General features: G+C 63.0%; 44 protein-coding genes, 2 tRNA genes and 2 pseudogenes. 24 read left to right on the top strand and 24 right to left on the bottom strand.

Translation table 11 applies throughout. The features are described from left to right. Positions 1 to 10 precede the first annotated feature (10 nt). The 3 genes from DCO48_RS22530 to DCO48_RS01705 all read right to left on the bottom strand — a co-directional run bounded on the left by DCO48_RS22530 (position 11) and on the right by DCO48_RS01705 (position 4,277). Positions 11 to 595 (bottom strand): hypothetical protein, encoded by a 585-nt coding sequence (locus DCO48_RS22530; RefSeq protein ID WP_133247578.1) that lies wholly within the window; start codon positions 593 to 595, stop codon positions 11 to 13. Positions 596 to 1,278: 683 nt separating this feature from the next. Beyond that, positions 1,279 to 1,899 carry an adenylyl-sulfate kinase gene (gene cysC, locus DCO48_RS01710; protein WP_116548902.1) on the bottom strand — a complete coding sequence of 207 codons (621 nt, stop codon included), beginning with the start codon at positions 1,897 to 1,899 and terminating at the stop codon, positions 1,279 to 1,281. 1,223 nt (positions 1,900 to 3,122) lie between these two features. Beyond that, on the bottom strand, positions 3,123 to 4,277 hold the full coding sequence (locus tag DCO48_RS01705) for a cysteine desulfurase family protein (RefSeq protein WP_116548901.1): 1,155 nt from the start codon (positions 4,275 to 4,277) through the stop codon (positions 3,123 to 3,125). 248 nt (positions 4,278 to 4,525) lie between these two features. Here DCO48_RS01705 and DCO48_RS01700 point away from each other — a divergent pair, with 248 nt between their 5' ends. Together DCO48_RS01700 and DCO48_RS01695 are read left to right on the top strand one after the other, a co-directional pair. Next, positions 4,526 to 4,996, top strand: coding sequence for an Lrp/AsnC family transcriptional regulator (locus DCO48_RS01700; protein WP_116548900.1), 471 nt, complete (start codon positions 4,526 to 4,528; stop codon positions 4,994 to 4,996). 225 nt (positions 4,997 to 5,221) lie between these two features. Then, a complete protein-coding gene (locus DCO48_RS01695) occupies positions 5,222 to 6,103 on the top strand; it encodes a LysR substrate-binding domain-containing protein (protein ID WP_116548899.1) in 882 nt (293 codons plus the stop codon). Between the two features lie 155 nt (positions 6,104 to 6,258). Here the strand turns inward: DCO48_RS01695 and DCO48_RS01690 are convergent, their stop codons facing one another. The 10 genes and pseudogenes from DCO48_RS01690 to pvdM form a co-directional block, all read right to left on the bottom strand. Further along, positions 6,259 to 6,879 (bottom strand): START domain-containing protein, encoded by a 621-nt coding sequence (locus tag DCO48_RS01690; protein ID WP_116548898.1) that lies wholly within the window; start codon positions 6,877 to 6,879, stop codon positions 6,259 to 6,261. 112 nt (positions 6,880 to 6,991) lie between these two features. Next, positions 6,992 to 7,828: a bifunctional allantoicase/(S)-ureidoglycine aminohydrolase gene (locus DCO48_RS01685; RefSeq protein ID WP_116548897.1), complete on the bottom strand. Its 837-nt coding sequence runs from the start codon at positions 7,826 to 7,828 to the stop codon at positions 6,992 to 6,994. A gap of 242 nt (positions 7,829 to 8,070) precedes the next feature. Beyond that, positions 8,071 to 10,014, bottom strand: a complete 1,944-nt coding sequence (locus tag DCO48_RS01680; RefSeq protein WP_116548896.1) for an autotransporter outer membrane beta-barrel domain-containing protein — start codon at positions 10,012 to 10,014, stop codon at positions 8,071 to 8,073. A 123-nt stretch (positions 10,015 to 10,137) separates the two neighbouring features. Beyond that, positions 10,138 to 10,527: pseudogene (locus DCO48_RS01675) on the bottom strand (heterodisulfide reductase-related iron-sulfur binding cluster); the annotation flags it as partial. A gap of 228 nt (positions 10,528 to 10,755) precedes the next feature. Beyond that, positions 10,756 to 13,245 (bottom strand): TonB-dependent siderophore receptor, encoded by a 2,490-nt coding sequence (locus DCO48_RS01670; RefSeq protein ID WP_116548895.1) that lies wholly within the window; start codon positions 13,243 to 13,245, stop codon positions 10,756 to 10,758. A gap of 113 nt (positions 13,246 to 13,358) precedes the next feature. Then, positions 13,359 to 15,008, bottom strand: a complete 1,650-nt coding sequence (locus DCO48_RS01665; RefSeq protein WP_116548894.1) for a cyclic peptide export ABC transporter — start codon at positions 15,006 to 15,008, stop codon at positions 13,359 to 13,361. A gap of 13 nt (positions 15,009 to 15,021) precedes the next feature. Further along, positions 15,022 to 16,356, bottom strand: coding sequence for a lysine N(6)-hydroxylase/L-ornithine N(5)-oxygenase family protein (locus tag DCO48_RS01660; protein WP_116548893.1), 1,335 nt, complete (start codon positions 16,354 to 16,356; stop codon positions 15,022 to 15,024). 114 nt (positions 16,357 to 16,470) lie between these two features. Next, complete coding sequence (locus DCO48_RS01655; RefSeq protein ID WP_116548892.1) at positions 16,471 to 17,337, bottom strand: formylglycine-generating enzyme family protein; 867 nt, start codon at positions 17,335 to 17,337, stop codon at positions 16,471 to 16,473. 13 nt (positions 17,338 to 17,350) lie between these two features. Next, positions 17,351 to 18,634, bottom strand: coding sequence for an aminotransferase class V-fold PLP-dependent enzyme (locus DCO48_RS01650; RefSeq protein ID WP_116548891.1), 1,284 nt, complete (start codon positions 18,632 to 18,634; stop codon positions 17,351 to 17,353). 17 nt (positions 18,635 to 18,651) lie between these two features. Further along, complete coding sequence (gene pvdM / locus DCO48_RS01645; RefSeq protein WP_116548890.1) at positions 18,652 to 20,004, bottom strand: pyoverdine-tailoring dipeptidase-like protein PvdM; 1,353 nt, start codon at positions 20,002 to 20,004, stop codon at positions 18,652 to 18,654. Positions 20,005 to 20,231: 227 nt separating this feature from the next. On the opposite strand from pvdM, the gene DCO48_RS01640 reads away from it, so the two are divergent. Further along, complete coding sequence (locus DCO48_RS01640; RefSeq protein WP_116548889.1) at positions 20,232 to 21,416, top strand: RHS repeat-associated core domain-containing protein; 1,185 nt, start codon at positions 20,232 to 20,234, stop codon at positions 21,414 to 21,416. An 84-nt stretch (positions 21,417 to 21,500) separates the two neighbouring features. Further along, complete coding sequence (locus tag DCO48_RS01635) at positions 21,501 to 21,950, top strand: hypothetical protein (RefSeq protein WP_116548888.1); 450 nt, start codon at positions 21,501 to 21,503, stop codon at positions 21,948 to 21,950. A 49-nt stretch (positions 21,951 to 21,999) separates the two neighbouring features. On the opposite strand, the gene pbpG is transcribed toward DCO48_RS01635, so the two are convergent. From pbpG to sstT, 5 genes are all read right to left on the bottom strand, one after another. Next, positions 22,000 to 22,920, bottom strand: a complete 921-nt coding sequence (pbpG, locus tag DCO48_RS01630) for a D-alanyl-D-alanine endopeptidase (protein WP_116548887.1) — start codon at positions 22,918 to 22,920, stop codon at positions 22,000 to 22,002. Positions 22,921 to 23,258: 338 nt separating this feature from the next. Next, positions 23,259 to 24,425 (bottom strand): PAS domain-containing sensor histidine kinase, encoded by a 1,167-nt coding sequence (locus DCO48_RS01625; RefSeq protein WP_116549013.1) that lies wholly within the window; start codon positions 24,423 to 24,425, stop codon positions 23,259 to 23,261. Between the two features lie 536 nt (positions 24,426 to 24,961). Further along, on the bottom strand, positions 24,962 to 25,297 hold the full coding sequence (locus tag DCO48_RS01620) for a hypothetical protein (protein WP_116548886.1): 336 nt from the start codon (positions 25,295 to 25,297) through the stop codon (positions 24,962 to 24,964). A gap of 144 nt (positions 25,298 to 25,441) precedes the next feature. Then, positions 25,442 to 26,083 carry a YceH family protein gene (locus DCO48_RS01615; RefSeq protein ID WP_116548885.1) on the bottom strand — a complete coding sequence of 214 codons (642 nt, stop codon included), beginning with the start codon at positions 26,081 to 26,083 and terminating at the stop codon, positions 25,442 to 25,444. A gap of 97 nt (positions 26,084 to 26,180) precedes the next feature. Continuing rightward, complete coding sequence (gene sstT, locus DCO48_RS01610) at positions 26,181 to 27,392, bottom strand: serine/threonine transporter SstT (RefSeq protein WP_116548884.1); 1,212 nt, start codon at positions 27,390 to 27,392, stop codon at positions 26,181 to 26,183. A gap of 224 nt (positions 27,393 to 27,616) precedes the next feature. On the opposite strand from sstT, the gene DCO48_RS01605 reads away from it, so the two are divergent. After that, positions 27,617 to 28,765 (top strand): MFS transporter, encoded by a 1,149-nt coding sequence (locus DCO48_RS01605; RefSeq protein ID WP_116548883.1) that lies wholly within the window; start codon positions 27,617 to 27,619, stop codon positions 28,763 to 28,765. Here the strand turns inward: DCO48_RS01605 and nhaR are convergent. Continuing rightward, a complete protein-coding gene (nhaR, locus tag DCO48_RS01600) occupies positions 28,752 to 29,651 on the bottom strand; it encodes a transcriptional activator NhaR (RefSeq protein WP_116548882.1) in 900 nt (299 codons plus the stop codon). The two genes, DCO48_RS01605 and nhaR, sit on opposite strands and share 14 nt — an antisense overlap. A 144-nt stretch (positions 29,652 to 29,795) precedes the next feature. Between nhaR and DCO48_RS01595 the strand changes: the two genes are divergently transcribed. After that, the gene (locus DCO48_RS01595; protein ID WP_116548881.1) at positions 29,796 to 30,035 is read left to right on the top strand and encodes a hypothetical protein; all 240 of its coding nucleotides are present in this window, start codon (positions 29,796 to 29,798) and stop codon (positions 30,033 to 30,035) included. 34 nt (positions 30,036 to 30,069) lie between these two features. After that, positions 30,070 to 30,819: a TerC family protein gene (locus DCO48_RS01590; protein ID WP_116548880.1), complete on the top strand. Its 750-nt coding sequence runs from the start codon at positions 30,070 to 30,072 to the stop codon at positions 30,817 to 30,819. A gap of 115 nt (positions 30,820 to 30,934) precedes the next feature. Here DCO48_RS01590 and DCO48_RS22660 read toward each other — a convergent pair whose 3' ends face one another. Then, the gene (locus tag DCO48_RS22660; RefSeq protein WP_165840716.1) at positions 30,935 to 31,084 is read right to left on the bottom strand and encodes a hypothetical protein; all 150 of its coding nucleotides are present in this window, start codon (positions 31,082 to 31,084) and stop codon (positions 30,935 to 30,937) included. 156 nt (positions 31,085 to 31,240) lie between these two features. Between DCO48_RS22660 and DCO48_RS01585 the strand changes: the two genes are divergently transcribed. Further along, positions 31,241 to 31,984: a peptidase C39 family protein gene (locus DCO48_RS01585; RefSeq protein WP_116548879.1), complete on the top strand. Its 744-nt coding sequence runs from the start codon at positions 31,241 to 31,243 to the stop codon at positions 31,982 to 31,984. An 18-nt stretch (positions 31,985 to 32,002) separates the two neighbouring features. On the opposite strand, the gene DCO48_RS01580 is transcribed toward DCO48_RS01585, so the two are convergent. Further along, positions 32,003 to 33,286 (bottom strand): FAD-binding oxidoreductase, encoded by a 1,284-nt coding sequence (locus DCO48_RS01580; protein WP_116548878.1) that lies wholly within the window; start codon positions 33,284 to 33,286, stop codon positions 32,003 to 32,005. A 202-nt stretch (positions 33,287 to 33,488) separates the two neighbouring features. Between DCO48_RS01580 and DCO48_RS01575 the strand changes: the two genes are divergently transcribed. Together DCO48_RS01575 and DCO48_RS01570 are read left to right on the top strand one after the other, a co-directional pair. Beyond that, positions 33,489 to 33,565: transfer RNA gene (locus DCO48_RS01575), tRNA-Val, on the top strand. Between the two features lie 167 nt (positions 33,566 to 33,732). Then, positions 33,733 to 33,809 (top strand) — tRNA-Val (locus tag DCO48_RS01570). 95 nt (positions 33,810 to 33,904) lie between these two features. Here the strand turns inward: DCO48_RS01570 and DCO48_RS01565 are convergent. Further along, positions 33,905 to 34,123 (bottom strand): hypothetical protein, encoded by a 219-nt coding sequence (locus DCO48_RS01565; RefSeq protein WP_116548877.1) that lies wholly within the window; start codon positions 34,121 to 34,123, stop codon positions 33,905 to 33,907. A gap of 149 nt (positions 34,124 to 34,272) precedes the next feature. Here DCO48_RS01565 and DCO48_RS01560 point away from each other — a divergent pair, with 149 nt between their 5' ends. Further along, entirely contained in the window at positions 34,273 to 34,827 is a 555-nt protein-coding gene (locus tag DCO48_RS01560; protein ID WP_116548876.1) for an NADPH-dependent FMN reductase, read from the top strand. A 97-nt stretch (positions 34,828 to 34,924) separates the two neighbouring features. Here DCO48_RS01560 and phnX read toward each other — a convergent pair whose 3' ends face one another. Both phnX and DCO48_RS01550 read right to left on the bottom strand, forming a co-directional pair. Then, positions 34,925 to 35,752 carry a phosphonoacetaldehyde hydrolase gene (phnX, locus tag DCO48_RS01555; RefSeq protein ID WP_116548875.1) on the bottom strand — a complete coding sequence of 276 codons (828 nt, stop codon included), beginning with the start codon at positions 35,750 to 35,752 and terminating at the stop codon, positions 34,925 to 34,927. A 34-nt stretch (positions 35,753 to 35,786) separates the two neighbouring features. Continuing rightward, positions 35,787 to 36,893 carry a 2-aminoethylphosphonate--pyruvate transaminase gene (locus tag DCO48_RS01550; protein WP_116548874.1) on the bottom strand — a complete coding sequence of 369 codons (1,107 nt, stop codon included), beginning with the start codon at positions 36,891 to 36,893 and terminating at the stop codon, positions 35,787 to 35,789. Positions 36,894 to 37,005: 112 nt separating this feature from the next. Here DCO48_RS01550 and DCO48_RS01545 point away from each other — a divergent pair, with 112 nt between their 5' ends. From DCO48_RS01545 to DCO48_RS01485, 13 genes and pseudogenes are all read left to right on the top strand, one after another. Then, a complete protein-coding gene (locus tag DCO48_RS01545; protein ID WP_116548873.1) occupies positions 37,006 to 37,869 on the top strand; it encodes a LysR substrate-binding domain-containing protein in 864 nt (287 codons plus the stop codon). A 73-nt stretch (positions 37,870 to 37,942) separates the two neighbouring features. Continuing rightward, positions 37,943 to 38,956: an AraC family transcriptional regulator gene (locus DCO48_RS01540; protein ID WP_116548872.1), complete on the top strand. Its 1,014-nt coding sequence runs from the start codon at positions 37,943 to 37,945 to the stop codon at positions 38,954 to 38,956. 89 nt (positions 38,957 to 39,045) lie between these two features. Further along, a complete protein-coding gene (locus DCO48_RS01535; RefSeq protein WP_116548871.1) occupies positions 39,046 to 43,545 on the top strand; it encodes an NEL-type E3 ubiquitin ligase domain-containing protein in 4,500 nt (1,499 codons plus the stop codon). A gap of 496 nt (positions 43,546 to 44,041) precedes the next feature. Continuing rightward, the gene (locus tag DCO48_RS01530; RefSeq protein WP_116548870.1) at positions 44,042 to 45,697 is read left to right on the top strand and encodes an AMP-binding protein; all 1,656 of its coding nucleotides are present in this window, start codon (positions 44,042 to 44,044) and stop codon (positions 45,695 to 45,697) included. 10 nt (positions 45,698 to 45,707) lie between these two features. Continuing rightward, positions 45,708 to 46,475, top strand: a complete 768-nt coding sequence (locus DCO48_RS01525) for an SDR family NAD(P)-dependent oxidoreductase (protein WP_116548869.1) — start codon at positions 45,708 to 45,710, stop codon at positions 46,473 to 46,475. Between the two features lie 16 nt (positions 46,476 to 46,491). Continuing rightward, complete coding sequence (locus DCO48_RS01520; protein WP_116548868.1) at positions 46,492 to 47,685, top strand: acetyl-CoA C-acyltransferase; 1,194 nt, start codon at positions 46,492 to 46,494, stop codon at positions 47,683 to 47,685. Positions 47,686 to 47,693: 8 nt separating this feature from the next. Beyond that, positions 47,694 to 48,821 (top strand): acyl-CoA dehydrogenase, encoded by a 1,128-nt coding sequence (locus DCO48_RS01515; RefSeq protein WP_116548867.1) that lies wholly within the window; start codon positions 47,694 to 47,696, stop codon positions 48,819 to 48,821. 14 nt (positions 48,822 to 48,835) lie between these two features. Next, entirely contained in the window at positions 48,836 to 49,609 is a 774-nt protein-coding gene (locus DCO48_RS01510) for an enoyl-CoA hydratase (protein ID WP_116548866.1), read from the top strand. Positions 49,610 to 49,735: 126 nt separating this feature from the next. Then, the gene (locus DCO48_RS01505) at positions 49,736 to 54,322 is read left to right on the top strand and encodes a dermonecrotic toxin domain-containing protein (protein WP_116548865.1); all 4,587 of its coding nucleotides are present in this window, start codon (positions 49,736 to 49,738) and stop codon (positions 54,320 to 54,322) included. A 125-nt stretch (positions 54,323 to 54,447) separates the two neighbouring features. Further along, positions 54,448 to 56,130, top strand: coding sequence for a nitrite/sulfite reductase (locus tag DCO48_RS01500; RefSeq protein ID WP_116548864.1), 1,683 nt, complete (start codon positions 54,448 to 54,450; stop codon positions 56,128 to 56,130). Then, positions 56,118 to 56,600: a DUF934 domain-containing protein gene (locus tag DCO48_RS01495; protein WP_116548863.1), complete on the top strand. Its 483-nt coding sequence runs from the start codon at positions 56,118 to 56,120 to the stop codon at positions 56,598 to 56,600. Before DCO48_RS01500 ends, DCO48_RS01495 begins: the two co-directional genes overlap by 13 nt. Positions 56,601 to 56,645: 45 nt before the next feature. Then, positions 56,646 to 56,807, top strand: a pseudogene (locus DCO48_RS23115) (glutathione S-transferase); the annotation flags it as partial. A gap of 25 nt (positions 56,808 to 56,832) precedes the next feature. Further along, complete coding sequence (locus DCO48_RS01485; protein ID WP_116548862.1) at positions 56,833 to 57,330, top strand: PaaI family thioesterase; 498 nt, start codon at positions 56,833 to 56,835, stop codon at positions 57,328 to 57,330. The last annotated feature ends 341 nt before the right edge of the window (positions 57,331 to 57,671 follow it).

Genomic DNA, 57,671 nt, shown 5'->3' with positions numbered 1-57,671 from the left:
GTCCAACAAGCTAACATTTTCTCTTCAGCGTTCCTTGGCGACGCTGGAGAGTGGTGCGGTCAGAGGGTGCGCTTGCTATGCAGGTAGGCTCTTGCTTGCTGGTGAGTTTTTTGCCAAGTCTGATCATAGGCTCTTCCAGTATCCGGTATGTCGCGAGTGCGACCACTATGGAGATCAGGGAAACCAAGATAAGGGTAAACACTGGATTCATAGCGTATCCGGATTTTCTCAGTGCCAAGGTCGCCAGCCCCAAACGAGTCAGCTGGTTTGAAATGAACGGTGGCAAGTGAATTGAGTTGCGATAAAAACCGTATACGGTGAGCACCCCTGCAATGCAGAAGACTAGTCGGGTGCTACCGGTGACGATGGTTGAGGCATCTCCGGAGGCTGGGTAGAATATAAATATCCCATACCGACAAATATACATATGCATCGGTAATGCTACGCTGGTATTGACTGATCTTGTATTGTAATAAATGGCCAGGCCGGCTACATAAAGGGATAGGTTGTTGAGGAGGTTGATGTAGGTCGTCCACTGGTTAGCCAAGGAGTGTTCGGCATTGATAGCAGAAAAAGCGAACCAGGTTGTCAGCATGCAACATAGCAAAAATACCTGGTTCCCTGCGAGCAGGCTGCTGCTATAGAGCGTGATGAACAGCGGGTGAGGGCGTAGTAAACCAGCTCGTTGCCGATTGACCAGGCTCCCGTATTTATGTAGGCGGCAGGGTCGATGAATCCAAATAGTCCGGTGACGTTTAGAAATATTCGATAAGCATATACATCTTCATGCCTAATGAAAGGATATGAATGTTACCACTGCAATCGCGAGCCAGAGCAGTGGCAAGATTCTGAATGCCCAGCGTATGAAAAATGTGGACCACTGGTGTCTGGCTTCAAGTGTCTTGTGGTAGACCACGGCCATGCTCAAACCGGAAAGTATGAAAAACATGGAGACGCCATAAATACTCATTACCCCAAGAAGGGTATCTGATTGAAGGTCTCCTATTTTCCAGAATGTCCCCATTCTCGCCCACATCCCCTGCTAGAGTGAGGCTCCGCATGCTTTGGGGCACGGGTAAGGTGAGGTGCCAGTTTAGCGACATGCTGTCGGAGGAAAGATACACGCCAGTGGGGGGCGAACAGCCCGAGATCGTTGTTTGAGCGAATGGCCGTGATAAGGCGGGTGAGCCCTGATGGCCGCAGGCACGGGATACACAGCGCCGGTACAGCGAAGCCGAAGGCGTTCTCCCTCGGCAAGAAGTTGAGCGCCTTTGTCTATCACCGGTCAGTTCTTAGTAGGATGTGTTCAGCAACGTATCTAACCAATCTGTTGAGGCTTTGCTCGAACGTCTGATTAGCCGTGTCAATGACGAGGTCAGGGGCCAGGGGTGGTTCGTATGGCGCGTCTATCCCAGTGAAATCGCGAAGTTCTCTGGCTCTGGCCTTGCGATACAGGCCCTTTGGGTCGCGCTTCTCGCAGGTCGCCAAGTCTGCCGCTATGTAGATCTCATGAAAAGAGGTGTTGCAGGCCACAGCACGAGCACGAGCACGTCCCTCTCGATAGGGCGAGATAAACGCGGTGATGCAAATCATGCCCGCATCTGCAAAAAGCGCTGCCACCTCACTGACACGGCGGATGTTCTCTGTTCTGTCGTCTTCTGAAAAGCCGAGGTTAGCGTTAAGCCCTTTGCGAACATTGTCGCCGTCAAGTGTATAGCATGCGTAGCCAGACCTAAGTAGATGCGCTTCAAGGGCCATCGCCAAGCTTGATTTGCCGGACGCCGAGAGCCCCGTTAACCAGATCACAGCGCCGTGATGACCCATGAAATGAGCGCGCTCATCCTGGGCCACCTGATGGCTGACCGAAGTCAAATTATGGATGTTGACTGGCGACTTCATAAGTAGTCTAGCGTCTCCCAGCGCATGAAGTGGAACGCGCCGAGCATTCTACTCGGCCACGCGCCATTGTGAACAGTGATCCTGTGCTTTACCAGTATGGCCAGCGCATACGACGATCAACTCCCAACGTCTGCCAAGTAACTGGATAGGTATTGACTCGGGAAGGAATGCTGTTCCAGGCTGCTCAAACCAACAGTGATTTCCGCACGCCACTTTTCAAGAAGCACTGCTGAGGCCTGGCACTTATCCACTCTAACTCCTACCGCCTTAAGTGTCCTCTGGCTTCGTCGCATGGAGCTCGGATCATTCTCAATGTAGTACGAGAGAGAACTTCGTTTTATCGAGTTTAAATGAGGTAATAGAAACTGTTCTGGCTTTCCTTGTTGATCGGCGGAAATTATTTTTACAACTCGATTAAGTATTCGCATGGCCTGAAGTTCATGCCTGCTCAGTGAGCGGTTGTGCTGAATGCTCTCCGGGGAGCGTGGCCTCAACGTACAGCCTCGTGTAGTTCAGTAGCGCGAGCAGCAGGGCATGCCACCGCGCTCCGAAAACGTAGGGGGTTTCGGAGGCACCTTCGTTTACCGCTTGGTTGTAATAGCTGCCCGCAAATGACAAGGGGCTTCTGGTTACAATCAATACTTTAGCATTGGGTAGTTTGTGCTTCAGCGCCGCAGCCACGAGGTCCTGATACGCTTGAATTTCGGGTCGCGTTACAGGTCGTGGTGCCGATCCGCAGCGCTGGGTATGTCTGGGGTTTCCTCGCCGTGATCTTATCAAACGATCGAAGGTCGAGCTAACCGACCGTCAGCAACTGCGGGGCACGACGTGTGTAAAAAGCCGAGTGCCTTTTCATTACAGTAAGTCGACAATATTGCTCTCAATGTGTTGGCAGACGTGCCAACTATCAAACCCTGTGCATTTAACGCCTGAGTGGGTCGCTCTGTGGCAGTCAGGACGGATTGCGGCCACCTATCCAGGTAGGCCAAGCCCACCATCGGCCACACAACTAACATGATGTGGCCCAAGGCTTTTCGTACAGAGCCTAGATACGGCTTACCGTCACATCAGGGAAAGATTCTGCCGTGGCGAGCGTGGTACCGAAGGAGCGCATTCAATGGTCTATTGCAGCGTTTCACTGGTGTGGGCGCGTACTTCCTCGGCTGCATGGCCAAAGCCCTGACTGAGGGTGTGGAAACACGAACCCTCAACGGGCGGCACCGTTACCAAAGCGCTGGCGGTGCGCTCAGGGCCTGGTTGAATACGGCAATGGCGCGTTCTACATCGGCTTCGCTGGTGTAACGGCCTACGCTCACCCGCACGCTGCTCAACGCCTGCCCGGCATCCAGACCCAGCGCCAGCAGCACATGCGAAGGCGCCTGGCTGGCGGAGTTGCAGGCCGAGGTCGACGACAGCGCGAGGCTGCCGGCCAACTGATTGCTATTAAAACCAGCCTTGGTGATGCATAAGTTCAAGGTGTGCGGAATGCGTTGCTGCGCGCAACCATTGAGCGCTACGCCCGGCAGGCTCAATAAGCCTTCTCGCAGGCGCCGGCTCAACTGTTCGATCCGGCGGCTCTCCGCTTCGATTTGCGCTGCCGCCAGCGCAAAGGCGGTGCCCATGCCGACGATCTGGTGCGTGGCCAGGGTACCCGAGCGCAAACCGCCTTCATGCCCGCCGCCGTGCATCTGTGCCTTCAGCAGCGCACGCGCCCGTGGGCCGACATAGAGGGCGCCGATACCTTTGGGGCCGTACACCTTGTGCGCAGAGAACGACATCAGGTCGACCGGCAGGGTCGCCAGGTCGATCTGCACCTTGCCCACGGCCTGCGCCGCATCCACATGCAGCAGGGCGCCATGGGCGCGCACGATCTCGCCAATGGCGGCGACGTCGGTGAGGGTGCCGAGTTCGTTGTTCACCTGCATCAGCGACACCAGCAGGGTGTCGTCGCGCAATGCGGCATTGACCGCTTCAGGCTGGATCAGGCCGTCGGCGTCCGGGGTCAGGCGGGTGACCGGGTAACCCTGCAGCTCCAGTTCGCGCACGGTGTCGAGCACGGCTTTGTGTTCCAGCACACTGGTGATGATGTGCCGGCGCTGCTCGCTGCTGCCCTGGGCGATGCCTTTGAGGGCCAGGTTGTTGGACTCGGTGGCGCCCGAGGTCCAGATGATCTCATCGGCGTGTGCGCCGACGGTCTGTGCCACCTGGCGGCGGGCCTGGTCGACGCTGTCGCGGGCGATTTTGCCGTAGCTGTGGCCATTGGAGGCCGGGTTGCCGAAGTTGCCTTCACGGCCCAAGCAGGCAACCATGACTTCGATCACCCGTTCGTCGACGGGCGTTGTGGCGGCGTAATCGAGGTACAGCGGTGAGGTGGACATAGGGCGTTCGCTTCGTATTCGAGTAGTTAGAAACCGGCCACGCAAAGGCGGTTTGGCTGGAGAAAAGAGTACTAACGCCAGCACGAAATTTTTTTGATTTCTGTTCGTGAATAATCAGCTGGGGTGAAAAATAATTCGCTGCTGCCACTCTTGATTAGGAATAAAATCCGGTCAACGCTTTTGAACGCATAACCTTATGCCCAGAGGGTGCAAATCGGCGGATGTGCGCGTGGTGCAGCGGAGGGTGGATGGACAAGTTTGATCGAGCGATTCTCGGGATTCTGCAAAGCGACTGTACCCGATCGGTGGCTGAGATCGCCGAGCGCATTGGCCTGGGCAGCACGGCCTGCTGGCGGCGGATTCAGAAGCTGGAAGAGGCGGGGGTGATCGACCGGCGGGTAGCGCTGCTGAACCCGCAGCGGCTGAATGTGGCGGTGAGCGTGTTTGCGGCGATTCGAACCAACCAGCACAACGCGGCGTGGTTGCAGCAGTTTCATGACGCGGTGGGGGCGTTGCCGGAGGTGGTGGAGTGCTATCGGATGGCAGGGGACACGGACTATCTGCTGCGGATTGTGGTGGCGGATATTGCCGGGTATGACGCGGTGTACAAGCAGTTGATCCGGATTCCGGGGATTACCGATGTGAGTTCGAGTTTTGCCATGGAACAGATCAAATTCACCACGGGGTTGCCGTTGCAGTATGCGTCGTTTGGGGATTGAGGCGGTGGGCTTGTCCCGCGATCTGGCGCGAAGCGCCAGCAAAGCCGGAGCACGTTTCGGTTCAGGAGCTGTCATCTTAGGAATCGCGCCGCTCAGTTAGAAGTGAATTAACGGCATGGATGTCAGTGCCAAACCAAATGGCGACTGTTCATTTACACGCCGCAGTTGTCGCCTGGAAACACCCATGGTAGAAAACGCATATTCATTTGCAAGTCAAATACTTCCATGACCCTCAGTGTAAAACCGAATAGATCCCTCTTCGACCTCGACCTGCTACGCGCGATTGTCGTGGTGGCCGATTGCGGCAGCTTCACCACCGCCGCCGCGCGCCTGCACTCCACCCAGTCGACCGTGAGCCAGAAGGTGCGCCGTCTGGAAGACATGGTCGGCCACCGCCTGCTCGAGCGTGGCAACCGCGAAGTGCTGCCCACCGACGCCGGGCAAACCCTGCTGGGTTACGCCCGGCACATGCTGCACCTGAACGATCAGATGCTCGAAGCGCTGGCCGGCGCCACGGTTGGCGTCACCGTGCGCCTCGGGGTGCCGGAGGACTTCGTGGGCGGGCGCACCACCAATGCGCTGTCGGCGTTCAACCGCCAATACCAGCAGGTCAAACTGGAAGTCACCAGTGGCCTGTGTCGCGACCTCAGCCAGAGTTACGACAACGGTGAGCTCGACCTGGTGTTGCTCAAGCAGCGGCGCAACAGCCGCGAGGGCGTCGCCTGCTGGCCGGAAGAGCTGCATTGGATCGACAGCGCCAAGCTGCCCGCGGTCGAACAGGACCCGATCCCGCTGGTCACGTTCCCGCCACGCGGGTTGTACCGCGACGACATGATCAACGCCCTGGAGGCCATGGGCCGGCGGTGGCGCATCAGCTTCACCAGTTCCAGCCTGAGCGGTATCCAGGCGGCGGTTGCCGATGGCATGGGCATCAGCCTGCTGCCACCCCGTGCCGCTACCCGCGATCATGTGCGGCTGGACGAGCGCAATGGCTTGCCGTCGATCGACAGCTACGAAATCGTCATCGTGCACCGGCCCACGGCCGACCCGATGGTCAAGGAACTGGCTGGGGTGTTGGCGAAGTTGCTGGAGGCGGATAAGGCCTAAGTCCCGGTACGCTGGTCGAAAAGCTCAAGGAACGCCTGGAGTCGCCGCGTGTTCAGGCCGATGCGCTTCGCGAGCCTTGCCAGCGATAGGGCCAGTGTGGCCGCCATCGCTGGCAAGGCCAGCTCCCACGGGGCCAGCTTCACCCGGGCGGGCTATCAGTCATGCACACCTTGCCGCTCCGCCACTGCCCGTAACGTGCGCAGCGACACCACCGGCGCATCGATCACGAACTGGTTCGCCAGCCACGACGGTATATCTCCCGCCGGATCTGCCTCCAACTGATAGGTCACCTCGGTCTGCTGATCTCCGATAGGCCGCATTCGCCATTCCCCGGCCAGCTGCCGCACCCGGATGAACGCCGGCGTATTTGGCACCAGGCCGGGCACCGCACTCAAGTGGCGGATCAGCGTGCCATCGTCGCTGGTCTCGGTCTGCACCCGGATCACCATGTCTCGCGGGCTGGCCGGCCACGGCAGTTCGGTGGTCAGGTACACCCAGGTGCTGTCGCCCTCGACCGTCAGCAAACGCATCGCGGCGCAGCCATACAACCACTTGCACGCCACCCGCAGGTTCTCCTGCAGGTCCATCAGCGTGCGCACGCTGGCCTTGATCGTCGCCACCCCGCGAAAGCGCTGGTACTTCGAGCCCGGTACATCACCCAGGTACACGCGGATCCCGTCCTCGTCATGCGCCAGTCGCCAGCCCTCGGCCTGCACCGGGGCCAGCAGGCTCGCACCCAGCAGGCATAAGGCAGGCAGCAACACACCGATCTTCATCGCCACACTCCTGGGCACGCCGGGTTTTCGAAGCATAGGCAAAGTTTTCCCACCCCACGAAAAAGCCCGGCGCGGGCCGGGCTCTTTCATGCAGGCGATGTAACCGAACAGCTTAGCGCTTAGGGTTCAGCACCAGGTTCATGTGACGGTTTACATCCTTGTACAGCAGGTAGCGGAACGGACCAGGGCCACCCGAGTAGCAGGCTTGTGGGCAGAACGCGCGCAGCCACATGAAGTCGCCGGCTTCCACTTCGACCCAGTCCTGGTTCAGGCGGTAAACGGCTTTACCTTCCAGCACGTACAGGCCGTGCTCCATGACGTGGGTTTCGGCGAACGGAATCACGCCGCCCGGCTGGAAGGTGACGATGTTCACGTGCATGTCGTGACGCATGTCGGCCATGTCGACGAAGCGGGTGGTGACCCACGCACCGTCGGTGCCCGGCATCGGGATCGGAGCGATGTCCTGTTCGTTGGTGACGAACGCTTCCGGGTGCGCCAGACCTTCAACTTCCTGGTAGTGCTTGCGGATCCAGTGGAAGGTGACGTTGGCGTTGGAGGTGTTGCGCAGGCTCCATTCGGCAGCCGGCGGAATGAAGGCGTAACCGCCTTCCTTCAGGGTGTAAGGCTTGCCTTCCAGGGTGATATCGACCTGGCCTTCGACCACGAACAGTACCGCTTCGGCGTTCTGGTCCAGCTCAGGGCGCTCGCTGCCGCCTTCTGGCGCCAGCTCGACGATGTATTGCGAGAAGGTCTCGGAGAAGCCAGTCAGCGGGCGGGCGATGACCCACATGCGCATCTTGTCCCAGAAGGGCAGATGGCTGGTCACGATATCGCGCATCACGCCTTTCGGGATGACCGCGTAGGCTTCGGTGAACATCGCACGGTCTGTCAGCAGCTCGGTCTGAGCCGGGTGCCCGCCGTGGGGGGCGAAGTAGGAGGATTTCGACATGGACAGTCTCGTTTGTTGTTTTGTCCCCGTGCCTGGCAGCGCCGGCCGGCGCCGCGTGGGGATGCACAGACACGATAGCCAACAGCTCCGCCTATCCACAAATTAAATGTTGAAATATCGCGTATTCATTTATCGAATAGGTGCGCCGCCGATCCTTATCTGCCGCGCGCAGTGAGGAAAGTCGTCGGTATCCCGAGTGCGGGAGCCGGCCAGGCCGGTTCCCGCCAGCACATTGGTGTTCTTTAGAACTGCCACTGCACCCCAAGCGAATACCCGGCCTGATTGCCTTCCTTGTGCGCAAAGCGGCTGTTGGCTTCGGCAAACACGCCCAGTGCCTCGGTCACCATCAACTGCGCCCCCAGTTGTGCCCGGCCGAAGTCCTTGTCCACGTCACCCAGGTCGGCTACGCGCACGCGGCCATCGCCACGGCTGCTCAGGTCGATCTCATCCAGTCGCCCCTCGGCCAGCTCGCGCACCCAGCGCACGCTGGCATACGGGCGCAGTGCCATCCCCGAACCGAGCGCCAGCGTGCCATGCACGCGCCAGCCGAGGCTCGCTTCCAGCCCGTCGTAGTCCTGCTGCTCATAGCCCAACGCGGTGCGCAGGTCGTTGTCCTCATGGAAGCTGTCGACCTTGTAATGGAGGTAATCCAGCCCGGCCACCGGTCCGGTTTTCAGCCCCGCGACGCTGACGTCGTAGCCGCCATCGACCCGCGCCCCCCAGAACGTCGCCGAGGTGTCCCCCGACAGTCGCTGATCGAGCAGCACCGGCCCGCCATTGGCCTGGATGTACACCGAGCGCTTGGTATCGAAGCGGGTGTGCCCGGCGCTCAGTTCGCCACCAAGCCAGGCCGGGCCGCCGTCGTTGAGCAAGGCGAACAGCCCGGCCTGCCAGGCATCGCCCTCGACCCGCCCGCCGTGGTCCAGGTTGTCGCGGCTGCGCTGGAAGCTCAGGCTGGCACCGATGGTCAGGGCCTCGTTCAGGCGGTAATCGCCCAGGGCATATAGGCCAATACGCTTGGCTTCGGGACTGCCCGGCGCGTCGAAGCCGCTGTCCGGCGATACTTCACCTTCCACCCCGACATCGCCTTCGAAGGTGCCCACGGCGCGGCTCGAATCGAGCAGCGTCAGCCAGCGCCGGTCATGCAGGCGGGTCAGCGCCTGGTGCTGGCGCTGCAACTGGTCTTCCAGCTGTCGGGCCAGGGCGCCACCGGAGGCGGTGGAGGCGAGCAGGTCGGCGTTGGTCAGCTCCAGCACCAGCCGCGTCAGCAGCCGCGAGAAGTCGCGCATGCGCTGGGCGATGCGTTCCTGGCCGAGGGCAGTGCTCAGCACCGCCTCGTTGTCTTCGGCCGGGTCATGCCAGGTGGAGCCGCCGGGGATCAGCGGGTTGTCGGTCTGGGTATACCCGTCCAGGTCGCCCAGTTCCCAGTTGGTGGCTTCGATAAACAGCACAGGCACGTTCAATCCATTGAAACTTTCGCCATCGCTGCAGCAGCCGGTACCGGCCGGGTACGCCGGGTCGAGCCCGGGGTTGCTGAACAGCGGGATGTTCAGTTCGCCGGCGATGCGCAGCAATTGATCGCGGTAGGCGCCGAGTGCCGGGTTGGCCACGCTGTTGCTGCCGGCGTGGGCGTACATCTTGTCACCGGTCACCAGGCTGTCGAGGTTGATCATGCCCAGCAGGTTGGCGCGCTGGCTGGCGCTGAGCGCGTTGACGTATGCCCGCGAACCGCGCAGGCCTTCCTCTTCGGCACCGAAACCGACCACTTCCAGACCGTTTTCCAGGGCAATGCCACCCAGGTTGCGGGCGATTTCCGTGAGCACTGCGGCGCCCGAGGCGTTGTCGTCGAGGCCTTGCAGGGTAGGGCGGCCGAAGTAGGTGTCGAAGTGGGCGCCGAGCACCACGTAGGTGCTGTTCAGGCCCGGGGCGGAGGCGATGACGTTTTGCGAACTGCGGGTGCCGGCCCAGGTGAAGTCTTGTCGGCGAGTGGTGTAACCGAAACCCAGTTTCGACTGCATCAGGTCGGCGGCGCCGGCAAAGTTGGCGGTGCCGCGGTAACGACCGGGATAGTCGGTAATCAGGCGGTCGAGGGTTTCCTCGGCGTATTCCCCATATTCATAGGCACCGGCGCCAGCGGACAACATGGCAGCGCCCAGGGCGGCAGCAACGGATAACGGTTTTAACACGGCACTTTTCCTTAAGTATTGTTACCGATCGTGCATCGTACGATGCGCCGGCGCGGAGAAAGCAGGATGTGTGCCGGTTTGTGATGAGTTCGGCTTTTGGGGCTCATCGCGGGACGGCGTCATCTACAGCATCGTGCTATCCACCAGCTCGATCCAATGCCGTACCGGCGTGCGCCCGGCGCCATCGAGGTGCGTCTGGCAGCCGACGTTGGCGGTGGCAATCACCTGCGGGTGGCCACTCTCCAGCGCATCGAGTCGGTTGTCGCGCAGCTGTTTCGACAGCGCCGGCTGGGTCAGCGAATAGGTGCCCGCCGAGCCGCAGCACAAATGCCCTTCGGGCACCGCGGTCAGGCTGAACCCCAGCCGCTGGAGCACCGCCTCCACCGCGCCGCCGAGCTGCTGCGCATGCTGCAAGGTGCACCAATGGAACGCCACCGTTTGCTCGACGCACAGCTCAAGCGCCTCCAGCGGCTCGGCCCGCAGCACTTCGACCAGGTCGCGGGCCAGCGCGCTGTTGCCCTCAAGGCGCAGGAATTCGGCGCGGTCGACAGCGTGCAGCTCACCGTCGACACGCTCGTCATGGAGGATGTTCATCGTCTGGCTCACGTCCCGTGTGTTGTTGTTCTCGGGGTACGGTCTGCTTGCACTATTGGCCAGTGCTGGCCTGGTGTCCATGACGCTTTGGTCGAGCGATACAAAAGCCCCTTCGAGAAGGGGCTTTTCAAGGCTGCGCGTGAAGGCTTAGAAGGTGCCGCGCAGGGTCACCATGTAGTTGCGCGGTTCGCCATACCAGTTGCCACGCACGCTGCTGCCGATGGTCTGGTAGTAGTGCTTGTCGAACAGGTTGTTGGCGTTCAGGGCTGCGGTCCAGTGCTCGTCGATCTTGTATTCGACCAGGCCGTTCCACACCGCGTAGCCGGACTGGATGTACGAGTACGATGAAGTCGCCGGGCTCAGCGAGCCGTCGCCCAGGCGCGTCTGCACGTTGCCGGTCACGTAGTTACGGCTCTGGATGTTGGCGCCCAGGCCGACTTTCCAACGATCCAGGTCACCCTGCAACTGATAGCTGGTGAAGAACTTGAACAGGTGCTTGGGGGTCTGGCTGCTCAGGGGCAGGCCGTCCTTGGACGGGTCCGCCGCTTTGCGCTGCTCGTTGATGTTGTAGGTGTAACCGGCCTGTACCTGCCAGCCCGGGGTCAGCTCGCCGCTGATCTCGGTGTCCCAGCCGCGGCTGACGATCTCGCCGCCGGCGACATAGCAGCAGTTGTTGGTCGGGGTGTCGGCGGACTCGATCAGCACCGCCTCGTTCTCGCGCTTGGTGTAATAGACGGCGCTGGAGAAGTTCAGGCGGCCATCGTAGAAGTCGCTCTTGACCCCGAACTCGTAGGTCTTGCCTTCGATCGGCTTGAGTTGCGATTCGCCAAAGCTCAGGTAGTTGGTTTGCGGTTTGTAGATTTCCGCGTAGCTGGTGTACAGCGACCAGTTGTTGTTCAGGTCGAGAATCAGGCCGCCGTAGGGGGTGACCACGCCGCTGGTCTTGCCACCCAGGCCGAAGGTCGAACCGAACGCCGGCACCACGCTGACCTGCTCGTCGTCATAGTCGTTGTAGCGGGCGCCGACAATCAGCTTGAGCGGATCGGCCAGTTGCGCCTTGAGGGTCACGTAGCCACCGGTTTTCTTGGTGTCCCAGACCGGATACTCATAGTACAGCGCAGGCTTGACCGGCTTGGGCAGCGCACCGACGTCGTCGCCGAACACGTTCACCGGTGTACGCGGCGAGTTGAGGCTGTAGTCGGCGTAGTACTTGTGAATGTTCTCGTGGTCGGCGCCGATCAGCAGTTCATGCTGGCGCCCGAACGCTTCGAAGGTGCCGTGCAGGTTGGCACTGATCAGGTTCTGCACGTTCTCGAACTCGCGCAGGGTGCGCGCGAAATTGGTCCCGGCGCCAGTGTCGGGGTTCAGCGCGCCGACCACCTGGCCGAGGTCGTGGTGCGTGTCGTATTTGCTGTAGGTGTAGCTGGCGTCGGTTTTCCAGTCTTCGTTCAGTGCGTGCTCGATCTTGGCGAAGCCTTCGACCTTCTCCGAGTTGGCGCTCGACCAGTCGGCGGCCAGCGACGTGTCGCGCGGCAGGCCCAGGTCGGCGCCGGTGCTGTAGCGCTGCAGGCCGTTGTCCCAGTAACCGTCGATGTCGCGTTTCTCGTAGCTGCCACCTACGGTTACCAGGGTGTCCGGGGTGACGTCGGCTTCGAGGACGCCGAACCAGGACTGCTTGTCGCTGTTCGGGCCGTCGTAGAAGTAGTCGCGGTTCTCGTAGGCGGCGGCAAAGCGCCCACGCAGCTTGCCGTCAAATCCCAGCGGCCCGGTGACGTCTACCTCCTGGCGGTAGTTGTTCCAGCTGCCGGCCGAGGTGGCCAGCTTGACCTGGTGGTGGGCCAGCGCGCGTTTGCGCACCAGGTTGACGGTACCGCCAGGTTCGCCGGTGCCGGCGTTCAGGCCGTCGGCGCCGCGCAGCACTTCGATGTGGTCGTACTGGATCATGTCCGGCAGCGACTGATAAGACTCTTCGCGCATGTTCGGCGGGCCACCGTCGGTGGTGACGTTGGTGACCTTGAAGCCGCGTGAATAGATTTCGACGTCGTTGTCGTTACCGCCCACCAGGGTGATACCGGTGGCCTGGTTGAGCACCTGGGTGACGCTGTGCAGGCCTTGGTCCTCGATGCGCTGGCTGCTCACCACGCCCACGGTCTGAGAGATTTCGCGCAGGGCTTGCGGGGTCTTGCCGCCGACCGATACCGCACCGCTGGTGTAGGAACCGGTGCCTTCGGTTTGCGAACCCAGCTGGCTGGCGGTGACCGCGGTACTGTCCAGGTTGATCGAGTTGCCGCTGGAATTCAGTGCGTTGCTCAGGGTGACGGTATTGCCTTCGACCCGGTAGGTGATACCGGTGCCCTGGACCAGGCGGCGCAGTGCGTCGAGGCTGTCGACTTCGCCCTTGATCGGCTGGGTCTTGAAGTTGCGTACGGTGTCCGGGCTGAACAGGATCTGCAGGTTGGACTGTTGCCCCAGTGCCTGCAGGGCGCCGGACAGCGACTGGGCCGGGATGTCCAGGTTGACCACTTCGGCTTGCGCCTGGGCGCAACCCAGCGCCAGCGCGATACCCAGGGCGAGAAGGGTGCGCTGCCTAGGTTTGGCGCAGTTGCGAACCCCGGAAATTCGTACGTCGTTGAGCATTGCTACTACCCGTTAAAGTGTGTTCGGCTGTAATTGAGAATTGTTCTGATTGTTAAGACGCACGCCCCGCACGAAACCGGAAAACTATTTTGTGCAGGGCGTGTGGGGATGGATCAGGCGAGCGCGCGATCGCTGACGACGCGGCCGCTGTCCATGCGTACCAGCTGGTCGGCGAGGTCGAAGTAGCGGTCGTCGTGGGAGATGACGATGATGGTCTTGCCCAGGCGCTTCAGGTCCGGCAGCAGCTCGGTGTAGAAGATCCGGCGGAAGGTCGGGTCCTGGTCGGCGGCCCATTCGTCGAACACCAGCACCGGGCGCTTCTCCAGCCACGCATTGACCAGGGCCAGGCGCTTGCGCTGCCCGGTGGAGAGGTCGGTGGTGGTGAAGTTGCCGTCCTTGACGCTGACCTTGTGGGCGATCTCCAGACGCTCCAGGTACTGGTTGGCGTCTTCGGGAATCTGCTGGTCGCCTTGCACCACATCGTCGAACAGGTAGTAGTCGGCGAAGATGGTGGTGAACGACTGGCGATAGTCATCGCGGTTGTGCGCGGTGATCGGTTCACCGTTCAGCAGGATCTCGCCTTCCTGCGGCGGGTACAGCCCGAGCAGCAGCTTGATCAGGGTGGTCTTGCCACAACCGTTCTCGCCGACGATGAAGGTGATGTCGCCTTGTTCGATGCGCAGGTTGACCGGGCCCAGGCGGAACGGCGGCTTGTCGTCCACCGCCGGGAAGCTGTAGGCCACGTTGCGTAATTCCAGGCGTTGCAGCGGTTCGGCACCACGGCCGTTGTCGCTGAGCAGCAGGTGCGGTTCGGGCGAGGAGAAACGCTCGGACAACTCGGCGATACGGCGGAAGGCAATCTGCGCGCGGCTGACGATCGGCAGGGTGCCGACCAGGTGCTCCAGCGGGCCCTTCATGTACAGCAGCACCAGCACGAAGCCGCTCATTACCGTCTTGTCGGCGCTCGGCCACAACGACTGCAGGGTCAGCGCCAGGCCGATGACGACGAAGAACAGCATCGAGCCGAAGGTCTTGGCCATGACGAAAATGTTGATCGAGCGGATCTGCGTTTCGCAGATCTGTTCGGCAGTCTTTTCGATCCGCCCGGCAAACATGCGTTGGCGCCGTGGGCGGTGAATGCGCAGTTCCTTGGCGCCTTCGGCAATGGCGTTGTAGTGCTTCTGCAACTCGTCCTCGGCATCGCGGGCAGCGAAGAAGCCCTTGATCCCGCGCGCCCGCGCCAGGTATTGCACCGCCGTGCCGAGGGCAATCGCCAGCAGCATGATGAGGAACATCGGCCACGACAGCAGCGCCAGGTAACCCAGGCAGCCGAGGGTCACCGTCAGCGAAATCGCCAGGGGCGCGAAGGCGAAGGCGAAGTCGCTGATGGTGTCGACGTCGTGGGTCAGCACCGGGATCAAGCGGTGGCTGCGGTAGCGTTCGATCTGCTCGATCGGCGCCGACAGCACCTTCTCGCCCAGCTCTTTGCGCAACTTGGCGATGATGTGCTGGCCGACATAGTTGGTGCCGATGTCCGAGCAGATCGAGCTGAGCAACGCCAGCAGGCACAGCCCGGCGAAAGCGCCCACCACCGCTTGGCTCAGGCCGCCTTCGGCATGCAGGGCATTGTTGGTGATGGCCAGCAGCGCCGTCACGCTGAGGCCGCCGACCATCCCCAGCAGTACCGACACGACGACAATCGGCCAGAAGGGTTTGAGCAGGGCGAACAGCTCGCTTAGCGCCCCGCGAGGTTGCTTGGTCATGGGGTTTTCCTGCTCAGGCACTGGTGAGGGCGACGGCATCGCGAATGCCGGCTTTGGCGCGCGCCAGGTTCTGATACAGCGACTGGCCGATTTCCGCAGCGCGGGCCGGCAGTACCGACAGCAGGGTGTCGCTCAGGCCGTGGGACGCTTCGCAGAAGCCTTGCAGGTACACCGCGGCGTGCAGCTCGGGGCTGGCCAGGGCGCGGTAGTTACGGTCGACCAGGTAGTCCTGCAAGTGATGTTGCAGCGGTGCCAGCAGCTCGCGGTGCGAGCGGCGCTCGTAGCCCGTGGCGAGAATCACCGCGTCGTAGCGGTGGGTCTGCTGCTGGTCGGTGGCCAGGTCGCGCAGGGTCAGTTCGATACCTTCGGCGGTCGCTACCACCGCTTCGATCTGCCGGCGGCAGAGCACGGCGTGGCGGAACTGGTGGGCGACTTTCTGGCGGTAGAGGATGCCGTAGATCCGCTCGATCAGGTCGACGTCGACCACCGAGTAGTTGGTGTTGTGGTATTCCTCGATCAGCTTGGCGCGCTCGGCCTGTGGCTGGTTGAACACCAGGTCGGTGTAGTCCGGGGCGAACACTTCGTTGACGAACGGGCTGTCATCGGCCGGCTTGAGGGCCGAGGCGCGCAGGATCATGTCGACCTTCACCGACGGGTAACTGTCATTGAGGTCGATGAATGCCTCGGCAGCGCTCTGCCCGGAGCCGACGATGGCCACGCGCATCGGCTCGCCCTTGGCGCACGGCAACTGCTCCAGGCTGGCCAGGTACTGCGAGTGGTGGAACACCCGCGCATCGCTCTTGAACGGAGTGAACAGCGGCGGGATCTTCGGCGTGCCACCGCTGCCGACCACCACCGAACGGGCTCGGCGCAGGCGCTCGTTGCCCTGGCTGTCGCGGGAGATCAGGCGCAGGTGCTCGATGCGGCCGTTGTGCAGATCAGGCTCGATCCGCAGTACTTCCTCGCCATACACCGCCTGGGTGGCGAAGTGGTCGGCGGCCCAGCGCAGGTAGTCGTTGTATTCCAGGCGGCACGGGTAGAAGGTGCCGAGGTTGATGAAGTCGACCAGGCGATTGTGCTGGTGCAGGTAGTTGACGAAGCTGTACGGGCTGGTGGGGTTGCGCAGCGACACCAGATCCTTGAGGAAGGAAATCTGCAACTCGCTCTGCGTTGCCAGGGTGTTGCCGTGCCAGCGGTAGTCGCTCTGCTTGTCGATGAACAGCGCGTCGATGGCGTGACCGTTGGTTTCGGCGAGTTCTTCCAGGGCGATGGCCAGGGCCAGGTTGGAAGGGCCGAAGCCGACGCCGATCAGGTCGTGGATTTTTTCCGGGGAGTGGGACTGGCTCATGGTTACGGTTCCTTGGATGGTCGAAAGGGGGCGCCTGTGAAAGGCGCCCCGGATCCTGCGCAAGTACACCGATAGAACGAGCCGTCAGAGCGAGAATTTACCGCTTTTGTCGACTCACAGTTCGCGTGCTACACGTAAGCCGATCCAGTCGCCACGGCTGTCCGGCAGGTTGGTGTTGCGGTTGCCCGAGCGTGAGAAAATCGGCGCTTCGCCCCAGTCGTTGCCGCGAATCTGCACGGTCTTGCAGTTGCCGCTCATCCACGCACTGCCATCGCTTGGCGCGCCCTCGTAGCTCTCGTTCCAGCAGTCGGCCACCCATTCGTAGACGTTGCCGTGCATGTCGTAGACGCCGAAGGCGTTAGCCGGGAAACTGCCCACCGGCGAGGTGAAGCTGAAGCCGTCCTTGGGCCCGTAGACGTTGGCATGCTGGCTGATCTGGTACTCGGCATTCGGGTCGAGCGGGAACGGGAACGGCCCGCTGCTGCCGGCGCGGGCGGCGTACTCGCGCTCGGCTTCGCTGAGCATGCGGTAGTGCTGGCCGGTCTTCTTCGACAGCCACTCGGTGTAGGCCTGCGCGTCGTGGTAGCTCATGCACACCGCCGGCTGCCGCGGGCCTTGCTTGTAGCGTGGTTTGCTGGCTGTGCATTCGCGGCCGGGGCGGGTATCGCCGTTGGCGATCTGGGTGCCCGACTCGCGCAGGTAGGCGTCCCATTCGCCTGCCGTGACCTGGTAGCGACTGATGGCGAACGGCTTGGCGAAGGTGACCGCGTGCAGTGGGCCCTCATCCGGCTGGCGGCCGACCTCGTCGTCCGGGGTGCCCATGATGAAAGTGCCGGCGGGCAGCACGACCATCTCCGGGCAGGCGGCCTTGCAGTCGCGCAAGACCGTGCCGGGTTGCTCCGCGGTGCTCGCGGCCAGTGCCGGCAAACTGCAGCCGGCCAGCAGCGCGGCCAAGGTCAGGTGATGCAGGGTACGCGTCATGAGTAGGGCCTTTTCAGAGTTTCTTGATCAGCAGGGCCATGGCCCGGTCGATTTCCTGCTCGTTGTTGAGCAGGCTCGGCGCAAAACGGATAACCGGGCCGACATCGCGGGCCACCGCGTCGACCATCACCCGGTTCTGGTTGAGGTAGGCAGCGATGGCGTCGGGGTCGCGGTCCTTGATCCGGAAGAAGGTGAAGCCGGCCGAATGCTCGGCACCGCGTGGGGTCACCAGCTGGATTGCCTGGTGTTCGAGCAGGCGCTGCTTGAGCGCATCGTTGAGCTGGTGGATGCGCGCCTCGACGTCGGCCTTGCCCAGTTGCAGGTGCAGCTCGAAGGCCTTGCCCAGCGCCCAGCGGTGTTCGAAGGCGTGGTAGCCGCCGGGGGTCATGGTGGTGGCGAAGTCTTCTTCCTGGGCGAAGGTGGCGAAGGTCGGTGTCAGGTGTTGCATTTTTTCCGAGGCGGCGCAGATGATCCCGGTGCCGCGTGGGCCGAACATCCACTTGTGGGTGCCGGCAATGAAGTAGTCGCAGTTGAAGTCGGCGAAGCTACGGTTCTCGACGCCGAAGCCGTGTACGCCGTCGACCACATAGAGAATCCGCTCCTGCTCACTGCGGTTGCGGTTGTGCTGGCGCACCAGCTCGCCGATCTCGCCGACCGGCAGCTTGACGCCGCTGCCCGAATGCACCCAGGTCATGCCGAGCACGCGGGTGTTCGGGCGGATGTTGCGGTCGAGGGTGCTGAGCACTTGATCGGTGGAGATTTCCCACGGCTCGCGGAACAGCCGCAGCTTGCGCACCTGGGTGCCCTGGCGCTGCTGGCGGTAGGCCAGGCAGCGGTGGGTGGAATAGTGCTCGTGCTCGCTGGTGAGGATTTCCTGCTGCGGGCCGACCTGCAGCCCGCCGTAGATCATCCCCAGGCCTTCGGTGGTGCTGCCGGTGAGGGCGATTTGCCGGGGCTTCACCTCAAGGTAGCGCGCGGCCCATTCGCGCACCTCGCCTTCGCGGTTCCATTCGTACTGGCTTTCCCAGTCCATCAGGCTGGCCGGGTTGCGGTCCAGTTCGGCGCGGTAGCGATCGATGGCCTCCTGCACCGGGCGCGGGTGGGCGGTGACCAGGAAGTTGGCGAAATGCGCGACATCCGGGTCCAGGGGGAACAGCGTCCGCAGGTTCTTCCATTTGTCCGCAGCGGTCAGCGCCAGCGGGCTTGCGGCGTGGGCCTGGGGCAGCAAGTGGCTGGCCAGCGGCAGGCTGGCGGCGAGCACCCCAGCCTGTTTCAAAAAGGTACGGCGATCAGTCATGGCGAGGCTCGGTGTGCTCAAGGGCGAGTGGTGGCGACAGGTTGGGCGGCTTTTTGCACCTGCTCCCAGACCCGCAGGAAGTTGCCGGCCCAGAGCTTGGCGATATCGGCTTCGGAGTAACCGCGGGTGAGCAGCTCGGCGGTGACGTTGCGAATTTCGCTAACGTCTTTCCAGCCGTTCAGGCCGCCACCGTCGTTGAAGTCGGAACTGATGCCGACGTGGTCGATGCCCATCTTCTTCACCGCGTAGTCGATGGCGTCGCCGAAGTCCTTGAGGCCGGCTTTCGGCTCTTCGTCGACGATGCCGTAGAGGCTGCCGGCGTATTCGCCGAAGCGCGCTTCGGGCCAGATGGCAATCACTGCGTCGCCCGGCATCAGTGCGTTGGCCAGGCCGTGCAGCGGCTGCAGGTCGAACCTGGCGCGCAGCGCTTCGAGTTTGTCCAGGGTCGGTTTGCTCAGTGGCTTGAGGTAGGTCGGGAAACCGACGATCTGCACCACGCCGCCGCTGTCCTTGATCAGTTGCATCTCCTTGTCGCTGAGGTTGCGTGGGATGTCCACCAGCGCCCGTGGCGCCGAGTGCGAGGCCACCAGCGGGGTGCGGCTGAGGCGGGCGACGTCTTCCAGGGCCAGGCTCGACATCTGCGACACGTCGATGATCACTCCCAGGTCGTTCAGGCGCTTGACCGCCTGCTCGCCAAGCGGCGACAGGCCGCCGAGGGCATCCGGGGTGTCGTTGAAGAACGGCAGTGGTCGCGACGAGTCGGCCCAGCTGTTGTTGCCCACGTAGCTGAAGCCGAACATGCGCATGCCACGCGCCGTCCACAGGTCGAGCTGGGCCAGGTCGCTGCCCAGCGGGTAGGCGTTGAGCATGCTGATGAAGATGGCGAACTTGCCTTCGCCGTGCAGGCGCCGGAAATCGTCGGGGGTGTAGGCGATACCAACCTGGTTGGGGAAGTCACGGGCCATCCGGCTGATGATCTTGTAGCGCACTTCCTGCTGGTGACGGGCCTCGTCGACGAAGCCCTCGGTGGGCCGGTGCGGCGCGTTCGGGCCGTTCCACAGTTCCGGCCAGCCGAAGAGGGTCAGCGCCGCACCGGACAGCCGGCCGCGGTTGGCCTTGACCAGGTCGAATTGCCCAGGGCCGTCCCTGTCGGCTTCATGACCGGCGCTGCCGAAGTCCAGCGGCACGGTGATATGGCTGTCGAAGGAGAGGATGTGTTCGTGCAGGGCATCGGCCTGTTCGACGATCTTGCGCGGGTAGCCGGCCTCGCCCTTGAAGTACAGGTAGCCGGCTGCGGCGGCACCGATGGTCAGTGCAAGGGCAAGGGGCAGGCCAATGGTCAGGGCCTTGCGGGAACGGATTCGGGTCATTGCCATCTCGGTCGCTGGGCTGAGTGGGCCGACCTGGGCCGGTGAGCGGCGAACGGCAGGTAGAGGTCGGGTGTCAGGGGAGGGACGAGTGGCTGGCGGGAAAATTTACGTTGGTGCCGGGTTTGGGGCTGTGCCTACCTGATATTTCTGTCAGTAGCGCTGCAGTCGGCGGGATGTCAGAGTCGTGATTGACAGCCGATCCGCCAGCGCCAGATTGAGGCCAATGTATGTGCAACATTAAACGCAATATGTATGACGCTTTGGATCGAATCGTCGTTTGTGCAATGTCAGGCGCGCAGCCAACTCAGCGCTTCTACAAGAACAGTCGGCTGGTTACCGAGGTCGACGGTGCGCTTACGCAATCGATTGTTGAGCATGGCGGCACGATTCTGGCGCAGCAGCGGCAGCGAGGGAAAGCCCGCACCACAGCGTTGCTCATGGTTGATCGACAGCGCTCGACACTCGGTTCGATCACGGAGGGCGAGAGCACAGCTGTTGCATACACGGTCTATGGTTACCACATTGCGGGCGACAATCTGCTTGGCTTTAACGGTGAGCGGCCGGAACCGTTGACCCACGACTATTTGCTGGGTATAGGTTATCGCGCGTTCAACACGACGCTGATGCGCTTCATTAGTGCGGACAGCCTGAGTCCATTCGGGCGCGGTGGGATCAATCCTTATGCTTACTGTGTTGGCGATCCGGTAAACTACAGCGATACGACTGGGCACTTTGCTTCTATTTGGCGCGGTCTGATGAAGATGCTGTTTAACAACCGGACCTCGTTCGTAGGTTCGTCATCAAGTGGTAGTAGTATAGTTTCTCGTACGCTATCCAGCAGAGCCGGAGCAACGAACGGCCGAAATACGATTAGCTGGGGTTCGTCGCAATATTTGACGATATCTTCTGCTTCCAGCGCCGCTTCGCAAGAGGCTGAATTGATAGATCAGTACCGGGCGCTTCAGCAGGCTGGAAGAAGAAGCTCAAGCTCATCGGCAACATCAAGCTCATCGAGCTCGTTTGACCATAGCAGCGTGAGCAGCTCCACGGGCTCGACCGATTTAGGTTACTACAGCGCCCTGGAACAGCCCTTTGCGCGCAGCGCGGGCAGCTCGGGTGCTTCGAAGAGTACCTCCGGTTTCACCGGCAGCCTGAAAGGCGTCCAGTTGCAGCCATTCGAGCGCTGGCACCTCGACAATGCCTACTCCAATATTAGGCTTGACCGTCATGCGTCCAGCCTGGGCCTTGACGGTATCAGCATCGGGCGCTCCAATCGGGATGTGCAGCGCTGGGTCAACGCCACCACCCGCGACGCGGATCAAGAGCTGGCGGCATTTTCCAACCTTCCTCTCCCGAGCCTTCCGCTGCGACCAACGGTCAGCCAGGAGGCGCTGCAGATCAGGCGCGGGTAGCCGGCAGCGGCGTTGCCTGCTCGCTAAAGTTTCGCCATCGCCAGCCGACTACCTGAGCAGATCCACACCATCAGGACGATAACGATGTTAAATCTCAGCATGGCCGGCAGCATGACCATTGCCGGTAACCAACCGACCAGCACCGCCTTGGCCATCAGCGCCGCAGCGCCGGAAAATGGTGCGCTCAAGGACGATGCGCTGCGGGTCGATGCCAGCCAGATCAGCAACCCAGGCAAGGCCGCCGAGGCCAAGGAGAAAGCCGAGGCCGCAGCCAGCAGCGAGCCGCCGCACATCAAGCAGATGCGCGAGCAAGTAAAGCGTCTGCAGAAGCAACTGGAAGAAGACCAGAAGGCATTGGCTCAGGCCATGGCCAGCAAAGGCGACGAAACCACCAAGGCGGTACGTGTGATGGCTGCGCAAGCGGCGGTGGCAACCACTTCCGGTCAGTTGCTGCAGGCTACTGCGGCCCTGCTGCAAGCTTTGACCGAAGCGGGTGGCAGCAGCGCTGGCTCGGCGGTCAGCACTACCGCCTGATGCGTCGACCACTGCCTGCCGGGCGCAATGCCTGGCAGGCGGGCGCAGATCAGTCCTGCGGGCGGTTCTGCGACTTGTCCGACTTGTAGCGCATCGCTACCGCCGGCGCTGGTTTGGCGTTGCCGGTTTCCAGCCACTGGCGCAGGCGCGAAGCGTCGGCGAAGTGGGTGTACTTGCCGAACGCATCCAGAATCACCATCGCCACTGGCCGGTTGTCCATCTTGGTCAGCAGTACCAGGCAGTGCCCGGCCTCATTGGTGAAGCCGGTCTTGGTCAGGCGGATATCCCAATTGCTCTTGTTGACCAGGTGGTCGGTGTTGCGAAAGCCCAGGGTGTAGTTGGGTTTGCGGAACGCCACGGTCTTCTCGCGGGTGGTGCTCAGTTCGCTCAGCAGCGGGTAGTTGCGCGAGGCCAGCAGCAGTTTGCCGAGGTCGCGGGCGGTGGACACGTTGCGGGTCGACAGGCCGGTTGGCTCCACATAGCGGGTATGGCTCATGCCCAGTGCCTTGGCCTTGGCGTTCATGGCCTTGATGAACGCCGGGTAGCCGCCCGGGTAGTGGTGGGCCAGGGTGGTAGCGGCGCGGTTCTCCGACGACATCAGGGTGATCAGCAGCATTTCTTTGCGGTTCAGCTCGCTGCCCAGGCGCACGCGCGAGTACACGCCTTTCATGTCCGGGTTCTGCGCGATGGTTACCGTGAGGTTCTCGTCCATCGGCTGTTTGGCGTCGAGCACGACCATGGCGGTCATCAGCTTGGTGACCGAGGCAATCGGCACGACCCGGTCCGGGTTGCTCGAATAGAGCACCTGGTTGGTTTGCAGGTCGATCAGCAGCGCGCTGCCAGACGCCAGGTGTAATTTCGATGGGTCGCGCTGCACGTGCGGCGCGGGTTGTGCAACAGCATTCGACGTGACGCTGGCGGTGCCTGTGAGCAACAGCAGCAGGCTTAGAATCGAAAGGGAGGTTTTCACGGTAGTGCTCACTAAAAGTGGGTATGTCGTTGGCTGTGCAAGGGTTTTTGTTTTTCTAATCGTGACATTTTGGAGTATGGCAGAGGCGCTGTCGAATGCCTTATGCCTAAAGGGCGCAAGGTGAAATATCTTTAATCCTGTACCAACTGCTGCGCGAGTTCGACGTCACAACCTCAGCGATAATAAGCCAAGTTGCCTATGTGCATGTGGTGGGACTAGAAAGGGCGGTGTGCGGCTCAGCGGTGCGCTGTTGGAAACGGGATTGGGTTTGCTGACAGTGTGCTGGATATTTCCAGTGGTGCAGTGTAAGGGTCTTTGCCCTTGCTTAGGGTGACGCGTTAATGCGGGAAAATGGCAGTGAATGTCGTTCCTGCTTTCTTGGAAGAGGTGACGGATACTTCTCCGCCATGAGCCCTAACAATCTCTCGGACAATGAATAACCCTAGGCCTATGCTCCTGAGGCCGGCATTGTCGTGACTGCCCCTGATCATGGGCTCGAATAGATTCGCTAAAAGCCCTTTTGGAAGCGGCGTACCAAAATTATGAACCGAAAGAACGACCCGTCTTTCATCTATCGTTGAGGATACAGTAACGACGTCATTTGCATTGCCATAGGCAATCGCGTTAGCCACTAAATTTCCGATCAGTTGGTAGAAGCGATCGCTGTCAGCGCTGAAATCTCCTTGGCCATTTGCTTCGTGAATGAGTTCGTGACCGGGGAACGCCAGTCTCAGCTCGTTTAGGCACTCCGAAACGAGCGGGTGCAAATCGACCGGCGAACAGCTAACAGCAATGCCGCGCCCAACTTGGATCAGGGTGAAGTCCAGCAGGTCTGCGATTAATCGCTGTGCCCGCTCTGCGGAGTGGGTTATGTGGCCCACTGTCATGAGTGTTTTTGGCTCCAGCTCTTTGCGAGCCAGTAAACTGGCGGCCATTTTGATCGCCGCCAGTGGGTTACGAAGATCGTGACTGACGATGCCTATCATCTGCTCAGCGAAGAGCGCTCGGTCTTCCGCTGCTGCATATGTTAGCCGCAGCCTTCCCTGTGCTTCGTCAACGTTACGTTGAGTCTTAAGGTGACTTGCGAGATGCCTTTCAGCGAGCATTCGGGCATTGAGGAGTTCGCGCTCATATCTGTTTCGATCTCGCGCTTTGAACATGGTTATCTCATGGAAGATTCCGCTGGAATGTTCACATCTGATGCCATTGAGCATCATCGAGGTGAGGTGGCCCTCTCTATGAACCAGGTCAAACTTGACGTCTGAAATGGCACCTTGGAGCTGCATGAGAGGAAGCCAGTGAGTCTGATGAAAAATGCGCGCCTCTGTGCTCATCAGTGATTGAAGCGTGAGGCCCAGTAGCTCTTGCCTGCTGTAGCCGATCCACCGGCAAAAGGTCAGATTCACTCGTTTGATCGTTCCGTTTTCCGCCGTCAGCAACAGGCCGCACGCCGCATCGTCGAACAGAATATCGCTACCAGGTATCAGTTCGCTGTCGTCAGGCATGACGTCGATTACCGTACGGAAAAGAGTGATTTGCATGGGCTGAAGAAGTATAGCGCCCGCTACAAGGTAGGCTTTGATGGCGGGGCATGCGTGTAAAGCGAGTGATTGATTTTTTTGCTCACGTCCGGCGGTCTGATATAAATCTTCTCTCGCATAGTGCGGCGCATACTCGACCCAGCTCAGGTTTTCTGAGCGCTGAGAGGTGTGTATGACTAGCGAAAGGAACGACACGAATATTGATGGATCGGCTGGAGCACCACGCGAGCCGCTAGACCAGGTAGCCACCGAAGATGAGCGAGTGAAAGGAAATCAGGCGGAAGATCCGCGGAGGGGTAAAGACGGCGAACCGCGACGCACCTCCGAATCTTCTTGCTCTTCGAACCATTCACGCGCCTCCAACGCAGAGAATTACAGCCGCAACGATAGTCCACTGGACTAGCTATAGGAGGCTCGTACCCACCAGCTTTGTGCGTAGGCTACGCCGTCTATGATCTCGCTGCCGCTGAGTGTAGTGCCGAGGGTCGACATTCCGGTCATTATCGCTTCATGTAGCACTGGCGATGGCGGATCATCAGGCGCAGGTGCACGTCACGGGCTTTCCTGCGGCCATAAAAAACCCCGTCAACGCGGCGGGGCAAGGGGAGGTGTGCGGAGCAGCGCACGGTGAAAACAGGGCGCAAATCAGGCGTGCAGGGCGCCGTGTTCGAGGCGTTCCACCAGCGTGGTGGGCCGTAATAACCGCGTGGCGGCCCGTAATAGTGGCGGTAGTACGGTGGTGGCACCGGCACATAGCGTTCGACCACCGGGTACGGCTGGTAGTACACCGGCGGCGGTGGCGCCTGCTTCCAGGAGCGCTCCACGACCCCGAGCAAAGACACTGTCCTCTGCATCTCCCTGGCCGGCCCGGCACCTTCGGCGTGCGCTTTCATAGCCACCTGTATCGGCAGTTGAATACGCTCGGGCTTGAATTCACTGGCCTCATCGCGGGACGAGCCCGCGATAGCCGCGCTACGGTCCTACTCCAGCTGCGCCAAACGCTCCTCCAGCGCCGCAATCCGCGCCTCAAGCGCTTCGACCCGCTCCAGCGAAACCCCACTGGCACTGCGCTCCGGCCCCTGCTGGCGCGCTTCGAGAATGGCCTCCATGTCCGCCGGATCGCCCAGCGCATGGGTATAGCGGTCCTCCCGCTGCCCGGCCTGACGCGGCAGGTGCAAGGCAAGCCCGCGCGCGATCAGGCGCTCCAGCTGATGCACCACCTGCTCGTTATCCTCGAACGCATGCATGCGGCTACTGCGGGTCAACAGCTCGTTCACCGTCTGCGGCCCACGCAGGAACATCAACCCCAACAGGATCAGTTGTGCCGGCACCAATTCCAGCGCCTTGTCCACCCGTTGCTCCCAACGGTCGGCGCGGCTGCCCATCTGCAACCGGGCCATGCCCTGGCCCTCCAGCGCACGCAGGCCCTGGCCAACCTGGCCTGGGCTGAGGTTCATCACCGGCTCGCGGCTGGTCTTCTGGTTGCACGCCAGCACCAGTGCGTTCAAGGTCAGTGGATAGGTTTCCGGGTTGCTCGCCTGCTTCTCGATCAGTGCACCCAGAATACGGATTTCTGTGCTGTTGAAGCGGGCAGTGGCGGGAGTATCGTGATCGGCGGACATGGCCCTGTCTCTGTGCGAGGAAAGGGCTCTAGCCTAGGGGCGGGACAGGGTAAAACACAAGCGGCGGCCGGCGCAGGGCGCGCCGGCTGCCAGCGGCTCAGGCGCTACGGCGCGCCTCGGCCTTACAGGCCGCCGCCGTAAACAGCACGTCGGTGGAAGAGTTCAGCGCAGTCTCCGCCGAATCCTGCAGCACACCGATGATGAAGCCGACCGCCACCACCTGCATGGCAATCTCGCTGGGAATCCCGAACAGGCTGCACGCCAGCGGAATCAGCAGCAGCGAACCGCCGGCCACCCCGGATGCGCCGCAGGCGCATACCGCCGCCACCACGCTGAGCAGCACTGCGGTCGGCAAGTCGACGCTGATCCCCAGGGTATGCACCGCTGCCAGGGTCAGCACGGTGATGGTGATGGCCGCACCGGCCATGTTGATGGTCGCGCCCAGCGGGATCGACACCGAGTAGGTGTCCTCATGCAGGCCAAGTTTCTCGCTCAACGCCAGGTTGACTGGGATGTTCGCCGCCGAGCTGCGGGTAAAGAACGCAGTAATACCGCTTTCGCGCAGGCACAGCAGGGTCAGTGGGAACGGGTTGCGGCGGATCTTCCAGAACACGATCAGCGGGTTCATCACCAGCGCCACAAACAGCATGCAGCCGATCAGCACGCCGAGCAGGTGCAGGTAGCCGATCAGCGCGTCCAGGCCCGATTGCGCCAGGGTCGAGGCCACCAGGCCGAAGATCCCCAGCGGCGCGAAGCGAATCACCACGCGCACGATCAGGGTCACGCCGTTGGACAGATCGCCGAGTACCTGGCGGGTGCTCGGGCCGGCATGGCGGATGGCCACGCCAAGGCCAATGGCCCAGGCCAGAATGCCGATGAAGTTGCTGCTGATCAGCGCGTTGATCGGGTTGTCGACCACGCTCAGCAACAGCCCCTGCATCACTTCGGCGATGCCGCCAGGGGCGCTCATCTGTGCGTCGTGGGTCTGCAGTACCAGCTGCGAAGGGAACAGCATGCTGGCAACCACCGCCACCACGGCAGCGCCAAACGTACCGAACAGGTACAACACCAGGATCGGGCGGATATGGGTTTCCTGGCCGTGCTTGTGGTTGGCGATCGACGCCATGACCAGCACGAACACCAGCACCGGCGCCACGGCTTTCAGGGCGCTGACGAAAATCTTGCCGACGAAGCCAAGGTGGTTCGCCGTTTCCGGCGCGATTAACGCCAGGGCAATGCCGGCGACCAGGCCGATCAGGATCTGCAATACCAGGCTGGTACGGTTCAACAAGTGGAGTAGCGGGGTCATGGCAGGTGTTTCTCGGTCTTGTTCAAGGGCCCGGAGGCAGTTCCGGGCAGCGAAGCGGGGGCGGCACAGGCAAGGCCGGCCGCGAAAGGGGCGCGACTTTAGCACAGAGCAGCGGTGCGAACCCATTGGCCCCGCCCATCGGTAGGTGAGACGGGGTGTCGCTGGTAGTATGCGCGCCCCCTTATAAACGGCTGGCGCCGTGGTTAATTAACGCTGGAGTGTGGATGTTACTGCCGATTCTGTTGCTGGCTGCGGCCGGCTTCACTGTTCTGACCACCGAGTTCGTGATCGTCGGGCTGCTGCCGGGGATCGCCCGTGACCTGGCGGTGAGTATCCCCCAGGCCGGGCTGCTGGTGACCCTGTTTGCCTTTACCGTGGCCTGCTGCGGGCCGTTCCTCACTGCCTGGGCGGCGCGTTTCGAACGCAAGCGGCTGTTCGTCGGCATCCTGCTGTTGTTCGCCGCCGCCAACGCGCTGGCGGCGCTGGCCTCGAACATCTATGTGATGGCCTTCGCCCGCCTGGTGCCAGCACTGGGCCTGCCGGTGTTCTGGTCGCTGGCCAGCGAAACCGCGGTCGACATCGTCGGCCCGGCCTACGCCGGACGAGCGATCGGCAAGATCAGCTTCGGCGTGGTCTGTGCCACGGTCTTCGGCATTCCGGTCGGCACCCTGGTCGGCGATGCGTTCGGCTGGCGCGCGGCGTTCTGGCTGCTCGCAGGCCTGGCACTGGCCAAGGCCTTGTTGCTGTTCCTGTACCTGCCGAAGACGCCCCGGCACAACCAGGCGACGTCGTTGCTTGGCCAGTTCGGCATCCTGCGCAGCCGCCTGCTGCAAGGCCATGTCGTGCTCTCGGTGCTGGTGTTCAGTGGCATGTTTACCGCCTACACCTACCTGGCCGATATCCTCGAACGCCTGGCCGGATTCGACGGCGCCACGGTCGGCTGGTACCTGATGGGCTTCGGTGCAGTCGGCCTGCTCGGCAACAGCCTTGGCGGTCGCGCGGTCGATCGCCACCCGCTGCTGGCCTCGGCGGGCTTCTGCGCACTGATGGCCATCGGCTTGCTGGCCGTGGTCCCGAGCATCCAATCGCCGCTTGGTTTACCGTTGGCGCTGGGGCTGTGGGGCGCGAGCCAGGCGGCGCTGTTTCTGGTCAGCCATGTGCGGGTGATCAAGGCTGCACCGCAGGCAGCGGCCTTCGCCGCCTCGCTGAACATCGCCGGGGCCAACCTGGGTATTGGCCTGGGCGCGCTCATCGGCGGGCGGGTCATCGACAGCTTCGGCCTGGCCAGCATTGGCAACGTAGCCGCGCTGCTGATCGGCAGTTCCCTGCTGCTGGCGCTGTGGCTATGCAGCGCACGCTTCAAGACCAGTTGAACAGCTCGCGGCGGGCGCCTTCGGTAATCGCGACAATACCCGGGTGCTTGACCTTGCGTTCCACCGAGATGGCGTAGAACGACTCGGTCACCGCGTCGGTCTGGCCAACCAGTACCACGCCATATTGGCGGCAGATTTCCTCGGCAATCACGCTCGGGGCGATGAAGATGCCGCTGCCGGATTTACCGAATGCCTGCATCAGTGCACTGTCGTCGAATTCGCCGATGATCCGCGGTTGCAGTTGTTGCTCGGCAAACCAGCGCAGCAAGCGGCTACGCACCACGGTTTCCTGGCCCGGGATCAGCAGCGGCGCATGCTGCAGGCCGAGCGGGAAGGGCGCCGCATGCAGCGCCGCTAGTGCCGGGGTGGCGAGGAAGCTGATACCGCATTCACCGAGTTTCTGGCTGTAGCCCTTGATGTCCAGGTGGCTGGGCATCGGGCTGTCGGAAATCACCAGGTCCAGGCGTTGGATCGCTAGGTCTGCCAGCAGCCGTTCCAGTTTGTCTTCGCGGCAACTGATGCGCAGCGGCTCGGCCAGCTCCATGGTTGGCGCAATCAGCCGGTAGACGATGGATTTGGGCACCACGTCGGCGACACCCACGCGAAACAGGATCTGCTGCTCGTCCGGCTGGGCCCGCAACATGGCCTCCAGCTCGCCGCCAATCTGGAACATCTGCTCGGCGTAGCCCAAGGCCTGGCGACCGGTTTCGGTCAGTTCCAGTTGCCGACCGACCTTGCGAAACAGCTCGATGCCATAGGTTTGCTCCAGCAGGCTAAGCTGGCCGCTGATGGTTTGCGGGGTGAGGTTGAGCTGCTCGCAGGCGCGGACGATGCTCCCGGTTTTCGCCACGACCCAGAAATAATGCAGTTGGCGGTAATTGAGCATGGAAGACTCGCGGGGTAATAGTTCGGTAAAAACGAAGTATAGCCGGTAAAAATACGAATTTTCCTGATGTTTCACTCTCTCTAGAATGCCAACCCATCACGTTACCAGCTGTTTCCGAAGCTGGCCGATTGGAGAGAGGAACTCATGTTACAGATCAAATCCATTGGTACCCCGCTGGTCCTGTTGCTGGCGCTGTTCGCCATGAGCGGCTGCGACCAGGCCGAGAAATCGGCGCAACAACTGCTCAACCAGGCCGCCGAGTCGGCCAAGGAAGCCATCGACAAGACCAACGATGCTGCCCAGGATGCCCTGAAAGAAGCCACCGGCTCCAAGGCCGATAAAGAAGACACCGCTGCGGCCGACAAGAACGGTCAGGAACTCTAACCTTCACCTTTTGCTATCAATTCAGGATTGAGCCATGGAATACCTGCTGGAACTTGCTGCAAGCCCGACCGCCTGGGTCGCCCTGGCCACCTTGGTGGCCATGGAGATCGTGCTGGGTATCGACAACCTGATCTTCATCTCGATCCTGACCAACAAACTGCCGGAAGAGTACCGCTCCAAGGCGCGCCGTATCGGTATCAGCATGGCGCTGGTGATGCGTCTGGCGCTGTTGAGTACCGTGGCCTGGATCGTCCAGCTCACCGAGCCGGTGATTGACGTGTTCGGTCATACCTTCTCCTGGAAGGACATGATCCTGATTGCCGGTGGTCTGTTCCTGCTGTGGAAGGCGACTACCGAGATTCACCACAGCGTCGACACCCGCGCCAAGGAAGAAGCCAAGGCGTCCTCGACCATCACCCTGGGCTTTGCCGCCGCCATCGGGCAGATCCTGTTGCTGGACATCGTTTTCTCGATCGACAGCATCATTACCGCTGTGGGCATGACCGAGCACCTGCCGATCATGATCATTGCCGTGGTGAGCGCGGTGATCGTGATGCTGGTAGCGGCTGACCCGCTGGCCAAGTTCATCAACGACAACCCGACGGTGGTGATGCTGGCCCTGGGCTTCCTGATCATGATCGGCATGACCTTGATCGCCGAAGGCTTCGGCGCCCATGTACCGAAGGGTTATGTGTACGCGGCGATGGCCTTCTCGACGGCGATCGAAGTGCTGAACATCCTGGCTCGCCGGGCCCGGGAGAAGCGCGAGACGCTGGAGGGCTGATCGCAAGATCGGTTAAGCCCTATCGCGGGACGAGCCCGCTTCCACAGGAGTATCTAGTGCTCCTTGTGGGAGCGGGCTCGTCCCGCGATGCTTTTCAGCTGTTCAAAACATGAATTCAATGGGCATGCACCGGCTTGGCCACTTTTACCTTGGGTTGCTGGTGCAGATGATGGCGCCGCGCGATACGCAGTACGCCCCAGAGCATGGCGGCCGCTACCAGCAGCCAGGTGCCGATCAGTAGAATGATTGCCATTGCAAGGCTCATGGGTGCCTCCTCAACCTCGACAAGCTTAAGGCTTGTCTTGCCACTACAGGTTCAGTCTAGCCGCTGCCTTGTTGCAGGCCATTGACCAAAGGTCTAGGGCTTGGGTCCATTCGTTCTAACCCCGCCTCGGGCTATACCCGCCCGCCGTGTCGTCCTATGATCTGCGCTTCCGCCCAGGCGTCATCTGCCTGGCGTCAGAACAAGCGAGTCTGCATGCTGCCCACATTCCTCACGTCTTCCGCTGCGCTACCACGCCGTTTGCTGCTGGCCGTGGCTCTTGCCGCCAGCCTGGCCGGTTGCGCCAGCCAGCCCGACAACGAGCTGAAAAGCCTGCCGCAACGGGTCGAACTTGGCACCGTACCGTTCTTCCGTGGCAACGCCGACCAGAGTGCGCCGATGGCCCTGGCCGCGATCCTCTCCGAGCAGGGCGTGCGCATTACCCCGGGCATGCTCAAGGCGCCGCTGCACCTGCCCAAGGGCATCGACCAATTGCAAACCTCGGTGCAGAGCGTCGCCCGTGACTACGGCATGCTGGTCTATCCGCTGGACCCGGCCCTGTCGGCGCTGCTGACCCAGGTGGCGGCCGGCAATCCGGTGTTGCTGCGGTTCCAGGAAGGTTCGGCGTTCTGGAGCGAGCCACGTTACGCGCTGCTGGTCGGCTACGACCGTTACAAGCAACGGGTATTGCTGCGCGCAGGCTTCAGCCGACGCCTGTTGATGGACTTCGACGACTTTGAAGCGGCGTGGAAGAAAGAGGGGAGTTGGGCAGTGCTGGTACAGCAGCCTGGCCAGTTGCCGGCGCAGGTGGATCGTCAGCGTTGGCTCAAGGCGGCCAACGACCTGGCCCAGGCGGGCCAGGAACAGGCCGCGCGGCGTGCCGTCACGGCCCTGGGGCAGTGACGGCAGCGGCGCTCCGGCTTACACGCCGAGACGGTCGCGCAGGGTGTAGTACCAGGCGCCGAGGGCGCTGAACGGTACGCGCAGCAGCTGACCGCCCGGGAACGGGTAGTGCGGCAGCTCGGCGAACGCATCGAACCGTTCCGCCTGGCCACGCAGGGCCTCAGCCAGCACTTTACCCGCCAGGTGGGTGTAGGTGACGCCGTGGCCGCTGCAGCCTTGCGAGTAATAGATGTTGTCGCCCAGGCGGCCGACTTGTGGCAGGCGCGACAGGGTCAGCAGGAAGTTGCCGGTCCAGGCGTAGTCGATTTTCACGTTTTTCAGTTGCGGGAAGGCCTTGAGCATTTTCGGGCGGATGATCGCCTCGATGTTTGCCGGGTCGCGCGCACCGTAGACCACGCCACCGCCGAAGATCAGGCGCTTGTCGCCAGTCAGGCGGTAGTAGTCGAGCAGGTAGTTGCAGTCTTCGACGCAGTAGTCCTGCGGCAGCAGGGTACGTGCCAGTTCGTCGCCCAGCGGCTCGGTGGTGATCACCTGGGTACCGCAAGGCATCGACTTGGAGGCCAGTTCCGGAACCAGGTTGCCCAGATAGGCGTTGCCGGCAACGATGATGAACTTGGCGCGGACCTTGCCCTGCGGGGTGTGTACCACAGGGTTGGCGCCACGCTCGATGCGGATGGCCGGCGACTGTTCGTAAATTTTGCCGCCCAGCGACTCTACCGCGGCGGCTTCGCCCAGCGCCAGGTTCAGGGGGTGGATGTGGCCGCCGCTCATGTCGAGCATGCCGCCCAGGTAGTTGTCGCAGGCGACCACTTCACGGATGCGCTTCTGGTCCATCAGTTCCAGCTGGGTGTGGCCGTAGCGTTCCCACAGGCGCTGTTGTGATTCCAGGTGGCCCATCTGCTTGCTGGTCAGGGCGGCGAACACGCCACCGTCTTTCAGGTCGCACTGGATGTTGTACTTGGCGACGCGCTCGCGAATGATGCGACCGCCTTCGAAGGCCATCTGGCCGAGCAGTTGTGCCTGTTTCGGGCCAACGGTGCGCTCGATCACGTCGATGTCGCGGCTGTAGCTGTTGACGATCTGGCCGCCGTTGCGGCCCGAGGCGCCGAAGCCGACCTTGGCGGCCTCCAGTACGGTCACTTTAAAGCCGTTTTCGAGCAGGAACAGGGCGCTGGACAGGCCGGTGTAGCCCGCGCCGATCACGCAAACGTCCGTCTCAACGACTTCCTGCAGGGCGGGACGCTGCGGAACCGGGTTGGCCGAGGCTGCGTAATAGGATGCTGGGTAGGGGGTGTTGGCCATGCGCGGGCACCTCTGATTTGTAGTTGTATGTTCTATATAATTTACGAATGCGCAGATCGTATCAACAATAATAAACACCCGCCAGCCGGACGGTCGAAAACATTTTTTCCAGGCTCTCGAAAAAAATTTTGATATTCAGTGGCTTAGCGTGAAAAAAAGGGTTGACACCCTCCGCCGATTCCGTAGAATGCCGCCTCACAGCAGGCACATAGCTCAGTTGGTTAGAGCACCACCTTGACATGGTGGGGGTCGTTGGTTCGAATCCAATTGTGCCTACCAAACATTACCGCTCCTGTTGGCGGTACACGAAAAAGGCGATCCGCGAGGGTCGCCTTTTTCATGTGTGCGGTTTTTAGCGCGGCGCTGGGGCAGGGTAAATCTGCTGATTTTTTTGCAAATTGTGCTTTACGCAGGTGCACAGACCTGAGTAGAATGCGCCCCGCAGCAGGCACATAGCTCAGTTGGTTAGAGCACCACCTTGACATGGTGGGGGTCGTTGGTTCGAATCCAATTGTGCCTACCAAACATTCAAAAAAGGCGATCCGCAAGGATCGCCTTTTTTGTTTGCCCTGAGAAAAGCCTGGCTACGGGCTGACGCATCAGGCCGTAGCGTGCGGTTCAGGGGATGCGGATGATTTCTACACCGCTCTGCACCAGCTCGAAGCGGTCCTCGCCCAAGTGGTTGACCCGATCGCCGATGGCCAGGCGATAGGTGGTGACCGGAAGAGAGGCGGCACTTCCATCGGCTTGCAGGGTGGCTTCCTGAAATTCATGCACGGGGTAGATGCGGCCCTCGGCGTCCCGTGCGTGAAATTGTCCGACCAGTACTGCTGTCATTTAGCGTGTGACCTCTGAAGAATGTGCTCTGTGGTGCATAGACCACTGTTTTGCCTGGGAAGTTTTGTTCACCGGGAAAAAAACCTCGCGGCACTGGCGCTTCATCTATAACTAACAATTCCCTTTGTTCAGTCAGGTTGGAATTCGTCATGAGCCAGGTTTACAACGTCGCGGTGATCGTCGGCAGCTTGCGCAAGGCGTCGATCAACCGCAAGGTGGCCGAGGTGCTGGCCGAGCTTGCACCGTCGAGCCTCCAGCTGAGTATTGTCGAGATCGGCGATCTGGCCCTGTATAACGAAGACATCGATGCCGACCCGCCGGCAGCCTATCGCAGGTTTCGCGAGCAGATCCGGCAAAGTGACGCGGTGTTGTTTGTCACGCCCGAATATAACCGTTCGGTGCCGGGGGTGTTGAAAAATGCGATCGACGTCGGCTCGCGGCCGTATGGGCAGAGTGCCTGGAGTGGCAAGCCGGGGGCGGTGATCAGCGTATCGCCGGGCGCGGTAGGCGGCTTTGGCGCCAATCACCATCTGCGTCAGTCGCTGGTGTTCCTGGATGTGCCGTGCATGCAGCAGCCGGAGGCTTATGTGGGGGGCGCAGCAACGCTGTTTGACGAGCACGGCAAGCTGGCGGAGAAGACGCGGCCGTTCTTGCAAGGCTTTATTGATAGTTATGCAAGGTGGGTGGCTCGCTTGGCGGGTTGAATCGATGCCGTTGCCAGCGCGCGACTAGCCCGCTCCAACAGAGAACACAGCGGTGTCCTGTGGGAGCGGGCTAGTCCCGCGATGAGGTCCGCAAGGCTTACGCCGCCTGTGGCATTTCCCCGCGTGCCAGGCGGCAATTGATGTCCGCGATCACTGCAGGCAGCTCATTGATCGTATCGATAAGGTAATGCGGCCGCGATCCCTCGAACATCGCATGAATCCGCTTGCGCTCATTCGCCAACTGATCCGCCGCCAGTGCCTGATAACCCTCGTAGGTCAGCCCCAGGGCATTCCCCGAACACACCAGCGCCACGGTCCACATCCCCGCGCGGCGGCCTTCGAGAATCCCCGGCACGGTATCGTCGACCTTCACACAGGCCGCCACATCGTCGATCCCTAGCGCAATCACGTTGGCCAGTGCCTGTGCCGGCCACGGCCGCCCATTCGGCGTCTCGTCGGTGGCCACCACATGATCGGCGGCATAACCGTTCTGCGCCGCCAGCGCCACCACCTTGTCCATTACCACTTTCGGGTAACCGGAGCACGAACCGATTTTCAGGCCATCCTTGCGCAACGCGCCGATGGTCTCCAGCGCCCCCGGAATCAGTGCCGAATGTGTGGCGATCTTCTCGATCTGCAGCGGCATGAAGCGATTGTAGATCGCCGTCACATCGTCGTCGCTTGGCGCCCGGCCGAACGCCTTGCGGTAACGCTCGGCAATCTGCGGCTGGTCGCACAGGCTGCGAATGTGATCCCACTTGCCCATGCCCATCGGCCCACGGGCCTCGTCGATGGACACCTGGACATCGAACTCGGCGAACGCTTCGACAAAAATCTGTGTCGGCGCGAACGAACCGAAGTCGACCACGGTTCCGGCCCAGTCCAGGACCACGGCTTGCAGCTGTTTCGGGTGTTCGTAGTTCATTGAAAAATTTCCTTGGTCGGGTAGGGGCGACAGCTCAGATATCCAGCACTTCCATTTCCCGCAGCACCTCGGCCACGGCGTTCACGGCAGCACGCATGCCGTCCGGGCCGACACAGCCGATGCAGCCGACGCGGAAGGTTTCGACCTGGGTCAACTTGCCTGGGTAAAGAATGAAGCCCTTGGCCTTGACCCGCTCGTAGAAGTCCTTGAACTGGTAGCGGCTGTCACGCGGGGCGTGGAAGGTCACGATGATCGGCGCCTGGATCGACGCCGGCAGAAAGCTGCGCAAGCCGAGTTCGGCCATGCCCTCGAGCAGCGCCTGGCAGTTGTCGGCGTAGCGCCGGTGACGGGCCGCCAGGCCACCTTCTTCACTGTATTGCCGCAGTGCTTCGTGCAGCGCTGCCACCACATGGGTGGGCGGGGTGAAGCGCCACTGGCCGGTCTTGAGCATGTAGCTGAACTGGTCGTGCAGATCCATTGCCAGCGAGTGCGAGTTACCCTCGGCAGCTGCCAGCGAAGCCTTGTTGGCGAACACGAAGCCCATCCCTGGTACGCCTTCCAGGCACTTGCCGGAAGCGGCGATCAGCGCATCGAACGGGACCTTCTCGGCATCGATCGGCAGTGCGCCGAACGAACTCATCGCATCGATAATCAGGCGTTTGCCATGGCCGGCCACCACCTGGGCGATCTCGGCCAGCGGGTTGAGAATACCGGTGCTGGTTTCGCAGTGAATCAGCGCCACGTGGCTGAACGACGGGTCGGCGCGCAGCAGGCGGCCGACGTCGGCAGCCGTGGTCGGCTCGTCTTCAGCGGTTTCGAAAGTGCCGTAGGCACGACCCAGGACCTTGCAGATCTTCGCCAGACGCTGGCCATAGGCGCCGTTGATCAGCACCAGGACCTTGCCGTCGCGCGGCACCAGGGTGCCGATAGCCGCTTCCACGGCGAAGGTGCCGCTGCCTTGCAGGGGCACGCAATGGTGATGGGTGTGGCCGTTGACGATGGTCAACAGCTGCTGGCACAGGCTGGCGGTGAGTTGGTTGAAGTTCTGGTCCCACGAACCCCAGTCGACCAGCATCGCCTGTCGCGTGCGCGCCGAAGTGGTCAGGGGGCCGGGGGTCAACAGGATTGGGGCGTTACTCATTCCGGTGGTCCTCACAAGCGGTCGGCTGAATCTAGGGCGCCTACGTTGCAATTCTGCGCGCCATCAATCAAATTGTTTGTTGTTATGCCAGCCATAAGTCAGGCCGATAGATATGAACCTGTTCCAACTGCGTGCCTTTGACGCGGTCGCCCGCGAAGGCAGCTTCACCCGCGCCGCCGCGCGACTGTTTATCAGCCAGCCGGCGGTAACCGGGCATATCAAGGCGCTTGAGGAGCACTACCAGATCACCTTGCTGCGGCGCACCGCGCGGCGGGTCGAGCTGACCGAGGAGGGCACCCGCCTGGCGGCGATTACCCGCGCCATGTTCGGCCTGGCCGAGGAGGCCCAGGCCATGCTTGAGGCTAACCGCCAGTTGCTCACCGGGCGCCTTGAAGTGGCCGCCGACGGCCCGCATCGGGTGATGCCGATGCTGGCCCAACTGCGCGCGCGCTACCCGGGCATTACCGTCAACCTGCGTCTGGGCAACGCCCAGGAAACCCTGGCCGCGCTGCTTTCCGAGCACGCCGATGTGGCCGTGCTCACCGAGGTCGAGCCCCGCAAGGGCCTGCACCTGCAAAGCCTCGGGCCGTCGCGTATCTGTGCCCTGCTGCCGGCCGGGCACCCGTGGGCGGTCGAGCGCCAAGAGCTGCCGCTGGCCGAGCTGCACAAGCAGATCATGGTGCTGCGCGAGCCCAGTTCGATCACCCGCCGTACCTTCGACCAGGCCTGCGCCGAGGCCCAGGTGCAGCCACGGGTGCTGCTGGAACTGGACAGCCGCGAGGCGGTCACCGAAGCCGTGGCCGCCGAACTGGGGATCGGCATCGTCGCCTCGGTGGAAATTGCCCACGACCCGCGGGTGGTGGCGCGGCCGATCAGCGGCAGCGGCCTGGTCAACCGGCACATGCTCGGTTGCCTGGAGCGGCGTCGTGAACTGCGCCTGATCCAGGCATTCCTCAGCCTGGCACCAACGCCATGAGCCAGGGCTGGATTTTTCCCGGCGCGCGCCTAAGATGGCCGTCCGAACACAACCCCGGGGCCGCTGCGTGCTGATGACCGAGAAAGACACCATCGCCATGTTGCTGGTGCGCGAAGCACTGCTGCAAAGCTGTGCCCCGGGGGTAGCGATCAGCGAAGTGCTGAGCCGAGTCGGTATCGACCCCGCGCAGCTCGACGACCCGCAGGCGCGGGTGCCGGCCAGCGCCTACGCACAGCTGTGGCGGTTGCTGGCGCGGCGCTGCAACGACGAATTTTTCTGCATGGACCCACGCGGCCTGCGCAGCGGTAGCCTGGCTTTCATCTGCCGCTCGTCGATGGCCCAGCCGAGCCTTGGCGCGGCGTTGGAGCTGGCGCTGGAATACCTGTCGCTGACCCTTGAGCACTTGCACCCAGTGCTGCTGCGCCAGCAGAGCCTGGCGGAAATCGTCATCGGCGAGCGCGAGGATGTGCCACGCCGGCCGTTCACCTACTTCACCTTCTGGATGATCGTGCATGGCGTGGCCTGCTGGCTGGCCGGGCGGCGTATTCCGATCCTGGCCATCGAGCTGCGCTGCGCCGAGCCGCAGTACTGCGACGATTATCGGGTGATGTTTTCCGAGAACCTGCAATTCAGTCGCCCGCGGACGCGCATGCTGTTCGCCGCCGACTGCCTCGACCTGCCGGTAAAACGCAGTGGCGAGGAACTGCAGCGGTTTCTCGCCGAAGCGCCGGCGAACATTCTGGTCAAGTACCGCGACCCGCTGAGTCTGGCGCGGCGCATCAAGCATGACCTGCGCAGCCTGCCGGCCGCTGCCTGGCCGGAAACCGACGCGCTGGCGCACAGCCTGTGTATTTCGCCGTCGACCCTGCGCCGCCGCCTGGCCGAAGAGGGCCACACCTATCAGGGCCTGAAGGACAGTGTGCGCAAGGAGCTGGCCATCGCCTGGCTGAGCGACGCCGCGGTGAGTTTTGCCGAGATCTCGGCGCGCCTGGGCTTTGCCGACACCAGTTCGTTCTACAAGGCGTTCCGCAAATGGGCCGGGTGCAACCCGGGGCATTACCGCAGCGTGGTGCTGGCGTCGGGGTAGGCCTGGGCGAGGTGGTCGGGCTTCCTGCTGATGGCCCGGCAGGCGAGTGCCTAGGGTGCAACCTTCGACCCTCCTAGGAAGCCTGCACCATGCCCAATGCTGATACCGTCCCTGAACCGCTACTCACCGATAGCGGGGCTATCGACGCCTTCCTTGGCGAGCAGATGCCCGAGTGGCTCAAGCGTGCTTCGGTGGCACAACTGGAAGCGCTGGCGCGTGCCCAGCGTGAACACCGCGAGCTGCATACCCGCAGCACCCGTCTGCTGCACGCCATTCAGCCGCTGGAGCCATTTGCCCGGCCCCTGCTCGAGCAGGCCTTGCAAGCCGAGCAGTTGGACATCGACGTGACCGCGGCGACCTGGCGCGAGGTCAGGCTGGAGGCGACGCCGGTACTGTTCCCGGTTCTCGAAACCTCACCGCCGACCCTGCGTCGCTACAACGAGGACAGCAACCTGTTGCAGCGCGCGCTACAGAACTTCACGGCGGCGCAGGGTGGCACCAGTGGCCATTTCGAGGGCACCGGCATTCATGCCCAGGGCACTCGAGTGGCTTTGTCCCCCGCGCGCTTTGCTGACTTGTGCCGCACGCTGGATCTGGGTGGGCGCTATCAGCGGCATCTGGACGAGGTACTGCACACGACCAGTAATGGTCAATCGCTGCTGTCGCTGCTGGCCGCCGAAAGCCTCACCGGCCTGGCACTTCAAACCCAACTGAGTTTTCTCAAGGGCCAGATCAACGACAAGGTCTACCGCCTGTTGTTGCTGGTCATTTCCGGCAATGCCGCGATTTATGATGGCTACCCGGTCGATGTCTGCGGTTTGCAGTTGCTGGATCAGCGGGTGCATGGCGCGTTGGTCTTCGAGGTGTTCGATGTACGGCCGGTGGCCCGCTACGAGGTTCGCGGCCTGGTGCTGTACCTGCCGGGTGATCTACGCAAACCCATTCGCGAATACGCTTCGTGGCACGCGCTGATGGCCGATCTGCTGGACAACCTGGCCTTGCCCGATTATCAGGCGGCCTTCCTTGGACGCTTTGCGCATGACGAGCGGGCGCTTGTTGCCCAGGCGCTGGCGCAGAAGGGGCCAATTGACCTGAAAGCACAATCGGTGCCGGTGGAAGGCAAGCTGTGGCCGGAACTGGCGCGGTTGCAGATTGCCCGAATCAAGGCCGACGCTGCGGCACTGGCGGTGCCGACGGCGATGGTGGATGCGGCGGTCTATCGCCGACGGATGCAGGCATACGCCAACGCTGGCCTGACCCTGGCCAGTGTGCTGGCTTCCTTTATCCCCGGCGTGGGGCAGGTGATGTTGGCAGGCATGCTTGTGCAGTTGCTCGACGACGTATACGAAGGCGCGAAAGACTGGGCGCAAGGGCACCGGGAGGAGGCGCTAGGGCATCTGTTCGGCGTGGCGCGCAACCTGGCTGCAACGGCAGTGCTGGCCGCCGGTAGTGTGGCCGTGGTCGAAGTGTTGAAACGCAGCCGGTTTGTCGATCGACTGGTGCCGATCTTCACAGCCAACGGTGAACCCCGGCTGTGGAGCCCGGACTTGCAGGCGTATCAGTCCGGCGAGGTGCCGCTGGCCGCCATCGAGGGTGACGACGGCCTGATTCGTCACGACGGACGGCTGTGGCTACGCCAGGACGGGCGCTGCTTCGAAGTCGAATGGTACGCCGACGCCGGGCATTGGCGTATCTGCCACCCACACCGGCCAGAGGCCTATAGGCCGCCGCTCGAACACAATGGCGAAGCGGCCTGGCGCTTGCCCGGCGAGCACCCGTTGCAGTGGCAGGGCATTGCTTCGATGGTACGCCGCTGTGGGCCGTGGAGCCGCGAGTTGTCCGATACGGACTGCGAGCAGGTGGCGCGTATTGCCGGGATCGAGGAGGACCAACTGCGTGGCCTGTTCGTGGAAAATCGTCGCTTGCCGGCCAGTTTGAGGGATGTACTGGAACAGCTTCAGCTCGACGCCCGGATCAGTCGCTTCCTGGCGCGGCTCAGGGTGGCACAGACGTCGGCCGGGCTGGACACCGAGTTGTATGGGCACAGTCGGGCGCTGCTGGACCTGGTTGAGGATGATGCGGCGGCGCTCGATCGACTGAAGGCACAGGCCGACGCCCTGGGTGGCCAACTGTTCGGGTATATGCTGAGGCTGCGTGAGCCGCAACCCAGTAGCACCGAGGAACTATTGACACGTTTTTTCCCGGGGCTGCCGACGGGTTACGCGCGAACCCTGGTCGAGCAGGCCGACACCGACCAGGTGCAGTTCATGGCGCAACACCAGCGACTGCCCCTGGCGTTGGCGGAGCGGGCCCGGGAGATGCTTCGCGAGATCCGTCTGACGCGGGCACTGTTAGGCTTGAAGCTGCGCAATGGCTTCTATGAAGACAGTGCCCGCCTGGCCTTGGCACTGTTGCGCAGAACGCCGGGGTGGCCGGCCGGCCTGAGCCTGGAGATTCGCGAGGGATCGCCGTTCGGCCGCTTGATCGAGCGGCAACTGGCCCTTTCGGACACCCGCGACGTGCGGGTCATAGTGCACCGGCAGGGGCGCTTCGAGGTGTACTCCGAGGACGGCTACGCGAGTGATGAAGAGGTGCCGGAACCCGCCGGGCTCTTCGAGGCGGTCTGGGCTTGTTTGAGCCCGCAGCAGCGCTCGGGGTTGGGCGTGGAAGGCGAACAGGGAGCCCCGCGCCTGCAGCAGGACCTGCTGGCGCAGGCACTGAGCGAGCGGGAGCGTTGCGGGCCGCTGTTCGGTCTGGCCCGTGCGAGGCCCTTGCTCAATCGCTGGCACCGTTTGCCAGATGGTCGCGTGGGTTATCCGCTCAGTGGCCGCGGGCCCGCAGGCCGAGAGTCGCTGACGGAAATCGTCAGGACACTCTTTCCCTGCTTCGATGAGGGCCGTATCAACGCCTTTCTGGCCGATTTGCGGGCAACCCATTCCAACGTCATGCGTGCCTTGCTCGATTACCGGCTCCAGTGGCACCGGCTTGAAATGCACCTGGTCTGTTGGGAGATGGGCGCGAGCCCAACACCGGTTCGTATAAGGCGCCGCTTCGCCGAAGCACTGCGCCAGTGTTGGCGACGAGAAGGTGAGCAAATTGTCGCCCGCTCAGGGGTGTTGCTGGGCAATAGCCTTCACCTGGTCAACGTGCCATTGGCCGATTTCCCGGCATTACCGGAGAATGTCAATTTTGATCATGTGGTCAACATAAACCTCTCCGGCACGCCCATAGGCATGAGCGTAAACCCGTTTTTGCGATCGTTCTCCAGAGTGCGTTGGCTAGACCTCGGTCATTGTCGGTTGACCGACATTCCGCCTGCGGTTAGCCGTATGCACGGGCTGAGAGATTTGTATTTGGATAACAATCAGATTCAGCTGAGTGCGGCTGGCACACAGCATTTGTTGTCGTTGTCGCAGCTGGAAATACTCGACCTGAGCCTGAACCCGGTAGGGGCTCATTTGAATTTGGCTGGCTTGACCAGTTTGCGGGGCCTTTTCCTGCGCAATACCCAGTTGGCGGAGCTGCCGCCAGGCCTGCTGGATCTTCCGCGCCTGGAGATGGTCGACCTGCGCGAGAACCAAATCACCGAACTCCCGGAGCGCTTTTTTGCGGCGCCGAACGAGCGTATGGCCATTAGCCTGCACGGCAATCCGCTGACGCCCGCCACCCTTACGCGTCTGCAAAACCTGCATCGTGCGCTGGCCGAGGCGCGGCTACATGTTTCCTTGGATGAGGCGCGGCAGCTGTGGCTCGAGGGCATGGAGGCGCCCCTGCAAGCGACGCGCGTCCCGCTCTGGTCGCAGTTGCAGGAACAAGGTGGAGGGGACTTTTTGCGTTTGCTTGCCGATCTGACCGAAACTGCAGAGTTCCACAGTGCGCGGGTCGATCTGACGGCACGGGTCTGGCAGATGGTCGAAGCTGTCCATGAGAACACTCAGTTGCGCCAGGAGCTGTTCGACCTGGTGGCCCACCCGACCACCTGTGTCGACAGTGTGATATCGACCTTCAGTACCCTGGAGGTGCGCTTACAGCTTTATCAGGCATTGGCCCGCGCGTCCGGCGAGGATGCCCAGCGGGTGTTGCTGGATTTCTCCCGGCAACTGTTCCGCCTGGAGCAGGTCGAGCAACTGGCCCGCACAGAAATCGCTCGTCGTCGGGTGTTCGGGCTCGACGTCGATGAGGTCGAAGTGAGCCTGGCCTATCGCATTGGCCTGGCGCGTGAGCTGCACTTGCCCGGCCAGCCTGGCCACATGCAGTTTGGCGCCCTTGCCGAGGTTTCCGCGCAACAGTTGCGGGACGCGGCCCGCAGCGTCCAGGCAGCGGAAGCCAGCGAGCAACTGGAGCAGTTCGTCAGTGACCGGTACTTCTGGCGCGATCATTTGCGCGAGGTGCACGCCGCGCGTTTTGAAAGCGTCGAAGCGCAGTTCTGGCAACGCCTGGAGCAACTGGAAGGACAACAGGCCGAATTGCCCGAGGGCGACTACCTGCAGCAGATGAATCAGCTGAGTAGCGAACGTGATGCAACGCTGGACGCTCTGGCCCTGACCCTGACCCGGGAGGCCCTGCGCGCCCACGCAACATCACGCTGAGCCCGATCCGACCTTCGATGCGACCCGCGCCGAGGCCTTCCTCGCCGGGCTACGGGCCGGCGAAGGCGGGGTGTTCGAGGGGGGGGTGGCGTATCAGCGGCAACGCCGCAGCCTGGGCCAGGCTTTGAGCCGCTGGCTCAAGGGTTCGGGCGCCACCTCGGCGCCGGTTTGCCGATTGCCTGCGGCGGTGCTGGCGGCGTGACGGCGAACCCCCGCCAGCTGTTCCGCCTTGAGCAGGTCGAGCAGCAGGCGGCGGCGCCTATCTGGAGGAAATGAGCCAACTGACCGTGAGCCGCGAGATGGCCCTCGATGCGTTGGCCCTGCGGCTCACCGAAGAAGCCTAGCGGCGGGAGGCGTCAGCGGCGTCGGGACTGCTCCTGACTGGCGAAACCAGTCATCCAGATTGACAGCTTTGACCATTGTCGCGCTGGGTAACTGGCGCGACTATCGTCAGACCATTCGTTTATTCCAACTATAAGAAACGAGGAGTCTGGCGATGCGCGAGTACAGCGCTGCGGCGAGCAGCTTCAATTACCAGCAGACGGCTGCGGCCGCGCTGGCCGGCAGTCTTGAGGCACTCAACGCCTGCGTCGAATGTTGCGACCGGCACACCGGCAGCGAACGTATTGCCTTGCGCTGGGAAGGCCGCGACGGTAGCAGTGCCCAGTATACGTTCGAGCAGTTGCAGGCGTGCGCCGCGCGCTTTGCCAACGTGCTCAAGGATCAGGGCGTGGGTGCCGGCGACCGCGTCGCCGGGTTGCTGCCGCGCACCGTCGAACTGCTGATTACCGTACTCGCCAGCTGGCGTTTGGGCGCCGTCTACCAACCGCTGTTCACCGCGTTCGGGCCGACCGCCATCGAGCACCGCCTGCACGGCTCGCAGGCCAAAGTGGTGGTCACCGACAGCGGCAACCGGCACAAGCTCGACGATGTCGAGGGCTGCCCGGCTATCATTACCGTCGGCGCCGATGCGGCGAGTAGCGACCTCGACTTCCACCGCGCGCTGAACGCCGCCGCGCCTACCTGCGCGCCGGTCCTGCTGCCTGGCGACGCGCCGTTCCTGCTGATGTTCACCTCCGGCACCACTGGCGCGGCCAAGCCGCTGGCCGTGCCGCTGCGCGCCATCGTCGCGTTCCAGGGCTACATGCGCGAAGCCATCGACCTGCGCCCGGACGACAACTTCTGGAACCTTGCCGATCCCGGCTGGGCTTATGGCCTGTACTACGCGGTCACCGGCCCGTTGGCGCTGGGCCACGCCACCACGTTCTTCGATGGCCCGTTCAGTGTCGAAAGCACCTGCCGGGTGATCAACAAATACGCCATCAGCAACCTGGCCGGCTCGCCGACCGCCTATCGCATGCTGATCGCCGCCGGCGCCGAGTTTGCCGCGCCGATCAAAGGCCGCCTGCGCGCCGTGAGCAGCGCCGGCGAGCCACTCAACCCGGAAGTGATCCGCTGGTTCGCCGAACAGCTTGAGGTGACCATCCACGACCATTATGGCCAGACCGAACTGGGCATGGTGCTGTGCAACCACCACGGTCTGAGCCACCCGGTGCACCTGGGCTCGGCCGGCTTCGCCATTCCCGGCCATCGCATCGTCGTGCTCGACGAGCAGCAGCGCGAGCTGCCAGCCGGCCAGCCGGGCATCCTGGCGGTCGACCGGGCGCAGTCGCCGCTGTGCTGGTTCGAGGGCTACCACGGCCTGCCGACCAAGGCCTTTGTCGGCCAGTACTACCTGAGCGGCGATACCGTCGAGCTGAATGCCGACGGCAGCATCAGCTTCGTCGGCCGCAGCGATGACGTGATTACCACCTCCGGCTACCGAGTCGGTCCGTTCGACGTGGAAAGCGCGCTGATCGAGCACCCGGCGGTGATCGAGGCGGCGGTAATCGGCAAGCCCGACCCGGAGCGCACCGAACTGATCAAGGCCTTCGTCGTGCTCGGCACTGGCTACAGCCCGAGTGCCGAGCTGGCCGAAGCCTTGCGCCAGCACGTGCGCCAGCGCCTGTACGCGCATGCCTACCCGCGTGAAATCGAATTCGTCGGCGAACTGCCGAAAACCCCGAGCGGCAAACTGCAGCGCTTCATCCTGCGCAACCAGGAAATTGCCAAACAACACGAAACCGCGCCGGCTCACAAGGCCAGCGCCTGAGGATTTACCCATGCAGATCGCCAACCACAACTTTATCGTCAGCGGCGCCGCCTCCGGGCTCGGTGCCACCACCGCGCAAATGCTCGTCGAGGCCGGGGCCCGCGTCATGCTGGTCGACCTGAATGCCGACGCCGTTGCCGCCAAGGCCGCCGAACTGGGTGTCAATGCCCGTTTCGCGGTCGCCGACATCAGCCAGGAAGCCGCCGCCAAGGCCGCGGTGGACGCCGCCGTGAGCGCTTTCGGCAGCCTGCACGGGCTGATCAACTGCGCCGGCATCGTCGGTGCCGAAAAGGTCCTGGGGAAACACGGCCCGCATGGTCTGGACAGCTTCAGCCGGGTGATCAACGTCAACCTGGTCGGTAGCTTCAACCTGCTGCGCCTGGCCGCTGCGGCCATGGCCGAGGGCGAAGCGAGCGCCGAAGGCGAGCGTGGGGTGATCATCAATACGGCGTCGATTGCCGCCTACGACGGGCAGATCGGCCAGGCCGCCTATGCTGCGTCCAAGGGCGCGATCGCCAGCCTGACCCTGCCGGCAGCGCGCGAGCTGGCGCGCTTTGGCATCCGCGTGATGACCATTGCCCCGGGCATTTTCGAAACGCCGATGATGGCCGGCATGACCCAGGAAGTACGTGACTCGCTGGCCGCCGGCGTACCGTTCCCGCCGCGCCTTGGTCGCCCGCAGGAATACGCCGCACTGGCCCGTCACATCATCGAGAACAGCATGCTCAACGGCGAGGTGATCCGCCTCGACGGTGCCTTGCGCATGGCTGCCAAATAATTCGGAGGAACCCCGTATGACCCTCGCCAATGATCCAATCGTAATCGTCAGTGCCGTGCGCACGCCCATGGGCGGCCTGCAGGGCGAGCTGAAAAGCCTCACCGCGCCGCAACTCGGCGCCGCCGCGATCAAGGCCGCCGTCGAGCGCGCCGGCGTCGCTACCGACAGCGTCGACCAGGTGCTGTTCGGCTGCGTGCTGCCGGCCGGCCTTGGCCAGGCCCCGGCGCGTCAGGCGGCGCTGGGTGCCGGGCTGAGCAAGGGCACCACCTGCACCACCCTGAACAAGATGTGCGGTTCGGGCATGCAGGCGGCCATCATGGCCCACGACCTGCTGCTGGCCGGCAGCGCCGAGGTGGTGGTGGCCGGTGGCATGGAAAGCATGTCCAACGCGCCGTACCTGCTCGACAAGGCGCGCAGCGGCTATCGCATGGGCCACGGCAAGATCATCGACCACATGTTCTTCGACGGCCTGGAAGACGCCTACGACAAGGGCCGGCTGATGGGCACCTTTGCCGAGGACTGCGCCGAAGCCAACGGCTTCAGCCGCCAGGCCCAGGACGATTTCGCCATCGCCTCGCTGACCCGTGCCCAGCAGGCGATCAAGGACGGCAGCTTTGCCGCCGAGATCGTCCCGGTGACGGTCACCGTGGGCAAGGAGCAGCAACTGATCAGCGATGACGAGCAACCGCCGAAGGCCCGGCTGGACAAGATCCCGCAACTGAAGCCGGCCTTCCGCGACGGCGGTACGGTGACGGCGGCGAACTCCAGTTCGATCTCCGACGGCGCTGCGGCACTGTTGCTGATGCGCCGCTCCGAAGCGGAAAAACGTGGCCTCAAGCCACTGGCGTTGATCCATGGCCATGCGGCCTTCGCCGACACCCCGGCGCTGTTCCCGACGGCACCGATCGGCGCCATCGACAGGTTGCTCAAACGCACCGGCTGGAGCCTGGGCGAAGTCGACCTGTTCGAAATCAACGAAGCCTTCGCGGTAGTGACCCTGGCCGCCATGAAGCACCTGGACCTGCCGCACGCCAAGGTCAACGTGCACGGCGGTGCCTGCGCCCTCGGCCACCCGATTGGCGCCTCGGGGGCGCGGATCCTGGTCACGCTGCTCTCGGCATTGCGCCAGAAGGGCCTGAAACGCGGGGTTGCCGCCATCTGCATCGGCGGCGGCGAAGCCACGGCGATGGCCGTCGAGTGTCTGTACTGAGGTGCCCCATGCTAGTCAATGACGAACAACAGCAAATCGCCGACGCCGCCCAGCAGTTCGCCCAGGAGCGCCTGCGTCCCTTCGCCGAACAGTGGAGCCGCGAGCACCGCTTCCCCAGCGAAGCGATCGCCGAAATGGCCGCCCTGGGCTTCTTCGGCATGCTCGTGCCGGAGGAGTGGGGCGGTTGCAACACCGGCTACCTGGCCTACGCCATGGCCCTGGAAGAAGTGGCCGCCGGCGACGGCGCCTGTTCGACCATCATGAGCGTGCACAACTCGGTCGGCTGTGTACCGATCCTCACGTTCGGCAGTGCGTTGCAAAAGGCCAAGTTCCTCACCCCGTTGGCCAGTGGCGAGATGATCGGCGCGTTTGCCCTGACCGAGCCGCAGGCCGGTTCCGACGCCAGCAGCCTGAAAACCCGCGCGCGCCTGGACGGCGACCATTACGTGCTCAATGGCTGCAAGCAGTTCATCACCTCCGGGCAGAACGCCGGGGTAGTGATCGTCTTTGCGGTTACCGACCCGGCGGCCGGCAAGCGTGGCATCAGTGCCTTTATCGTGCCGACCGATTCGCCGGGCTATCAGGTGGCACGGGTCGAAGACAAGCTTGGCCAGCACGCCTCGGACACCTGCCAGATCGTCTTCGAGAACGTCCGTGTGCCGCTGGAAAACCGCCTGGGCGAGGAGGGCGAGGGCTACAAGATCGCCCTGGCCAACCTCGAAGGCGGCCGGATCGGCATCGCTGCACAGGCGGTGGGCATGGCTCGCGCCGCCTTCGAGGTGGCCCGCGACTACGCCCGCGAGCGCGAAAGCTTCGGCAAGCCGCTGATCGAGCACCAGGCCGTGGCCTTCCGCCTGGCCGACATGGCCACCCGCATCGCCGTGGCCCGGCAGATGGTGCATCATGCCGCGGCTCTGCGCGACGCCGGGCGTCCGGCGTTGGTGGAGGCTTCGATGGCCAAGCTGTTCGCCTCGGAAATGGCCGAAAAGGTCTGCTCCGACGCCTTGCAGACCCTCGGCGGTTATGGCTATCTGAGCGACTTCCCGCTGGAGCGGATTTACCGCGACGTGCGGGTTTGCCAGATCTACGAAGGTACTAGCGATATTCAGCGCATGGTTATTGCGCGCAATCTTTGAAGGGAGCAGTTTGCATGGCATTCGAAACCATCCTGTTGGACATCAAGGGCAAGGTCGGCCTGATCACCTTGAACCGGCCACAGGCGCTGAACGCGCTGAACGCGCAGATCGTCAGCGAGATCAACCAGGCGCTCGACCAGCTCGAAGCCGACCGCAACATTGGCTGTATCGTCCTGACCGGTTCGCAGAAGGCCTTTGCCGCTGGCGCCGACATCAAGGAAATGGCCGAGCTGACCTATCCGCAGATCTACCTCGACGACCTGTTCAGCGACAGCGACCGCATCGCCAACCGGCGCAAGCCGATCATTGCCGCGGTTGCCGGGTTTGCCCTGGGCGGCGGCTGTGAGCTGGCGCTGATGTGCGACTTCATCCTCGCCGCCGACAACGCCAAGTTCGGTCAGCCGGAGATCAACCTCGGCGTGCTGCCGGGCATGGGCGGCACCCAGCGGCTGACCCGTGCGGTGGGTAAGGCCAAGGCCATGGAGCTGTGCCTGAGCGGGCGGTTCATGGATGCCGAGGAAGCCGAGCGGGCCGGCGTGGTGGCGCGCATCGTGCCCAAGGAAGAACTGCTTGAGGAAGCGCTGAGGGTCGCTGCGGTAATTGCCAGCAAATCCATTCCTGTGAGCATGATGGTCAAGGAAACTGTCAACCGCGCCTTCGAAGTCAGCCTGTCCGAAGGCGTGCGCTTCGAGCGCCGGGTATTCCATGCGGCCTTCGCCACCGAAGACCAGAAGGAAGGCATGGCCGCGTTCATTGCCAAGCGCGAAGCGCAGTTCAAGGACGCCTGACCCCCGCTGTAGGCCCGCCCGCTGTTCCGCCTGGAACAGCGCGGGCTGACAGAGCAATGTCTACCACCTGCCTGGCACGGTGGGGGCGGTAAATGCCGCCTCCCCACGTTGCTAGAAAGGTGTCGCATGACCTCAACTACTTCGCTGTTCGGCCAGGTGGCCACTGGCGCTTCGCTGTGCGGGCCGATTGCCCGGCAACTCACCGGGCGCGCGTCGCTGCACGATGTGGCCCGGCAGATGCTGGATCAGCTATGGCGCGAGCGGGCGCTGAGCGGCCCGCCAGTGGTCGAGCTGTTTCTGGCCCGACGCGAACCGGGCAGCGATGCCTACCAGTTTCAGCCGCTGGTCGAGGTGCTGATCGCTCGTTACTGCCAGGGCCAGACGCTCAACCTCAGCCCCGGCCTGCACCGGCTCACGCTGCAGCACGAGGGCGCCGACCCCGCGGCGGCGGCAGTGGACATGGCGGCGGTCGAGGCGTTGCTCAACGACTGCGCACCGTTTCTGATCGAGGAATACAAGCACGCCCTGGGGCACTACTGGAATGCCCGGACAAGCAACGGGCAGAGCCGCTGGCACTGGCTGATCGAGCATCTGCGGGGGCAGCTCAGCATAGCCTGTGAACTGGAGTTGCAGGCCAAGCACCTGAGCGGCAAGGAAGCTGCTACGGCCCTCGCCATCCAGGCGTTTCCGGAAGCGGCACAGCGGCGCCAGCTGACCAACCTGAAGGAAACCCAGGTGGCCCTGTTTGCCGTCGACCCGCCGCTGGACCAGGGGCTGGACCCGGAACTGGCCAGCGCCCTGCTGATTGCCCGCGACAGCGCCAACAGCCCGGCCATCGTGCTGGTTTTCACGCTGGCCGGTGGCTTGTACCGCTTCGACAGCCGCGAGCAGTTTGTCGCTTCCCTGGCCAACAGCCTGACCGGTGGCGTCGACTTTGGCCTGGGCCTGTTCACCACCGACGAATCAGTGTTCATGGCCCAGGCGGCGCTGTTGCTGGAGCAACAGCTCAAGCTGATCGACGCCTGGGCCAAGGCCGCGAGCCGCCAGCCGCACCCCGAGCATTGGTTACCGCGCCGGCTTGAAGAGGCAACTTCGCTGGTCAGCATCTGCTCGGCCAGCGAGCGGGAGAAGCGCCTGCAATACCGGGCGCTGTTACCCGACTGGCTGCGCCGGGCCAGTTCCACCGAGGCACGGCTGTATGTGGATGGCCTGCTGGCACTGGCGACTGTGCAGCGCAGTAGCGCCGGACAGTCGTTTCTCGCTGGCCTGGCGAACATCCTCGACTACACCCGCGACGCCTTGCGCGCGGCGATCGTTGCCGATCAGGCATTGAGCGATTTCGCTGTCGAGGATATCGAGATCATCAACCACCGGGTCACCGCAGCGGCCGCTGGCATCGGCGGCGAGCTGAACGTACAGGGCACGATTACCCCGGTGCATTTCAGCCTGGTGCAGTTCGCGTTGGAAAACCTTGCCGCGCTCAGGCCTGGCCATGTCGAAATCCGCTCGCGCAGTGGTGCGCCGATCCCGGCCTGGCTGAACCTGGACTATCTCAAGGGCCTGGTGGCACGGCTGAATATTGGCCAGGTCTACCCGGACCTGCTGCAGTCGAAACTACTCGACCAGCCGCAGGAAGCGGCGCGTCGGCAGCAGCTGTTCAGCGAGCAGTTGCGTGTGCAACTGCCGTTGCTGGCACTGGAAAAATCCTTGCGTCGTGAGAACGGCTTCAGTGCCGAGGGGTATGCGCTGGTCAACGCGCTGTTACAGGGCAAACCGGCCCATCGCGCCAACTGCCGGCCGCTGGCCTTTATCCGCGCGCCGGGCGCCGCCGCCGACACGGCGCTCAACGCCTACCTGATCGTCGACCGCAGCGACGCCTCGGGCCGTTGCGTGCTGTATCGACCGTCGCGCCGTGAGCCGCTGCACGAATTTGCTTCGCCGCAGGCGTTCTTCGAAAAGCTTTGCGAGCCAGGCGCCCTGCAGGACGACATCCTGGCCCGTCTCGACGAATCGGCCAGGCCGGTGTTCGCCAACGGCGGCTTCGATCAGCCGCATAGTGTGCGTTTTTTGCCCGGCGACGAATTTGCCCCGCTGTCGGTGCCGGCGCCGGCCCGGCTCAGTGAGGCGGTGTTGGAGGGCGATGTGCTGGCGCATGTCTATCGCAGTAGTGCCCGCGAGCTGGTGAACGAGGCGCGGCGCCTGTCGGTGAGCAATCAGGAAAACCGCTGGATCGCCCTGGAGGCGTTTGGCTGGTTGATGTTCAACACCTTCCTGCCATTGCTCAGTGGGCCGCTGGCAGTGTCGGCGTGGATGCTGCAGTTCTTCCATAGCCTGCAACAGAGCGTGGCGGTCGAGGCTGGCAAGCGCGACAGCGAGCAGTTGGTTGATCTGTTGCTCAACCTGGCGTTGATCCTGTTTTCCTTCAAGGTCGACAACCCGGGTGTGCGGATTGCCCCGGAGCCATTCGCGCCGCTGCCGCGCGAGCCGGCGGTAGCCCGCGTGCTGCCGGCGCAGCGCGAGGTGGCCGTGACCTCGCCTTCCGGGGCGGCGCTGGGGCAGTTGGAGTTTGGCTGGGCGCTGCCGTCGGCGCGGTTGTCCGCCGAGCGGCGGGCGGCGCTGCAGGCGATGCGCAGCCTGCAGCCCGTGGCAGCGTTGGGGCGGGCCATACCGCATGGACCTTTGCAGGGCCTGTTCATTCACGGCGAGCGCTTGTGGGCGCAGGTCGAGGGGGCACTCTATGAAGTGTGCATCGTCGACGACGGACTGCGTATTACCGATGCCGACGGCGCGCTCGGACCGTGGTTGCAGCGGCAGACGGATGGGCACTGGACGCTGGACCTGGGCTTGCGGCTCAAGGGCGGCATGCCGTTGGGGCGGCGCATCGAGCGGCTGCGCGAAAGCAATCGGCAACAGGTGCAGGCACTGGAACAGGCCCTGGAAGACGATCTGCCGCGCAGGTTGCAATGCACGTTGGACCTCAAGCAGGACCTGGACAGCGTGGTTGCTGCCGGTGACAGCCCGACGACCGAATTGCTCGAACGCTATCACGCGCATTTGCGCGAGCACCTGGATGGATTGGGGGAGGCGCACCGAAAATACAAGGCACTGAACCAGCTCAAATCGCAAGCGAATTACCGCCAGGTGCATGCGCACTATCTGTACGACCGCGGCTCGGTGTGGTTGCAGCTGTTGTTCGTGGTGCGCTCGCTGTTCACGCAAGAGCGTGCCAGGCTATTACGGATGCGCTGGCTCAATGGCGAGGATCAGTTGCCGAAACTGGTGAAGCAGCGCCAGTCGGCGCAGTACCAGGCGCTGATCGCCGGCTTCGAAAAGAGCCAGGCGCAGGTCGAGGAAATCGTCGCCGCCTACGACGCGCTGGCCGCGCTCAAGGCCGAGTTGGCCGACGCCTTGCCAACGGGGCCGGGCCTGCTCAAGCGGCTGCAAGCGATGATCGGCCGCGAGCTGCCGCTCAAGGCCTGGCGATCCTGCCAGATCGGGCTGTTGACCTCGGTGATCGTCAACAAGGCGCAGAGTACGGTGGGCGCGTTGTTCCTGGTCGATACGGTGAAAAGCGCACGGATCGGCCTGCAGATGGAGCAGGAGCTGGAGGCCGCTGACGCGCAGTTCACTTACCCGGAGCGCTTGCAGCTGCTCGACAGCACCCTGCGGCATTACGCCAGCGCCATCGACGGCGCACGCAATTACCGCGCTGGCATGAGCCTGGCCGGGGTTCAGGGGCTACTCGACAAGGTGGAGGAACTGCTCCTGTCGATTCAGACCGGCGCCGAACGCGCGTTGGCCGACCTGATCCGCAACGCACCCAGCAAGCCGGAAACGGCGCCGAGCGCGGCCAGCAGCTCGCGGATGCTGATCCGTACGCGTCATCGCGGCATGCTGGTCGGCCAGCGCCGCAGCCCTAGCGGCAGCCAGCAGGACGTGGTGGTGATCATCGACCCGATCGAGCAGCAAGAGTTGGGGCGTTACGAACCGAGCGCCGAGGCCGGGGTGTGGCAGCCAGTCGAGCCCGCAAGGCCACACCCGACGGCCAGCGCCGCTACCCTGGCGCCGCTGGTGGAGCGGGCCACGCCGTTGCTGGCCGAGGCCGAACTGCAGATGCAGCGCGCCCGGGTGCAGGCCCGAATGGCGAGCATCCCCGTGGAGATGGAAGAGATTCTGCGTTTTCAGTCGCGCCCGCTGGACGACCTGAGTGCGCAGATCGAAAGTGCCCTGACCGCCGGCAACAATACCGACCTGCCGGTGGGGGGCGCCGACGCGGTGCGGGTCGCCAGGGCCCTGAGCGACAAGGCCATGGCCATGCGCCAGGAGGGGCAGCGTTTACGGGTGTCGATCATCAAGTCGCAGCCGCCGACGGCGCACCGTATCAGCTACCTCAAGGGGCTGGGCGAAGTGACCATCGCCGCGCTGGAGAAACGCAAGCCGACCCGTCGACGAAAGGGCCGGGCAGCTGACTTCCTCGATGAGTATGTGATCCGCGACAGCGCCAACAAGCCGTTGTGGTACGCGCATTTTCACTACTCCAGCGTGGAGGCTGCCGACCTCGATTTCAGCGCAGCCCATCTGAAAACCGTCGAGCAGCGTTTCGATGCCGGGCAATACCAGGCCAGCAGCGAACAGGACGATCGCAAGGTTATCCAGGTGTACCGCAGCCGCATCGATCGGGCGATGGCGACTGCCTTGTTCCTGCCCGCCTGAGGCCGTGATGGTTGCCGCCGGGCGGCCCGGCGGCGTCTGCTGATACGCAGTAATCCCGGCAACCTGAATCTGTAACCCAGTACACCCGAACGCCATAGTAGCGGCCTTCCTGATGAGGTCCGACCATGTATCACTATGACGAGTACGACCGTGCGCTGGTGTTCGAGCGCGTGGCGCAGTTCCGCGACCAGGTGGAACGCTTTCAGGCGGGGGCACTGAGCGAGGAGGAGTTTCTGCCGTTGCGGCTGCAGAACGGCCTGTACATGCAAAAGCATGCCTACATGCTGCGGGTAGCGATTCCCTACGGCACCATCGGTGCGCGGCAGATGCGCACGCTGGCGCAGATCGCCCGCGACTACGACCGTGGTTATGGGCACTTCACCACGCGGCAGAACATTCAGTTCAACTGGATCGAACTGGAGCAGGTACCGGAGATTCTCCAACGGCTGGCCGAGGTCGACATGCACGCGATCCAGACCTCCGGCAACTGCGTGCGCAACATCACCACCGAGGCCTTTGCCGGGGTGGCCGCCGACGAGCTGATCGACCCGCGGCCATTGGCGGAAATCCTCCGGCAGTGGTCGACGATCAACCCGGAATTCCTGTTCTTGCCGCGCAAGTTCAAGATTGCCATCTGCTCGGCCCGCGAGGACCGCGCGGCAATCATGATGCATGACATCGGCCTGTACCTGTACCGCGATGCTGGCGGCCAGATGTGCCTGCGGGTGATGGTGGGCGGTGGCCTGGGACGCACGCCGATTCTTGCTCAACTGATCCGCGAGGGTTTGCCGTGGCAGCATTTGCTGTCGTATGTCGAGGCGATCCTGCGGGTGTACAACCGGCATGGTCGGCGCGACAACAAGTACAAGGCGCGGATCAAGATCCTGGTCAAGGCGCTGGGCATTGAAGCCTTTGCCCGCGAAGTGGAGCAGGAGTGGCAGCACATCAAGGACGGCCCGGCGCAGCTTACCGAGGACGAATTCCGCCGGGTGGCCGAGGGCTTCGAGCCACCGGCGTATCTGGCCCCGCCCGACGACGAACTGGAGTACGGCACGCACCTGGCCATGGACAGCGCGTTTGCCCGCTGGGCCTCGCGCAACGTGCACCCGCACAAGGTGCCGGGGTATGCCAGTGCCGTGCTCTCGACCAAACCGGGGCCGGCGGCGCCCCCCGGCGACCTGACCGCCGAGCAGATGGCGGCGCTGGCCGATTGGTCGGAGCAGTTCGGTTTTGGCGAGATCCGCATTGCCCACGAGCAGAACCTGATTCTCCCCGACGTACGCAAGCGCGACCTGCATGCGTTGTGGCGCCTGGCCTGCGAGCAGGGCCTGGGCACGCCGAACATCGGCTTGCTGACCGACATCATTGCCTGCCCAGGTGGCGATTTCTGTGCGTTGGCCAATGCCAAGTCGATTCCGATTGCCCAGGCCATCCAGAAGCGCTTCGAAGACCTTGATTTCCTCCATGACCTCGGTGAGCTGAGCCTGAACATCTCCGGCTGCATCAACGCCTGTGGCCATCATCACATCGGCAACATCGGCATTCTCGGCGTGGATAAGAACGGCAGCGAGTGGTACCAGGTGACCCTCGGCGGTGCACAGGGCAAGCACAGCGCGCTGGGCAAGGTCATCGGTCCGTCGTTCAGTGCCGACGAGATTCCGCGGGTGATCGAGCAGATCGTCGCTACCTACTGTGCCTATCGCGAGCAGGATGAGCCGTTCGTACAGACCGTGCAGCGGGTTGGCCTGGAGCCGTTCAAGGAGCGGGTTTACGCGCGTACCCCGGAGGTGGCGGCATGCGAAATGTGATCGGGCTGTATGAGGGCCGTGCGCAGTGGGTGGAGAGCGATGCTTGGCAACTGGTGCGCGAGTGTTGCGAGGACCAGCCAGCGCAGTCGCAGATCCTGCCGCTGGCGCGCTGGCTGGCGCAGCCCAGCGGCTACAACGGCGTGTGGTTGGGGCCGGACGACGATGTCGAGGCGTTGCAGCTGTGGCTGGGTGTGCTGCCGTTGATTGCCATCGACTTTCCGAGTTTTCGCGACGGGCGTGGTTACAGCCAGGCGTATCTGTTGCGTACGCGGCTGGGCTGGCACGGCGAATTGCGCGCGATTGGCGATGTGCTGCGGGATCAGTTGAGCCATATGCGTCAGTGTGGTTTCGACAGTTTTGCCGTGCGCGAGGACAAATGTGTCGCTGATGCCTTGAAGGGGTTGGGCGGCGTGAGCGTGCAGTATGGGCGCTCGGTGATCGAGCCGCGGCCGCTGTTCCGGCGCCGCTGAAAAGCGCTAGAGTAGGGCCTTTGCTCAACTGCAGCGTGCGTGCCGATAACTGATCTTTCTGCTTTCCCGATTTCCCGCAAATGGCCGGCCCGACACCCTGAGCGCTTGCAGCTGTATTCGCTGCCGTCGCCGAACGGGGTGAAGGTGTCGATCATGCTGGAGGAGATCGGTTTGCCGTATGACGTGCACAGGATCGACTTCGCCACGCAATCAACAAGAACAAGGAAGCGTTATGACGACTGAAGCCCTTTCCCTGCAAGACCGTGCGGCGCCGGATGGCGTTTGTTATGGCTGCGGGACGCAGCACCCGAGCGGGCTGCACCTGAAAAGCCACTGGGACGAGGACGGGGTCCACCTGGTGTGTCGACACTCGCCGGATGCCGGGTTTATCGGCTGGCCCGGGTTGGTGTACGGCGGGTTGCTGGCGATGCTGGTGGACTGTCATTCGAACTGGGCGGCGATGGCCTATCACTATCGGGCTGAAGGGCGGGAGCCTGGCAGCCTGCCGCGGATCGACTGTGTGACCGGGCAGTTGAGCCTGACCTACCTGAAGCCGACGCCGATGGGAGTGGAACTGGTGCTCAAGGCACGGGTCGAGGGCGAGGTGGGACGCAAGAGCCGGGTGATCTGCGAGGTATGGGCGGGGGATGTGCTGACGGTGATGGCGGATTCGCTGTTTGTTCGGGTGGATACCGAGCGGTTGAAGCAGCAGGCGCATAACCAAGGGTGACAGTCGGGTACTGCCGAGCAAGCCATCCCACATTTGACATCCAAGCCCCTGCTGTATAGCCTCAGCCAACCAAAACCTACCGATTGGTAGGTTTTTAATTGTACAGCAGGCCCCACCCCAATGCCCCCCGAACAATCCCCCCCCCCCCCCCCCCCCCAATACCCACCTCCCCCGCCCCCTTCCGTCCCCCCGGCCCCCCCGCCCCCCCCACCTCCCCCCGCACCCCTCCCCCCCACTCCCCCGCCTCTCACCCCCCCCCCCCTCGGGCGCAGCCCCCCCCCACCCTCTTCCCTCCCGCTCCCTCGTCCTGCCCCGCCCCCTCCCGCCCCGGGCCGCCCGCC

Source organism: Pseudomonas sp. SDI (assembly GCF_003105155.1).
In the GTDB taxonomy this organism is placed as follows: Bacteria; Pseudomonadota; Gammaproteobacteria; order Pseudomonadales; family Pseudomonadaceae; genus Aquipseudomonas.
This window is presented reverse-complemented; position numbering and strand designations above follow the sequence as displayed.

Excerpts from the sequence above, each read along its gene's own strand:
- DCO48_RS01540 (WP_116548872.1), top strand. The coding sequence starts at position 37,943 with ATGACCGAGAAAGACACCATCGCCATGTTGCTGGTGCGCGAAGCACTG.
- DCO48_RS01615 (WP_116548885.1), bottom strand. The coding sequence starts at position 26,083 with ATGTCCGCCGATCACGATACTCCCGCCACTGCCCGCTTCAACAGCACA.
- DCO48_RS01535 (WP_116548871.1), top strand. The coding sequence starts at position 39,046 with ATGCCCAATGCTGATACCGTCCCTGAACCGCTACTCACCGATAGCGGG.
- DCO48_RS01550 (WP_116548874.1), bottom strand. The coding sequence starts at position 36,893 with ATGAGTAACGCCCCAATCCTGTTGACCCCCGGCCCCCTGACCACTTCG.
- DCO48_RS01505 (WP_116548865.1), top strand. The coding sequence starts at position 49,736 with ATGACCTCAACTACTTCGCTGTTCGGCCAGGTGGCCACTGGCGCTTCG.
- DCO48_RS01650 (WP_116548891.1), bottom strand. The coding sequence starts at position 18,634 with ATGACTGATCGCCGTACCTTTTTGAAACAGGCTGGGGTGCTCGCCGCC.
- DCO48_RS01585 (WP_116548879.1), top strand. The coding sequence starts at position 31,241 with ATGATCTGCGCTTCCGCCCAGGCGTCATCTGCCTGGCGTCAGAACAAG.
- DCO48_RS01670 (WP_116548895.1), bottom strand. The coding sequence starts at position 13,245 with ATGCTCAACGACGTACGAATTTCCGGGGTTCGCAACTGCGCCAAACCT.
- DCO48_RS01690 (WP_116548898.1), bottom strand. The coding sequence starts at position 6,879 with ATGAAGATCGGTGTGTTGCTGCCTGCCTTATGCCTGCTGGGTGCGAGC.
- DCO48_RS01605 (WP_116548883.1), top strand. The coding sequence starts at position 27,617 with ATGTTACTGCCGATTCTGTTGCTGGCTGCGGCCGGCTTCACTGTTCTG.
- DCO48_RS01485 (WP_116548862.1), top strand. The coding sequence starts at position 56,833 with ATGACGACTGAAGCCCTTTCCCTGCAAGACCGTGCGGCGCCGGATGGC.
- DCO48_RS22660 (WP_165840716.1), bottom strand. The coding sequence starts at position 31,084 with ATGAGCCTTGCAATGGCAATCATTCTACTGATCGGCACCTGGCTGCTG.
- DCO48_RS01495 (WP_116548863.1), top strand. The coding sequence starts at position 56,118 with ATGCGAAATGTGATCGGGCTGTATGAGGGCCGTGCGCAGTGGGTGGAG.
- DCO48_RS01515 (WP_116548867.1), top strand. The coding sequence starts at position 47,694 with ATGCTAGTCAATGACGAACAACAGCAAATCGCCGACGCCGCCCAGCAG.
- DCO48_RS01545 (WP_116548873.1), top strand. The coding sequence starts at position 37,006 with ATGAACCTGTTCCAACTGCGTGCCTTTGACGCGGTCGCCCGCGAAGGC.
- sstT (WP_116548884.1), bottom strand. The coding sequence starts at position 27,392 with ATGACCCCGCTACTCCACTTGTTGAACCGTACCAGCCTGGTATTGCAG.
- DCO48_RS01510 (WP_116548866.1), top strand. The coding sequence starts at position 48,836 with ATGGCATTCGAAACCATCCTGTTGGACATCAAGGGCAAGGTCGGCCTG.
- cysC (WP_116548902.1), bottom strand. The coding sequence starts at position 1,899 with ATGAAGTCGCCAGTCAACATCCATAATTTGACTTCGGTCAGCCATCAG.
- DCO48_RS01685 (WP_116548897.1), bottom strand. The coding sequence starts at position 7,828 with ATGTCGAAATCCTCCTACTTCGCCCCCCACGGCGGGCACCCGGCTCAG.
- DCO48_RS01700 (WP_116548900.1), top strand. The coding sequence starts at position 4,526 with ATGGACAAGTTTGATCGAGCGATTCTCGGGATTCTGCAAAGCGACTGT.
- DCO48_RS01660 (WP_116548893.1), bottom strand. The coding sequence starts at position 16,356 with ATGAGCCAGTCCCACTCCCCGGAAAAAATCCACGACCTGATCGGCGTC.
- DCO48_RS01655 (WP_116548892.1), bottom strand. The coding sequence starts at position 17,337 with ATGACGCGTACCCTGCATCACCTGACCTTGGCCGCGCTGCTGGCCGGC.
- DCO48_RS22530 (WP_133247578.1), bottom strand. The coding sequence starts at position 595 with ATGCTGACAACCTGGTTCGCTTTTTCTGCTATCAATGCCGAACACTCC.
- DCO48_RS01625 (WP_116549013.1), bottom strand. The coding sequence starts at position 24,425 with ATGCCTGACGACAGCGAACTGATACCTGGTAGCGATATTCTGTTCGAC.
- DCO48_RS01590 (WP_116548880.1), top strand. The coding sequence starts at position 30,070 with ATGGAATACCTGCTGGAACTTGCTGCAAGCCCGACCGCCTGGGTCGCC.
- nhaR (WP_116548882.1), bottom strand. The coding sequence starts at position 29,651 with ATGCTCAATTACCGCCAACTGCATTATTTCTGGGTCGTGGCGAAAACC.
- DCO48_RS01500 (WP_116548864.1), top strand. The coding sequence starts at position 54,448 with ATGTATCACTATGACGAGTACGACCGTGCGCTGGTGTTCGAGCGCGTG.
- DCO48_RS01665 (WP_116548894.1), bottom strand. The coding sequence starts at position 15,008 with ATGACCAAGCAACCTCGCGGGGCGCTAAGCGAGCTGTTCGCCCTGCTC.
- DCO48_RS01520 (WP_116548868.1), top strand. The coding sequence starts at position 46,492 with ATGACCCTCGCCAATGATCCAATCGTAATCGTCAGTGCCGTGCGCACG.
- phnX (WP_116548875.1), bottom strand. The coding sequence starts at position 35,752 with ATGAACTACGAACACCCGAAACAGCTGCAAGCCGTGGTCCTGGACTGG.
- DCO48_RS01695 (WP_116548899.1), top strand. The coding sequence starts at position 5,222 with ATGACCCTCAGTGTAAAACCGAATAGATCCCTCTTCGACCTCGACCTG.
- DCO48_RS01565 (WP_116548877.1), bottom strand. The coding sequence starts at position 34,123 with ATGACAGCAGTACTGGTCGGACAATTTCACGCACGGGACGCCGAGGGC.
- DCO48_RS01525 (WP_116548869.1), top strand. The coding sequence starts at position 45,708 with ATGCAGATCGCCAACCACAACTTTATCGTCAGCGGCGCCGCCTCCGGG.
- DCO48_RS01580 (WP_116548878.1), bottom strand. The coding sequence starts at position 33,286 with ATGGCCAACACCCCCTACCCAGCATCCTATTACGCAGCCTCGGCCAAC.
- pvdM (WP_116548890.1), bottom strand. The coding sequence starts at position 20,004 with ATGACCCGAATCCGTTCCCGCAAGGCCCTGACCATTGGCCTGCCCCTT.
- DCO48_RS01560 (WP_116548876.1), top strand. The coding sequence starts at position 34,273 with ATGAGCCAGGTTTACAACGTCGCGGTGATCGTCGGCAGCTTGCGCAAG.
- DCO48_RS01640 (WP_116548889.1), top strand. The coding sequence starts at position 20,232 with ATGTGCAACATTAAACGCAATATGTATGACGCTTTGGATCGAATCGTC.
- DCO48_RS01635 (WP_116548888.1), top strand. The coding sequence starts at position 21,501 with ATGTTAAATCTCAGCATGGCCGGCAGCATGACCATTGCCGGTAACCAA.
- DCO48_RS01530 (WP_116548870.1), top strand. The coding sequence starts at position 44,042 with ATGCGCGAGTACAGCGCTGCGGCGAGCAGCTTCAATTACCAGCAGACG.
- DCO48_RS01595 (WP_116548881.1), top strand. The coding sequence starts at position 29,796 with ATGTTACAGATCAAATCCATTGGTACCCCGCTGGTCCTGTTGCTGGCG.
- DCO48_RS01705 (WP_116548901.1), bottom strand. The coding sequence starts at position 4,277 with ATGTCCACCTCACCGCTGTACCTCGATTACGCCGCCACAACGCCCGTC.